Genomic DNA, 57,671 nt, shown 5'->3' with positions numbered 1-57,671 from the left:
TGCGAACGGCAGGGAGTACTGAAAGTGTTGCGATTTGGGTCGGCGGTAATAAAACCTTAAATATTACCGGCGGAACGGTGATTGGGATTGGGTTTGCCAATTATGCTATATACAGCCAAAACGGAACCGTAAATATTTCCGGTGGAACAGTGAGCGCGACAGGGGTGAATGGGAAAGCGATTTGTGGTGAAACCGGTTCCGCCGGCCAATTGAATATATCGGGCGGAACGGTGAGCGCGACGTGGACTGGCGGTATTGCGATTGACCACGTCAACGCAACGATTCAAAATGGAACAACCATTATTATCCAAGGCTCCAGCAGAGCAATGACATCTGCGCCGACGTTGGACAGCGGAGTGCAGGGCGGGGCAAGCACGAATTACGATGGGAGCGGTTCGGTCGCCTACAACGCGGCGAATATCGCAACCTACAAATACTTAAAGTTTGGACTTGACGTCATATCGCCTGTGCTTTCGGCAGGAAACGTAAACCGCACAAACGACACGGCGGGTACAATCGGCTTTACCACCGACAAGGCGGGTACAGCGTATTACCTTGTTGTGAACAGCGGCGCGTCCGCTCCAACGAGCATGGCGGTAAAAGCGGGTACTTCTCTCGGTTCCGTAAGCGGAATTGTGACGGGCAAAGACGTTACTCTGACGGCGGGGGCGAAAGATATTTATGTGGTCGTGGAGGATTCGGCGGGTAACATCAGCACCACGCTAAAAATCCCGGCGGCGGCGTATGTCGCGCCGCCTGTGCTTTCGGCGGGAAATGTACAACGTGCAAGCGACACAGCGGCTACAATCGGCTTTACCACCGACAAGGCGGGTACAGCGTATTACCTTGTTGTGAACAGCGGCGCGTCCGCTCCAACGAGCATGGCGGTAAAAGCGGGTACTTCTCTCGGTTCCGTAAGCGGAGCAGTGGCGGGCAAAGCCGTTACGTTGACGGCGGGAGCGAAAGATATTTATGTGGTCGTGGAGGATTCGGCGAATAATATCAGCACCCCGTTAAAAATACCGGCGGCGGCGTATGTACCGCCTGTGCTTTCGGCGGGGAGCGTAAACCGCACAAGCGACACGGCGGCTACAATCGGCTTTACCACCGACAAGGCGGGTACGGCGTATTACCTTGTTGTGAACAGCGGCGCGTCCGCTCCAACGAACGCGGAGGTAGCATGGGGTGGTGGTTTTCTCGGTTTCGTAAGCGGAACAGTGACGGGTAAAGCCGTTACGCTGACGGTGGGGGCGAAGGATATTTATGTGGTCGTGTTTGATTTGGCGGGTAATATCAGCGCCCCGTTAAAAATCGAGGCGGCGGCGTATGCCAAGGAAACACCGACTAAGAGTGATTTGGTCTACAGCCTAACCGCTGTGGACTATGATGGCACCGCAAAACCGGTATCCGTAACGGCAGCATACGGCAAGAATTTGGGCACAATCACCGTCCTATATGACAGCGGCAGCGGCATCAGCACTTCAGCACCTATCAATGCGGGAACTTATACCGTCAAAGTGAATATTGCCGGAAGTGCAGAATATAACGCAGCTACGGGGCTAGAGCTCGGCAACTACACCATCAATAAAGTTGTCTATACAGGCACAACAACCGTGTTGGCAAGCGTTTTGGTAAGCGGGCAAACAGGGGCGACCGTAACGCTTCCCGCCCTGCCGATAGGCGCAAGCTACGGAAGTCCGACCTCAGGCGGCGCAATTACGATGACAAATATGAGCGTTGCGGGCAACACATTGACCTATACCGCACCCGCAAGCACAGCAGGACAAACCGGCACGATGACGATTCCTGTGACTGGCGCAACCAATTACAATGATTATAGCATTGTTGTAACCGTTACCTATACGGCAAAGATACCGCAGGCAATTTCTTATGCAAATGCCACCGTTGCCAAAACTTATGGTGACGCAAAGTTCGTAAACACTTTAACCCAAACGGCGGTAAACGGTGCAATCACCTATGAAAGTGATGATACTTCCGTGGCGACTGTCAATGCCACCACCGGCGAGGTGACCATTGTTTCCGTGGGTGACGGAAGCGCCACCATTACCGCTACCGCTGCGGAAACAAGTAGCCATGCACAGGCAACGGCAAGCTATACTGTGACCGTTTCTAAAAAAGCGCTTACCCTAAAAGCCGAGGACACGAGTATGACCAAAGGCGATGCGTTGCCGACCTTCACTTACACAGCCACAGGCTTAGTAAACGGTGATACCGTGACAACTGCGCCAACCATGTCTACCACAGCAGACGGAACTGCCATCGGTACCTTTGACATTACCATCTCAGGTGGAGTGGTGGCAAACGCCGCAAGCTATACCATCACCTATACAAAGGGTATCTTAACGGTAACGGCGGTTCCAGACTACACCGTCACCTTCAACCCGAACGGCGGCACGGTCAGTGAAACATCACGCTCAGTTGCATCCGGCACAGCGGTAGGAACGCTCCCGACACCGACACGTTCTGGCAGTTACAGCTTTGACGGCTGGTATACGGCGGCAAGCGGCGGAACTCAAATCTCCGTAGGCACAACCGTCAGTGCAAATGTGACCTACTATGCTCATTGGACTTACACCGGCGGCGGTGGCTCTGGAGGTGGCGGCGGAAGCTCCTCAAACGACAACAGCAGCCTTGTCATCGTCACCCCACCCGCACCGGATAAGCCGAATTCACCCACTCAGGGAGAAATCAAGGTTCCCGGCATAGTGGACGGCAAGGGCAATGTCACAGTGAGCCTCACTGACAAAACTGTGACTGACGCTTTTAACAAGGCATTGGCTGAGGCCAAGAAAAACGACACGGAGCAAAATGGCATCACGGTGGTTCTCCGTGTGGATACTGGCAACAAAACCGGCTCCAATGTTACGGTCAATCTGCCAAAGGCCGTGCAGGATACCATCATTGCAAAGAAAATCGTCAACACCATTGTGGTGGTAGACAACCCCGACATCAGAGTCGGTATGGATTTGGCGACCGTACAGGAAATCAATAAGCAGGCAAAATCTGATGTAAATATCACCGCCACCCGTGGGGACAGTAGCAAGCTGACCGGTGATGCGAAAAAAGCCATCGGTAGCCGCCCGGTATTCGACCTCAAGGTGAACTACGGCAACGGCAAGGAAGTTAGCAGCTTCGGCGCAGGCAGCGTATCGGTAACCATCCCATATACCCTCGGCGCAAATGAAAAGGCCGGGAATGTGCAGGCGGTCTATGTGGACGCCAAGGGCAAGGTACACTGGCTCACAAACTCAGTCTATGACAGTGTGGAAAAGGTACTGCGTTTCAGCACCGATCATTTTTCCACCTATGGCATCGGCTATAAACAGACTAACACCGCATTTACGGACATTGCAGGTCATTGGGCAAAGGGAGATATTGAGTTAGTGGTAAGCCGTGGATTGTTCAGCGGCACTTCTGAAACCAAGTTCAGCCCGAACACCACTATGACAAGGGGAATGTTCGTTACGGCGCTGGGGAGGCTTGCAAACGCCGATGTGAGCGGCTACACAAAGAGCAGCTTCACCGATGTGAAAGGCGACGCCTACTATATGGGCTACATTGAGTGGGCAAGCAAAAACAACATTGTAAACGGCACCGGCAACAACAAGTTTGCCCCGGATCAGTCCATCACCCGTGAGCAGATGGCGGTCATTATGAGCAACTATGCCAAGACCATCGGTTATACTCTGCCGAAGGTTCATATCGAAAATATCTTTACAGATAACGCTAAAATCAGCACCTACGCCAAGGAAGCCGTGAAGCAGATGCAAATGGCAGGCGTAATCAGCGGCAAAAGCGGCAATCTCTTTGACCCGCAGAGTACAGCCACAAGAGCCGAGGTGTCTGCTGTACTGCGCCGCTTTGTGGAACTGGCAATTTCCAGCGACACGGCGCAGGGCTGGTCCATGAACGATTCTGGCAAATGGATGTACTTCAAGGATGGCAAGCCCCTCACCGGCAAGCAAGACATCGACGGGGTGACCTATACCTTTGATCAGTACGGCGTGACAGCGGATGTGCCGAAGAATTTGCGGTACACCACCTACACCGTGCAAAAGGGCGATAGCTTCTGGAGCATATCCCGCAAGCTGGGCTGCCCCATGAGCGAGCTGGAACGACTGAACAACAAGAGCCGGTTTTCTCTCATCCTCCCCGGCGATGTACTCAGAGTACCAGAGAAGTAAAACAACAAATCAATAAAGCTATGGGCAAACTCGGCAAAAGCCGGGGACGCAAAGCCGAGGGTCTAAGGTGTCTTAGGACGCTATGATAGTCTGGCTGCTGACAGTTAAGGAAAAGCCTGTCCTTCATACTCGGAGGGCAGGCTTTTGCGGCTTTTAACGGATGCTTTGGACTTCGTGATACCGGCTTTCGCTATGGCTATGGCGAGAGAGGTATCCATTCCGAGGGTGGATCCTTGCCGCATTTTACGAATATTTTCGGTATTGGGCAGAGCTTTCGTTATACGCCGCGGCGAAAGGGGTCCCTCATGAATATGCCATGACTTTTGCCTTTTCATAGGTGGAAATAAAGACGGCGCAGCTTATACATATCAACAAATACAAAAAGACAGCATTTTGCTTTTACAGGCAAAGTACTGTCTTTTTTGTATTTGACAAAGTTCTTGTTGATACGACATTTTCCGGCTTTTCACTACCGTGTTCCTCCCTTGCGGAGAAATCTCGGCAAAACCGCAGAGGACTTTTTGGATATGAAAGCCCTGTCGGCTGAAATCTATCATCAGCAGGTTATAAACATATTTCTTTCAAGGGCTATCCTATCGGCAGATTGCAAGCCGTGAAGGAGTGTATTTTACTTCTGTACATGAACGCATAGAAGTAGCTACGGTAAAAATGCAAAATTATTTAAAAAATTTAATTTCATACCCCTACACCCCCCTGTTTTTTTGACATTGGGTGAAAGGAAATTTTCCAAGCTTCCTTTCACTTGCACATTGAAAACAGAATATGGGTGTGATGGGTACATTCCCGGGAGGAGAAGCGACATAACGGGACACGCGAAGACGAGGGCAAGCCCTCCGAGCGAGAATGTCTGCGGTTGTTACGCTCCGTGGTGGAGCGGATTGCGATGATTCCTGCCGGTGATTATGATACTTCTGTTTTGAACGCTTCACCGCATTGAACAGCCCGGCAGGATGACCGGGAGAACGCATCACCCTCATTTGAGAGAGAATGAGGGGCGGCTTCTATGGATTCCATGTAACCGCGCGGAACGCTCATCATACCTTCTTTTTTATAAAACCTCTATCGGAGCGATAGAAACCATGCGGCGGAACAGGTATACCAGTCAACAGACTCTCAAATTCGATCCTGCTTTCCGCTGCATTCTTGTGTCGCTCCTTTAGGACTCAAAGGAGGCATAAAGCTATGAATGAGAAAAAAGTCTGCATGGCAGACATTCAAAATAAGATTTATGAGGCCGGTTTGTTCCGACCGGACGAAAAGGTGGTACTGACCACCAAGAATTGCGTCCTGCTAGAGCTTTATACCGGCAAAGCATACAGCTACCGTATGGTAGACCTGACAACATTAAAAGCGAAAAGACTGTTTTCCCGCCAGAAGCCCTTGTCGTCTTCCGGCTACCAGAAAGCCATTGAAAAAATGCTGGCACAGGTATCCGAGGTGGAAGAACCAATACTTGCAGATAAGCATAACCGTGCGAGGGAGCTTCTGACCTATATTTTTACGGACATTCTGCCAAGGCATGGCATGACCTTTCGGGAAAACCAGCTGTCCCTTGCCCTGTCGATGTTGGATGCTATGGAAGAAACCAAAGTAGCGCTGTGCGAGGCAGAGGTAGGCACGGGAAAGACGCACGCCTACATTTTGGCAGCGACAATCTACCGCTTGTTCCATGGGAGCAGTCAACCGACGATTATTTCCACTTCCACCATTGCCCTGCAAAAAGCATTGACCGAAGAATATATTCCGCAGATTTCCAATGTCTTAATGGAACATCGTATTATTGAAAACCCTTTATCCTTTGTGGTACGTAAGGGAAAATCTCACTATGCCTGTGATGACCGGGTGCGAAATTACCGCTCCTCCATTGTAAATAATGGGCGTGGGGAAGATAAAGAACTGATTGAAACGCTGGATTGCTTATATACCGGCGCATGCTTTATTGATTTGGACAGCCTGCCCCTGACCGATTATGTCAAGGGACGTATCTGCGTGGAGCGCTGCCATCTGCATTGTGATCTCTCTACTATTTGCCGCTATCGCAATTTTATCCGTATATCGCAGACCGATGCCTTTGATTTTCAAATTGCAAACCACAACTTGGTATTGGCGGATGTGCTGAGCCAAAAAGGCGGTAGAAACCGACTGTTTCCGGCCTGTGGGATACTGATTTTTGACGAGGCTCATAAACTGCTGGATACAGCAAGGCAGATGTATGGAATGACCCTTGAAAGTGTGGAGCTGGAACGGCTTACCTCCAGCATCTACCGCTCCATAGGCAGCCAGAACCCGGATAAGGGTGAGATTTTAAGGCTTTGTGAAGAAATGCTGCGGCAGAATACGGCATTGTTTGAAAATCTGAGAAGCTCCGCAGGCGTGAGCTATGATAAAACCTGTTCAGCGGTAGAACTCCGCTTTGACAGCATACAGAACCTAAAAGCACTGACAGAGATTTTACGCAGACTGTCAGTGCTTTTCTTTACCAAGGATTATAGGAAAGCTGGAGCCTATGGACGATTAGTCAGCCGAATGGAGCAAAAGCTTTCCAAGCTGATGATCCTGCTGGACTATTCTCAGTCAATCTGCTGGCTGGAGCATACTGGTACCACTGCCTGTCAGGTCTGCACTCTGCCAAAGCAACTGGATTTCTTATTGTTTGAAGATATTTGGGATAAAGCGATGCCTTATGTATTGACATCAGGAACGCTGTCAGTCGGCGGAGATTTCAGCCATTTCAAACATCAGACAGGGATTGATTTTCTTGATACAGGAAGATTGATAGAAACCAGCAAAGCATCACCCTTTCACTACCGGGAACACGCATTGTTATACCTTCCAAAGGATATGCCATTTCCCGATGTGAAGAACGAGGAATACATGGAAGCCGTGCTTATTAAGCTCACGGAGTTGATCCAGCAGACCCATGGACATACATTGGTGCTGTTCACTTCCTATCGTATGATGGAGATTATCTACACTGGGCTTTCCGACAGAATTACGGATTACCCGTTGTTTCTGATGGGCAAAGGGCGATTAAACGCCATTGAATCCTTTCGGAAAAGCAAAAACGGTGTGCTGCTTGCCAGTGACAGTGCCGGAGAAGGTATTGACCTGCCCGGCGATATTCTATCTTCGTTGATTGTGGTCAAGCTGCCTTTCCCTACACCTGATCCGGTTGGAGAGTATGAAAAGTCCCTCTATGATAATTTTTACAGCTATCTGTCTGATGTAATCGTCCCCAGCATGATTATCAAACTGCGCCAGTGGATCGGCCGCGGGATACGCCGGGAAACCGATACCTGTGTGTTTTCCATCTTGGACAGCCGTGCCAGCGAACGCTACCTAAATGATATTTTGGCCGCTCTGCCCGATATGCCGGTAACTGACCGGATTGAGGATGTGGGGCGGTTTATTCTGTCCCATAAGGATGAAAGTTACTTTGCATAGGACAATCCGGATTTTTCATACAGTGTAAGAGAAGCGGTAAAGGAGGTCATGCCATGCAGCCACAAATCATTACACTTAATCCATCCTGCAAGGATGTAGATATAAGAACGGTAGATCGGAATACGCTGGTTGATATCAATGATGTAAATATAGATAAAAAGCTCCCAAGGGAACAACGGCTTAAGGATTATGTCCGCCAGATTGGAAATCCGTATTGCTACAAATGCGGTGAGGCCATTGTAAAAATCAGTTTTTCCGAAACAACAGCGACCCTTGAGGATCGCATTGAAAATTACTTAAAAACATTTTAGGAGCGGAAAATGGATCAGACATACTGTAGCGGATTTTTCTTTTTGTCTGGACGCGAAATTGTTTCTATGCTACAATGAGTCGCAAATAGACGTAACGGTGGAAGCCTGTTGTTGAAAAGTCCTGCTGATTGGAAATTCAACGATTAGGAGGTTCCACTATGGAAAAGTTAATAAAAGCGAAATGTTATCGTGCCGCTATTTATGTGCGTCTTTCCAAGGAAGATGGCGATAAGGTAGAGAGCGACAGCATTGTGAACCAAAAGGAATTAATCAGGCAGTATCTTACGGATAAGCCTGATATTGAAGTGCATTCTGTCCGTGTTGATGACGGATACAGTGGTGCCAATTTTGACCGCCCGGCCTTTCAGCAGTTGCTAAAGGACATCCGAAGCGGTCAGATTGATTGTGTCATCGTAAAGGATCTGTCCCGTTTTGCAAGAAATTTTGTAGAAGCGGGGCGTTTCCTTGATCAGGAGTTTCCGCTGTATGGAGTCCGTTTCATCGCCATTAACGATGGCTATGATTCTATCCAAAGAAAAGGCGGAGCAGATGATATTGTACTTCCCTTCAAAAATTTGGTGAATGATGCTTACTGCCGTGACATTTCTGTAAAAATCAGGAGCCAGCTTGAAGTCAAACGAAAAAAGGGAGACTTCATTGGCTCTTTTGCTGTATATGGGTACCTGAAAGACCCCAATGACAGGCACAAGCTGGTCATAGACGAGTATGCCGCCGATGTGGTACGGGACATATTTAAATGGAAGCTGGAGGGACTCAGCCAGCAGCGTATAGCAGAACGCTTGGATGACCACGGCATCCTATCCCCTATGGAGTATAAGCGTTACTGCGGTATGAAGTATAAGAGCGGCTTTCAAATCAACCCGAAGGCAAGATGGACGGCTGTTGCCATAGGCCGTATTCTGAAAAACGAATTTTATGTTGGTACCTTGGTGCAGGGTAAGCGAAGTACGCCAAACCATAAAATTAAAAAGCTCATGCAAAAACCCGAAAATGAATGGGTGTGTATTGAACATAACCATGAGCCAATTATCGAAAGAGAAATCTTTGATACGGTAAACCGTCTTCTGATCAAAGATACTCGGATTGCACCACAGGAGCAAACGGTATATCTGTTCAGCGGACTGCTGTTCTGCGGGGATTGCAGACGCAGTATGGTGCGAAACAACAATAACCGTGGCGGTAAAATCTATACCTACTATATGTGCGGCAACAACCGGAATACGAAGATTTGCTCCAGCCACCGGATCAAAGATACCCTGCTGGAACAAACGGTCCTTGCCAGTATCAGAAGTCAAATTGATGCTGTCCTTGATGTTGAGAAAATGCTGAAACGCATTGATGATATGCCCTACCGTAAGAGTATAGCCAGTCGGACAGGAATACAGGCAGAGCAGAAAAGAGAAGAAATTGAGCGGTATAAACGCTTGAAAAAGGCTTTGCTTGAATCCAAAGTGGAGAAGCTTATTTCGGAAACAGAATACTTTGAGATGAAGCTTCAATACGATGAACAGCAAAAAGCAGCCGAAGATGATTTGCACAGGCTGGAAAAGGAGCTTCATACCGCCACTTTTAGCCTGAAAGAAAATAATAACTGGATAGAAATATTCAGGCAGTACCAAAATATCACGGAGCTTACAAGACCCATTGTGGTTACTCTAATTGACCATATCAATATCTATGAAGGAAACCGCATTGAAATCGTATTTCAGTATCATTATGATTTTGAACAGGCGCTGCGAGTCATTTCCTGTGCAGAAACTGCGGATGCCACCTCACCGGAAGTAAAGGAGGTGGTCTAAATGGCAAGAAAGAGCAGACAAAACGCGATCGCCGCTTCCCTGAATGGAGAAGTGACAGAAAATATCGCTTTACCGGAGCGAATTTATAATACGGCAATTTATGTGAGGCTTTCCGTAGAAGATAACAGCTACGGCGCAGAAAGCGAGAGCATCCAAATCCAACAGCTTATGCTGGAGCGGTTTGTCAGTGAGCAGTCAGATATGCGGCTGTGCCAGATATTCTGTGATAATGGATTTTCAGGTACAGACTTTGAACGTCCCGATTTTGAAAAGATGATGGATGAAGCCATGGCAGGGCGTATCGACTGTATTGTAGTCAAGGATTTGTCCCGTTTTGGCAGAAACTATGTGGAAGCCGGATATTATATCGAAAAGACCTTTCCTACCATGGGAGTACGTTTTATAGCTTTGCACGATGGCTATGACAGTCTCACAGATGATGGAAGCAATTCCATGATTGTTTCGCTGAAAAACCTAATCAATGATTTTTATGCCAAGGATATTTCCAGAAAAATCAATACTTCCTTGGAAACAAAACAGCGAAAGGGCGAGTTTATCGGAGCCTTTACCCCCTATGGTTACAAGAAATCACCCGAGGATAAACATAAGCTCATTCTTGATGAAGATACGGCACCTACCATTTATCAGATTTTTCAGTGGAAGGCACAAGGACTTGGAAATACTACCATTGCCCGAAGACTCAATGAAGCAAATATTGTATCACCCTCCCTATATTTATATCAAAAGGGCGAAATCAAAAAGAAGCCGCAAAACGAGCTTTGGCAGGGGCAGATGATAAAAGTAATTACGGCGAATCCCATTTATACAGGCTGTATGGCACAGGGTAAAACCAAGAAGGCCCTTTGTGACGGACTTCCTACCACAAAGGTTCCCCGCTGTGAATGGATTGTAGTTCCCTGCACCCATGAAGCCATCATAGACGAGGAAACCTTTGAAAAAATTCAACAGCAAAAGGAACAAATCCGACAGCAGATTGTGGCGTTAAAAGGAAAGTACGACAAGCATGGGAAAAAGGAGAATATTTTCGCAGGGCTGTTGTATTGCGGAGATTGTCACACCAAGTTAGTACGCTATAAGGATGCGACGGCTACCTCTGTCCGCTATTATCAGCAGTGCAGAGTTTATAATGAGAACCTGTCCCATGGGTGCATTAAAAAATCCACCCGTGAGGAAGTGCTTGAAGCTGCTATATTTTCAGTAATCCGCAGTCAGATTGACTTGGCTGTGGATATGAAAAAACTGCTGATAAGGTTTAATGAATCCTCTGCCTATCAGAAACATATCCGCAATTTGCAACGGAACATACAAACCCTACAGCAGAAAATCAAACGGATTACCACCTTGAAGAACACGCTGTTTGAATCTTTTGATAACGGCACCATTTCCGAAGAAGATTTCCTCTATATGAAAGAACGCTACAACGGAGAAAATGCCGGGCTTAAGGAAGAATTACAACAGCTCACGCAGGAGCTTACAAAATATACGGAGGAACTGACTGCTAAAAACAAATGGATTACTTCTTTTGAACGCTATGCAAAGGAACAAATACTGACAAGAGAAATGATGCTGGAGCTGGTCAGCCGTGTATGGGTTTGGGCAGATAACCGGTTTGAGGTTGTCTTAAATTTCAAAGACGAATTTCAGTTCATTGTCGGCAATGTAAAGGGGGCGGAGGCTGTATGCCAAAAACACTCGCTCTCTATATGAGGCTATCCTCCGAGGATGAAAATATCGGTGAAAGCGACAGCATTAAAAACCAGAGGGAGCTACTCCATAGATTTGTCGCAGAAAAGCGTGAGTTCAAGGATTGGGAGATATTAGAGTTCCAAGACGACGGATACTCCGGCACCAACTTCAACCGTCCGCAAATCAAACGCTTACTTATGCTGGTCAGACAAAAGCGGATTGACTGCATTATCGTAAAAGATTTCTCAAGGTTTGGACGTAATTACATTGATGTATGCGATTACTTGGAGCAGGTATTCCCTCTTTATGGGGTACGCTTTATTGCAGTAAATGATATATACGACAGCAACCAGATCAAGGGAAGTTCTGTTGGAATGGACGTTGCGTTGAAGAGCATGGTAAGTGAGCTTTACAGCCGTGACATCTCAACGAAAATCCGCAGTTCCAATAAAGTCCGATGGTCTAATGGCAAATATCTTGGGACAATAGCGTTTTATGGCTATCAGCTATCGGAAACAACAAAAAACAAGCTGGTGATTGACGATCAAGCAGCCGTGATGGTAAGACGTATTTTTCAAATGGCTGCGGATGGTGTAAATCCCAATGAGATAGCGGTTCTTTTGAATAAAGAAAAGATACCTTCACCACTGGCTTATCGTAAACAGAACGGTACAGACCTCGACCGTGGATGGAAAGTGGCAGATGACCGTCTATTATGGACACGATTTGCCATCAAGCGGATTCTTTGTGACGGGCGGTACACCGGGAAATTAGTTAGCTATAGACGGACAAAAGCGGATGTATCAACCAAACGGACAAAGGCGAATCCAAAATCAGAATGGATTATTGCTGCGGATACCCATGAGCCGATTGTAACACAGGAGCTATTTGAGAAAGCTGGTGTTTGGTTTCCGAAAAGGGAAAATTCGTGCAAACCTGTTCCTTCCAGAGGGTATCCACTGACCGGGATTTTAAAGTGCGGATACTGCCATCATAATCTGACCCGTGCCAGTGTAAAGCAACCCTATTATCACTGCTATATGGCTAAGTATGAAGAAAGCACTCCGTGCAGTACAATCAAAGTAATGGAAACGGCATTTAGTGATATTCTGCTTGCCATCATCAACAAGCAGGTCATTATGGTACTTCGTGATGGCAGAAATCCTTCGGAGTTTACTTTGACCAACCATGAACGGATACAAAGTCTGCAAAAGGACATCCAGATTAGACAACAGGAAATTGAAAAACTTCGTGTGGCAAGGAAAAATGCCTTTGAAGAATATTGCTTTGAACATATTTCCAAAGAGCAGTACGCGGCAATGCTCGAAGCCAATACCCGGCAGATGAACCTGATTTCAGAAAAGCTTCGGGAAATGCAAACAGAATGTTCCTTGCTCACAGAAGATAAGCAGGAAACCGAGTATCAGCAGGTCCATCAAAAGTATGAGTTTGCCGATCAGCTTACCAAGGATATGGTACTGGTCTTTGTGAAAGAAGTTTCTGTATTTGAGGATGAACGATTTGAAATTGTGTGGAATTATGTGGATTATTATAAAATGACAGGCCTGTTGTAGATATGGAGGTAGAAATGAAAAAATGTTGGCTCTATGCAAGAACTGCCCATAAAGATGATATAGCACTTGCTTTTCAGATAGAGAAATTGAGTGACTATGCCAATAAAAATAATCTTGTGATTGCAGGAATTACAGCAGAAAGCGTGACAGGACTTAGCTGTAATCGTGTTGGATTGAAAGAAACACTCCAAGCCATCAGGAGCAATCAGGCAGATACCGTATTGGTTACGGATTTATCACGAATCGGACGAAGCATTCCCGATGTCATAGAATGGCAGAGCAAAGTTTGTGAAGAAGGTGGAGCAGTTGTCTCCATGCAGAATAATATGTTTACTTATATGAAAACCTGCGAACTGCTTAAACTTTGTTTTGAACAGAGATGTAGATAAAATAACGTAAGCCAGCATCAGCAGTTTTTTGCTGATGCTGGCTTATTTCGATTGTTTTCGGAAAAATATTCCCTTATTTTTTTGTTGTACGTCTTGACACAAGCTAATGAGCGTTACATCGGCGATGCCCTGCTGCAGAAAACCTATGTGGTGGACTGCCTGACCAAACAAACCCGGAAAAACAACGGCGAAATCCCGCAGTATTATGTAACCGGAAACCATGAGCCGATTATTTCAAAGGATTTATTCAACCTTGTACAGGAGGAAATCACCCGGCGAGCCGGTAAGCGAAAGGTGGCCAAGAAAGCTGTGAAAACCGAAAAAGGAAAATACAGCAGCAAATATGCGCTGACCGAGCTTCTCTGCTGCGGTGAATGCGGTACACAATACCGCAGGGTCACTTGGGCGAGGAACGGTAAGAAAAAGGTGGTCTGGCGCTGCATCAACCGCTTGGAATATGGCACGAAATACTGCAAGAAATCCCCTACCATTGAGGAAAGCCAGTTGCACCAAGCTATCGTCACCGCCCTGAACCGGCTGGATGAGGATAAAGCCGATGTCATTGAAACCCTCAAGGCAGGCCTGCGGTTGGCCATCGGTTCACAGGATGATGACAGCTTCAATGAAGAGGCTGTCCGAAACCGTATCGCCGAGCTGCAGAGCTTGATGATGGATTTGGTGGAACTCAGCTCCAAGTCCAGTGCTGGTACAGATTATTTCGATGCCAAGTTTGAAGAAATCGCTGTGGAGATAAAGGGGCTGCAGGGGCAGCTTGGGGAACACCAAGAGCAGACCATGCTTGCCCAAAATACACAAGCCCGAATCCATGAACTGCTTTACACGCTGGAACATATTTACCTTAGCGTAAAGGAATATCGTGATGATGTAGTCAAGGGGATTATTACAAAGGTGGTGGTTTTATCCGCAGACCGCATCCGAATCACTTTTGATAACAATATGGAAATGGAATAGGAGCTGCCGAGTGAATAAAAACAGCAGGAGAAGCCGCCAAAAATGTTGGCGGCATTTCTCTGTTAAACAATTTTTTGCTATTTTTCAACCCGTTTCACCATAATCCTGTGAATATTTCCATAATTTACACGAATATGAGTGCTTTATTCGCCGCTGCGATATATAATATATACAATATTTATTCGGAAAAGGGTAGTTTTAATGGATTATATGACAGCGAAAGAAGCAGCGGAAAAATGGGCAATCACTCCACGCCGGGTACAAGTGCTTTGCGCACAGGGCAAAATACCGGGCGCTATTCGGTTTGGGGTTACTTGGGCAATACCTAAGGATACTGCGAAGCCTAAGGATGGTCGGTTTAAAACAACAAAGTCAGATTAATGATCCAATAAATTATAAGTAGGTGATTTCATGTTAATTTCCCCGTTTAGTGCAATCTCATCTTGGGAGGGTTATGAATATCAGGGACATATCGCTGTCTTTGTTGTATTGCAAAAAATTAGAGAATTGATTGTTATTAATAATAATGCAATTAATGATTTTATACTAGAAATTGAGGGCGCTGAAGATTTCTCAATAAAAGAGAAAAATAACTATGTAACTCTTCATCAAGTTAAAAGTGGAACTATTGATTTAGATCAGAACGAAAAAAAAGATAAATTTTCTTTTATCATTTCGTTACTACAGTATAACGCTAAATATGGATATTTTCATACTTTACCAAATAAGATGATTCCTAACGACTTCATAAAGAGTACCTCAGATTGGATTGATACGTTACTTTTTGATCTCGATAAAGATATTAAGAATTCAAATGAGGTTGCAGAAGAAGATTATGACAAGTACATTATAATAAACAAGATTTTACCGACTACAAAAAAAGGAAGCTTATATAATATTATTAATTTTGTGTGCAAAGGAAACAAAGAAAAAGAGGAAATACAACGCTTAGTTAAGGACATAGAAACAGAACTTACAACCTACAAAGAAAAACTACAAGACAATGATGACTTAATAAAGGATGATCAACTCCTATCTAAATATGATCGTAACTTTAACAACTCGCAGGAAGTAAAAGAAGCATCGTATTCTCTGATTAAAGAAATCTTAAATGTCGTCAAGCCAGAATGGAATTTATTTATAGACAACGATTATTTAGAATTTGTATATGGTCAAGTTTTCTTAGATTTTAAAGATCATATAACTAATCATTTCATTAATAAAGCAGAAGTTAACAATGGTTGTCAGATAAAATTTTTTGAAATCTTCACTATATTAATAAATGATTATCATTCAAATTTTAATTCGATTAAATACCAGTACTTTTTGCTCTGGAAAAGTATAAGGAGTATTTTTGAACAATTTCCCTCTAAAAATAAAAATTTATGTAAAGCGGATAGATGCGAAGAATGCGATGAGATACCAGCTTGTAATTTAATTCGACAACTACAAATAATATCAAAAATTGAAGAAGAAGATTTACATAATTTTTTATATCGTCTTATATTAAAAGAACCAGAAAAAGGGAAGCCCAATAATTTGCCTGATGATAGTTTAATTAATAGGCTTTTTATAAATATACTTAAAGAAATAGAACTTTTATCTTTTGAAAAAAACAATATTATTCAGGCCCAAAAAGATGGTTTGTTTTACAGGCTTACTCTCAATGCGAGTGGTGAAATACATGAATTACAGGAACAAATTAATAAAGAAGTACACGCATCTGTAGATGATAAACTTTTAATATATGAAAGTGATGTTCTGATTACAGATCAGTTAAATGAAGAAAATTTTATATATAATGGTATTAATACCACGGTGATCGGAGAAAAAGAATTTCGTGATTTAAAAGACATAACTAGCGATTCTATCGATAAAATAAAGAAAAACTACAACAAACCGAAAATAATGCGGCTTATTGATAGGAAAAATGCTAAAAAGGAGCTAAGTGAATGAAAGCAATTATAGATTTAATTTTAAGGCAACATTCATATATTGCTGAAGAAAAAGTGCAATTGGACTCTATTGGTTTTTATAAGCATAGCGATAAAAACATTGCAAGCTATTTTTTGATAAATAATGTTGACTGCAGAGAATTTGAACAGAACGAGAAATTAATGAAACTTGCTCTAGAAAAATTAGAGAGTGATTACTCAATTTCAGATGATTCTCAAAATAAAACCATAAAAATGATAATTCAAAAATCCTTTGATAATAATCAAGAAGCAAGCCAAATTGATAAAAATACTTCTGCGATTTATTTGATTCAGTTTAGTGATATGAAAAATCTTAACTTGCATCGGAATTTAATATACGCTATTGAGGAATCCCCAAATTACTTTAAGCGATATATTATTCCTTATACCGAAACACAATTTTCTATTTTGCAATCAACGATAGAAAATTATGAAGGAAGGGGTATTGCTGATATTCTCAGTGATATTGCCAATAATGAAGATGAATATTATAAATTGCTAGAAGGCAAAAATATTGGGAGTGTATATGAACTTGTAATTCGTCTATTTTCAAAAGTGCCCTTTTTACAGTACAAATTTAAAGCTGACCCAACACCGCTATCCATTGAGAGTGATATTTCTCAAAAAATTACAGATGGCACAGAGAAATATCATAATCTAATAAAACATGGAAATTGCACTCTAGAGCAATTGCTCGAAATAGAAAATGATATTGAGATTGATGATCAAAAGCTGGAAAAAGAGCTAAACCGCTTGCTTGGAGGTGTAAAATAATGCCTTATGCAATTAGTCAATTACAGGTTAGAAATTTTAAATGCTTTGACAGCAAATCTTTTTATAAGTTTGAATTTCATAAAGATCAAAATCCTACCATATTATCTGGGCCAAATGGATTTGGAAAAACCACCTTTTTTGATGCTATTGAACTTATTTTTACAAAAAAAATAACACGTTTGCAAACTAGCATAGAAGATGGAAGGATAAATTTGGGGAAGAATATTTTATTGAATGAATCAGACAAAGATGGAGATTTAATTTTAACTTTAAGTGATGAAAATGATAATTATATTACAGTTGTAGCCGTAATTGACCATCAAATTCAGAAGCTTTTTATAGAGGAATCAATAAAATATAGTGTTGTATATAGAAGATTTGATTCGGATGAAGATATAGATATATTTTTAGGTAGTCAACTACAATGGAAGCCCTCCCTTCAACAGTTCGAAAAATTAAGATACTCAATGGATCATTTTAATGTCTACTATTATGTATCACAAGCGGAATCTGTTCACTTTTTAAAGAACTCTATTACCAATCGTAAGGATAGTATGAATGTCCTTTTGAATACTGCAACAATTGATGGATATATAGAATATATTACTAACCAATTAATTGGTAAAAGCAAATCTAAAAAGGGTGTCGTTATTAATGATGCTATTACATTAAGTAACGAGATTATTGAAACAAAAGCAGATTTGTTAAAATCTAAAATTCAAGGAACTAATCTTAATTTACAAAAAGTTGAATATAGCCAATTGTTAGAATACCCTATTGATGTTAATCCTGTGGGTTGGGATGTGGAAACTATAGACTTTGATTCCGAATCATTATTAAATATAAATTCAGCAATTCTTGAATTACAAGCACTGTATAGTTTAGTTATCAATACACAAGATTATGATATTTATTTGCATAACAAAAAGATCAATGCACTTATTAATAATAGTGATATTATTAATGACTTTATTGATTTTAATCAATATATAACAGATTCGTTTTTGGACAAAGAGAAGATTCGGAATTTGATTTCTGAATGGAATAAATTGATTGATATATATAATTATAGTAGTTTCTTTAGAAGCAAGTTAGAAATAACCAGCTATAAAAAGGGCGAATTGCTTAAACTTAAAGAGTTAGATGAAAACTTAATTTCATCTAATATTGATGAAATATCTGATATCATTGCTTCTATTAATGATGCAAATAAAACACTGTCTAATAGACAAAACACATTAAATGATTTGGATAAAGCAAGGGTAAAGTTGCATCAACTAAAAAACGATTTTGATAAAGAATCTTCAAACTGTCCTTTTTGCAACCATAAATTCGAAAATGTTGAGGAATTAGAGCAATCATTTTTAGCTCTTACCAATTCTTTGTCAGCGGAAAAAAACGAAAAATCTCAAGAAATACAGTTGCTGACGCAAGCTTTAAATGCGATGCTCCAAAAAGATTTGGATGCAATTTTAGCTATAGTGCAAAGCTATGATGATTTGAAAATTCGGGAATTAAATGCATTAATGTCAAAAACCAAACAGTTTATTGAAAATGAAAAAAGAGTTCAAGATGTAGAAACATTGTTTTCATACTTGAGAAAATCAGATTCTTGGGTTGAACTTAGGAATGAAGAAAAATCAATAGAGATTCAACGTATACTGCAGGGAAGCCTGAAAAATTATAGCAACGCTGAATTCAGTAATGATACGGAAAAATATGACTTTAAAAGCATCAGTAACAAATTTCAAAAACTACTTTCTATTTCACAACCTAGACTTGTGGATAAAGAACAAGTAGAGGAAAAAATTCAATATCTACAATACAAATCATCCATTTCGAAGAGTACAGAATTAAATGCTTTGAGAAATGAAATCAAAAATGAGTTGCTAAAAGTTCATAAACTCAGAAAAATACGCGATCATTTAGACGATCTCCAAAAGTTATATCAAAACTCAATCGATGATTATAAAAATCAGATATTAAAAAAGCTTAGAGTACCTTTATTGATATATACTGGTAAGATACTACAGGACTATCAAAATGGTTTGGGGGTCTTTGTTAGTAAAGATGAGATGCGCTTTGTTTCAAATGGCGATGCCAAGCATGATATTCTTAATACTTTCAGCTCTGGTCAGCTTTCGGGATTTGTATTAGCATTCCTTTTTTCAATGAATAAGCAATATATTATGAAATCAAGAGATGACATCGGGTTCATTCTTGTAGACGATCCGGTGCAAACTATGGATGACATCAATATATCTTCGCTTATAGAAGTTTTGCGTAACGATTTTTCTAACAAACAAATAATCATCTCTACTCACGAAACAGATAAAGAAAACTATATTCTATATAAGTTTTTAAAGTATAACTTGAAAGGGCAATCGTTTAATGTTAAGGAAAAGCTATATCTCTAATGCAATTTTAGAAATCTTGTAGTGCATCTATTTTGACCTAATGACACAAATATGAGAATGGAGGTATATATAATGTCAGTTTATCCTATTGCAGTTTTTATTGATACAAATATATTTGATGAAAGCAAGTACCATTTGGAAGGAACAAGTCCACTAAATATACTAAAAAAGTTTTCAGACAATAAGAAAGTAAGTTTATATACAAGCGATATTGTCCTAGGTGAAGCAAGAAGACACATTAAAGAGAACGTTCTTATATCGTATGAGTTATTAAAAAAAAATAACAAGGAAATGAGGAAACATATATCACCGAGTCTGATTAAAGATACACCATTTGCATCTTTTTATGAAATACCTGAGAATAATGGGTTCGAAGAGGTAGCGCTTGCTAAGTTTAATCAATATCTTGAAGATTTAAATTTTATGATAATAGATAGTTCAGGTGTAGATGTTAATCAAATTATTGATGATTATTTTCAGTTTAGACCACCATTCGAGAATAATGAAAAGAAAAAGAACGAGTTTCCGGATGCAATTATGATTTCAAAGATTAAAAGTTATTTTTCAGAAATACAACCAATGTGGATTATTAGTGGAGACAAGGGTTTTAGAAAGGCTTTTGAAAATATTGATGGATTTAGTTGCTTTGATAAATTAAATGAAATTTTTGACTTGATTAATGAACAGGATGAGAAGAAAACTTATGATGCAATTAAGACTCATTTATTTGATAAAAATGTGGTGAATAATATTACCAGTTTGTTAGAAGAAAAGATTTCTGATGGGAACTTTGAAATTGACGGACAAGATTGCGATAGAAAAGGAATCTGTGAAGGTTACGATTATGATGAAGCATTTATTGATGCGATTTCAGGAATGGAACTAAGATTAAGTTCTGTTAATGATGTTAGCGATAATAATGTTACAGTCACAATTGAATGTAAAGCAGATATTAGTGTGTTTTGCGGATATGATGATTATTCAAATTCAGCTTGGGACTCGGAAGAAAAGGAATACTTGTATATTGGACGTGGCCAGGTTAGTGAAGATCATTCTGTTGAATTTGATAGTACATTGACATTCGAAGTTAGCTCTATAGGTAATGAATTCGACTTCAAGTTAATTAATATTGAATTTGATTTAGAGATGAATCAATGGACAAGGACAAATAGAGAAATAATTGAAAGTGACCCTAGAGGTGATTGGGAAGCTGATATGATGGATGCTTTAGAAGAATATCATAAGCATTAAATCAAGTCTTTATTTTTCAATACCCAAATACCGAATAGGAAAGCTCTGCTTTCATGAGGGCAAGCTTCCACTTTGTTTAACAAAGTGTGTTTGAATGTTGGGAGGTCTCCCAAACCCTCGTTGATTATTAATGAACAATTGATTTATGAATGTGGGAGGTTTAAAGATGAATACGAATCAAGCTTCTTTAGCTTTAGAGATAATTTTTAGTGATTCTAAAATCGGAATAAATGAGAAAAAATGCATTTTGGTAGATGGAAATTGGGGGATTGGGAAAACATATTTTGTCCAAGAGTATTTTAAGAGTTTTAGTAGTGATTATGACTTAGTATATACATCGGTATTTGGAAAAGAAAGTATGAAAGATATTGAAAAATCAATGCTTTTTAATTTAATACCAGGGCTGAAGAACGTAAAAGATGAAAGTATAGGAGTAAAAGTAGCGAAAACTTTATTGAATGATTTAGGTGACAAATTTTTAGGTGTCAGTGTAGAAAACTATGTTAATTCTTTTTCTATAGAAGACGTGAAATGGACCAGTCCGGATAAACGAATTGTCATATGTATCGATGATATCGAGAGAAAATCAGAATCAATTGAAATGAAAAGCTTATTAGGCTTAATTGAAAGAGCTTCAAGAAATTTTGATATAATTGTGGTTGGTAATACAAAAGAGATAGCAGAATGTGATCAGGAAATCTTCTCCAGATATAAAGAGAAAGTTATCAATCACATTATTGAGTTGAATAAACTTGATAAAACCATTCTCTATACAATTATTAAGAATATACCTAAAACTGTAGATGAAGAAGATGAAATTATAAATGTTTATCTTGAAGGGAATATTGTCTTTGGAAAGCCTAGAACTTCAGATAAAGGTTATAAGGTGGGAAATATTTATAATTTGAGAATATTTTTAAAATATGTAGAATTAATTATTAGAGTGAAGGAGCACCTTGTTGCTAATAAATTAGGTACGGATATTTTAGAAATATGTAAAGCAGTTATTTATGATATATACTTTCCCGAAAGAGAAGGTAAGAGAAAATCAATGAATTTTGATAAATATAATATATACAAAAGCATATATAAAATACACTCAAATGAGGATATTGACAAAAATGAGTTCAATGAATACTTAATGGCGAAGTCCGAGGTTCGGGCAGATGTGGTTAAAATTTATAATGCATATACACTAAATGAGAGAGAGTTTGATGAGCTTAAGGAAAAAATTCTGATGAAATCACAATCTAGGGATGTAGAGTATTTCATAAAGCAAGAAAATGTAATTTCTGTTTTTAACGCTTTGAATGATTTATATAAAGTAGATGAAGATTTTGAAAAATCATTATTAAAAAATGCTGTAGATTTATACGATGAGAGTCAAGGGATTCATAAAAAGATAAAATATTCATCATGGGACGATGTAGATGAATTTGGGAATGAAATTGAGTGTAGGGATAGAGTTAAGAAGTTCATCGATAAGATTAATAATACCTGTAAAGACAAATATGAGACGTCGATTTTAAATCAACAACAAGAAGCTTTTACGAATCAAGAGTATGGGCGTGTTCTATCTTTGCTAAAATTCAATGAATTAAATGATAAGAAACGTTTCATTGAAATCTTTGATTATTATTTTAATCAATTAGTTATCACGTATTCTGCAGAGGGAGCTAAAAGTATAGAAGATCTTATTGATAAAACTGAAAGTGAGACTGCAAATGATTACTTAATTGAAAAGAAAAAAGAAGAAGTGGAATTTACAAGAAGGAAAAAAATAGATCATTTTATGGAATATTTGGATAGAAAAATGGAGCATGAAGCAAGGCTTGAATATGAGATGGAACAAATGATAAATGAATAGCTCCTTAATTAATAAGTAATTAGAAAAATAGTGGGTAACAAAATGAACAAAACTAAATTCATAGGTTTCCGAGTAACGGAAGCCGAATATAACAAAATAAAAAAGAAAGCTGAAAAATCAAAGCTTTCAATTAGTAAATACGTCTCCTTGTCTGCACTGGACAAGGAGATTATTTTTTTTGACGACATTAAAGAAATGAATCATCAGTTATCTAAAATCGGCAACAACTTAAACCAGTTAACGGTATTAGCCTATCAAGGAAAAATCAAAGAAGTTAATCTAACGAAGGCCAGAGAAACATTTACTGGTTTATGGGATGAGCTGTGCAAATTAGTCAAAGGGAAGAGGTGATGACGTATGAAATATCATATTTATCGTTATGGGAATGGCTGTGAGTGGAAAGATGATCTTCGGGAAGCCGCTGATTATTTTAATCACTTGCCAACTGATGGAAGGTATACCTCCTTAGGTATTACCGAAGGTTCATATGCAGTGGATGCAGTGATAAAAGGAGAATATGCTAAAGGTCAAGACTTCCTTCTATCACAAGACATCAGACAATCAAGACTTTTTAAAGAGAATCCCCAAAAGATGATAGGCGCATTGTCGGAACTTTATGCAGCAGTAGGTGTGAAATCTGAATTTAGTCAAAAGATGATTGAGGATTTAAAAACTCTAGCCAATGATTTAGATCATGAGTTAGATGAGATGTAATGCCTATGGCTGTTATTGAATTCATCAATGGAAAGAACAATACCTTAGCAGCGCTTGAAAGAGTTCTGAAATACATTACCAACCCAGCTAAAACAGAAGAAACTTTAGAAGATGGTCATAACTGTGGTGTTAATACAGCCTATAATGAGTTTTTTATGACTAAGTCAGAATACAGTAAATTAAAAGGCAGACAATATATCCACTTTACTCAGAGCTTTGCGCCATATGATAAAGTGACACCTGCAATGGTTAAGCAGATTGCTGATGAGCTGGTGCAAATGGAAGCCTTCAAAGGTTTTCAAGTTGCCTATGCAGTTCATACAGATCGAGATCATCTTCACACGCATTTTGTTGTAAATACCGTTAATATGGAGACCGGTATGAAATGGAAACAGAGCGCAGAGCACCTTCAAATGATGAAGGATTATTCTGATGAAATCTGCAAAAAATACGGACTGATTATTACTCAAGGCAAATCAGGCAGTCGTGTTAATCGAGGTGAATACCGTTCAAAAGAAAACGGTCATAGTTGGAAGTATGAACTCTATTTAGCAGTGAAAAAAGTGAAATGGATTGACAGAAGTAAAGAAGAATTTGTAGATAATATGAAGGCATTAGGTTATCAAGTGGATTGGAGTGATACCAGAAAATATATTACTTTTACCAATGCACAAGGCAAAAAATGCAGAAATAGAAAGTTGTATCCACCGGAACATTTTGCAAAGGAAGCACTGTTAAAAGCTTTTGAATTGAACAGTCAAAGAATGGAGGCTAGAATCTCTCGAAGTAAAATGGAAATGCTCCTATCAGCAGTTCAACTTGTCAAAATGGATAATCAGTTTGATGCGAGCAGGAGTAACTATCCTTTATCAACGATTGAAGGAGAAGCAGTAAAAGAAAAAATTGAAAAATCAAAGAAAGGCAAAGGGCTTAACTGGGACAAAGAAAGTGAAAATAGTATGTAAATGAAAGGTGGATGATTGAATGACAAAACCAATGGAATTCTACAATCAACTTAAACCCTTCAGGCAGATGGTTTAAGAGATGGATACCGTAAAATACTAGAACATGATGGACATGTTCTGGCGATGGGGGAAATGCAAGACGGTTTTGAATTTGTGACTTGGCAATACACATATGATGGTAAGTCCGTAACATTGGGGCATTATTTTTCAAGTCTTGAAACAGCAAAAGAAGATTTTGCCAAACGTGCAGGACTTATTAATGCCAATCGCATGTTTGGGGAAACGGATTTAAAATTAATCCATTCAAGTTTAGTGAATTATGTAGGGCTTAATGGCAATTTGAATTACAAGGATGAAAAAGCCATTGGTTCTATTCTTGAAAAAATTGAATTGATTGTTCCGGAGATTTTGCGTCATGAGAAACTTGAAGATCTTGAGATGGTTGCTGATGACGGGTAGAACTGTGAGGTGACAAATTGAAATACAAACAATTGAAGCTGATGATATCGGCACTGATTTTTCTTGTAGGTTTATGGATGAATATTTACTTTTCCACGAACCTGCATTTTTTATTGTCAGGAAAAATGAAAGTGCTCACTGTTATTCCAATTAAATATTGTTTTGAAAGTATAGCGGCAAGTGATCAACATTTGTCGCTATTTCTTTATTTACAAGGCTTTGTTCTTTTATGTTCTATATATTTTTACTTGGCAAATATGAAACCCTATCAATCAGATTTAGAAGCGATTACACCAGATATTGCAACGCCGGTCAGAGCGGGACAAATGCAATTTGGATCAGCAAGATGGCTGACTGAAGGTGAAAAGATTAAAGAGTTTAAATCGACTAGGCTTAGGAAGTATGATCTAAAAAAATTAATGGAAAGGATTAAACAGGATGAAGAAAAAGAAAACAGTCCAAAAGAAGAAAACTTATCTGAAGGGAAAAACATTCAAAACCAATCAGAAGAAAGGAATGAAGCATCAAATGAAAAAGATTTGTCAGAAACCGATGCACAGGAACATCCGATATCCCAGCTAAATCAGGGTGGCATTGTAGTTGGATTTCAGAAAGAGGGAGATACAGAAAAGATATTTTATATTGATGAAGACACCCATAGTCTTTGTATTGGTGCTACTCGATCAGGGAAAACACGGTCAGTTGTACTTCAATCCGTTGGCCTGCTTGGACTTTCAGGGGAGAGTTTGGTCATAAGTGACCCCAAAGGCGAAATCTTCACCTACACTTATCCCTATTTGGTTGCTCTTGGCTATGAGGTGATTTGTATTGATTTTAAGAATCCTCTTAAGAGTGATCGCTATAACTTCTTGCAGCCAATTATTGATGCCATTGATGAAAATGATATTCCCAAAGCAGTGGATGCTACATGGGATTTAACAGCGGCACTCGTCCCAGAGAATAGTCACAACGAAAAAATCTGGACCAATGGTGAAGCCAGTATTATTGCCAGTGCTATTATGGCAGTGGTTTATGATAATCGCAATGGCAAAGACAGAAGATACCAGAATATGAGCAATGTCTATTTCTTTATCAGTGAGATGTGTAAAGTAGTGGACGGCGCAATGCCTATCATCAAATACATGAAGAATATGCCGGCAAATCATCCAGCTAAAGCTTTACTTGCCATTAGTGAAGTGGCTCCTAGTAAGACCAGAGGATCATTCTATACTTCAGCACTGACAACATTAAGGCTGTTTACAAATCCTCTGATCCATTCCATGTCAGAAGCCAGTGATTTTGATCTCAGGAAAATGGGAACAGTCAAGCAGGTACTGTTCATTATTCTTCCTGATGAAAAAACAACTTACTATAGTTTAGCCAGTCTCTTTGTGAATCAGTGTTATATGCAACTGGTGAAAAATGCAGATGAGAGAGGGGGCGCTTAAAGCGAAGAGTCAACTTCATGCTTGACGAATTTGGCAACTTTGTAAAGATTCCAGACTTCGCCAACAAACTAACCGTTGGTGGTGGAAGGGGTATCCGGTTTAATTTATTCCTTCAAAGCTTTATGCAACTGGATGAGAAATATGGCAAAGAAGTCGCTGGTACAATTAAATCCAATTGTGAAACTTGGCTTTATCTTCAAGCTGATGATCTAGGAACCTTGGATGAAATATCAAAGAAACTAGGGAATTACACGGTATCCACCTATTCGCTGAGTTCATCCCATGGCAAATATTCGAATCCATCAAGTTCTCACAGCGTAAATCTAACGCATCGAGCACTTTTAACAGTGGATGAAATTAGACGAATCAATAGACCTTACACATTAATCACTTCGAGAAATCATCCGGCAATGATGCAATTGCCAGATTTATCGAAGTGGTTTTTTAATGCCCTATTCGGACTTGGTGACAAAGAACATAACAGAAAGGTGCGTGAAGAAAGAGAAAGAAAAAGACACCAGAGAAAATCCCATAATGCCATTGATACGTGGAATATTTGGGAGTATTACACCCAAGAAGAAAAATCAAACTTTGTCTATATGCGAAATATGAAAGGCGGTGAAAAAGATGAAGCGTAACCCCCTAAGACAGAAAGTAACAAGAGTTCTAAAGGCCATGGCTGGAACACTGTCAGCAATGATGTTGTCAACCGTTCCGGTAATGGCAGATACGGTTCAAGAAAGTCAAATTGTGAAAGGCACTGAAAATTTAATTCAAGACGTAACGACTTGGTTAATGGTTTTAGCACCAATTGTCGGCGTTTTGCTGATTAAAAAGGAAGAACAATTCTTGCTGGAAATAGCGGAGAGGGCATGGTCGATTCTGCTGTTAAAATTTTGATTTCAATTGTTATTGGTGCTTTGCTATTGGCAGGATTGTATGCACTTTTTGGCGATGTGATTTTGCCAACTTTGCAAGAGAGAATTGAAGATATGTTCAACTATAGTGGCGGTGTGACGGTGAACTAGTCGTTATTTTACGAATGATGTGATGGTAGGAGGGGCTTTTAGCCCCTTTTATACTTTATCGCGAGGGAGGTGCACATTAATGGAATACGTCATCATGCTGCTGATAGGAGCGATATTATCCGGTTGTCTGGCATATGTGAATACCCTTCTTGATGGACTTGTTCCCATTGCCCTTCATGCAGAAGACTATATGGATACACTTCTTGGAACCAGTGGTATAAGCAGCATATTTGATATTTTCTTTTCGTTTGGAGTTTCTCTCATTGTCTTAAAATTTCTAAAAAAAGGCTTTGAGCGATATATTTTATGGACGGAAGGGGATGCTGAGATTGACCCTCTTTTGCTACTGACAGGATTCTTCAAGTCTCTTGCTATTGCTGTTAGTTTTCCGACCTTATATGGTTGGTTAACTGAAGTAGTTGAAGATCTGAGCAACGAATTAATTACCACGGTTTCTGATGACATGGCAACGGATTTTAGTTCCATTATTACAGGGATTACAAGTGCAGGGATATTTACAGGCATTGTTTCCATCATCTTTTTTATCTGCTTCTTTATGCTTTATGTCCAGTTTCTGACACGGGGACTGGAAATCTTGATTCTTCGGATCGGATTACCACTTGCCTGTGTTGGCTTAATGGATCAGGAAAATGGCGTGTTCAGAACCTACATTCAAAAGTTTTTTCAAAGTACAATAGCTGTTTTGGTTCAGATTGTTTTGGCAAAGCTAGGCGTAGCGTTAATGCTCAATGCCCACGTGTTTTGGGGATTGGCAGCTCTTTTATTAGCCTTAAGGACGCCGAAGTTCCTACAAGAATTTCTAATTGTTTCTGGTGGAAACGGTAGCGGCATGATGAACCCCATTTATTCAACTGCTCGAATCTATCAAATGGGAAAAGCGGTATTTAAAAAATAGAAGGAGGGTGAAGCCGTGGAGTTATTAAAAGAAATGGCGGATGCCTTTATCCTGTTGATTCGTGTAGGCGCAGTTTTAAGAGTGGTTTTCTGCTTTATTCATCTAGGCATTGACGAAGAACAAAGTGCTAGCTATAAAAAGAAGATGAAAAATGCAGTCGTTTTTTATGTTTTGGCAGAGAGTATCTGGCAGATTAAAGATTTAGTCATGAGTTACTACATGTGATGGAGGTGTGTATGGAAGAAAGAAGAAAAAATCCTTTGTATATTCCACAAGGACTTAAAACCAGGGTTGAGATATTTGATGGCTTTGGTAAAGAAGAACTGTTTAAAACGATTATGACAACCATAATCGTTGGTATTCTTGATGTCCTGTACTATCTGATTTCTAAGAATACAGTAGTTAGCGTTGTAACGATTCTTGTAGCCATTGCAGGGAGTGTCATGATGCTCACAAGAGATCGTTCTAACATCTCCGTTGTAGATCAAGTTGGATTTATGATTCGGTTCGCACGATCACAGAAATTCTATCCATACAAATATCAGGATGAATGGAGATGAGTCTATGGGCAAGATGATAGAAAAGGTTAAAAAGTCATTGGAAGCCATGGTGATGGTTCTAAAAAATCCGAGGCTAATAGATGATTTATCAGATGAAATCAATATCAAGTTGCTGGAAATCTCAGAACTCCAAAATCGGAATAGCAAATTAAGTGAGGTGGTACAAGAACTCCAAGAAGAGGCCTACGTGGTTGAAGCAACAAAATGGGAGCTACATGAACAAAAACAGATAATATCTGAGCGTGTAGACAAAATGCTTGATGAAGCGATACGTGGGACGTTGGGATACGATGATCAAGTCCGGTTTAAGCAACTTGAATTCATGGACCCTGAAGGATGGTGTATCTATAGAGCCAGTCAAGAAATTTTAAAACTAGATGTGTGGAAAGGCAACCCTTTTTCGTACAATTTTTTAAAGGAGTGCTTGCTTAAATTCAACTGGCGTTTTATATCCTAATGCGCCATGTATTCTTTTGTTATTGAACCAGTATACATATGCTGATAATTCTTGTTTTAAATGATCTAAAGTTTCAAAATATCTTGAGTGTACAAATTCTGTTTTTATGATTTTAAATTGAGACTCGGCAACAGCATTATCATAAGGGCAACCTTTTGCACTGAGGGAGCGTTGAATATTAAATTTTTTGAGTAAATCATCTATTAGATAATTCTTAAATTCACTACCACGGTCAGTGTGAAATATTTGTAAATCATATAAATTGGCTTTTATTTTTGCTAACGCATCATGAACCAGTTGTGCATTTTTATGTGCACCACAGCTATAGCCAATAATTTCTCTATTATGTAGATCAAGAATAATACAGATATAATGCCAACTATTTTTAACTCTGACGTATGTTAGGTCACTTACAACAACTTCTAGATGTTTTCTTTTTTCAAAATTATGATTCACAACATTTGCTATTTTTTCTTCGTTAACTGAGTCTTTAGGGTGTTTATATTTTTTCAAAGTATAAGATGATACCAAATCACTTGATTTCATAATCTTTGAAATTCGGCGTCTTGAGAAATGATAGCCTAACTTTGCTAATTCTACTTTCAATTTACGCGTACCATATGCATGTTTAAATATCTTGATAACAACTTCGCTCAATGGGTCTGAAGAATTAATTTTCTCTTTATAAGAATAATAAGTATTTCTTGAAATATCCAAAGCTTTGCACATTTTAGAAATAGAATATTTGTGTGCATTGGCTCTGATAATTTTTACTTTCGTCCCATTATCAGAGCCGCTTGCTTTAAAATGTCATTTTCCATCAATAGTTGTTTATTTTGTTTTCTTAGTTTAATCAGCTCTTTTTGCTCTGGTGTTAAATTATCAGAGGTTTTAAAAGAACCAGTTTTATTATATTTTTTAACCCATGAATGAAATGTTGATGCAGTTAAATCGTATTCCTTAATGATTTCATTAGAAGGTTTACCACTATTGTATAGCTGTACCATTTGTTGTTTAAATTCATCCGTATAATTTCTTGCTTTTCGTCTACTCATGTGAACAATTTCCTTTTTATATTGTTTATTATAACAGCTCCTTCAAAAAACTGTTCACTTTAGTGTAGTCTATCCAAGTTTTCCCATCGAAGTTACAAAAGTACGATTTCCCGAGATGCTCCATGTTGGTGACATTACAAAGCTTGATGGGAGAAAACTTCCTGTTGTGGATATTATTTGTGGAGGCTCACCTTGCCAAGACTTATCTGTAGCGGGAAAGAGAGCAGGACTTGATGGCGAACGTTCAGGGCTCTTTATGGAGCAGATTAGAATAACAAAAGAAATGAGGTATGCCGATGGAAAAGACGGAAAAGCAAATGACCTTATTCGACCTCGATTCTTCGTTTGGGAAAATGTCCCTGGAGCCTTCTCCTCTCAGAACGGAGAAGACTTCAAAGCGGTACTTGAAGAAACCGTTCGAATTGCAGACCACACCATATCTGTACCTCGACCTGCGGGAGGGGTATGGAAATTTGCTGGGTGCATTTTGGGAAGAGAATTCTCCCTTGCTTGGAGAGTTCCGGATGCTCAATACTGGGGTGTCGCCCAAAGGCGCAAAAGAATCTTTCTTGTCGCAGATTTTGGAGGATACACCGCTCCCAAAATACTATTTGAGCAAGACTGCTTGCTTGGGAATACTTAGACGAGCAAAATCGAGGAGTAAGGAATTACCCGAACAATTAAAAACAGCATTGGAAATACAAGCCGGAATTACAAGGATAAATGACAGCAGTATATCAAATATGAAAGAGATGAAATCTTATCACATTAATCAAAGAAATGAAGGAATTGACCTTGAAAATCTTTCGGGTGCGTTGATGGCAAGACAAAATATGCAGATGCAGACCTTTGTTACAGAACCAATGATATGCTTAAATAACCAAGGCGGAAAACGCATGGATATCACCGAAAACATAACATCTACATTAAGAGCAAGTATGGGTGGAAACCTCCCAATTGTTATGGGAAGTCAGCAAGGTGGTGCGGAAATTTGTGAAAACCTTTGCCCGACGATTACATCAGCCGCCGGAACAAGCGGAAACAATCAGCCTGTACTGTTTGATAATCACGGTAAGGACTGCAGATATAACGGACCACTAAAAGTTGCTCCGACAGTGGCAGCAATACGATTAACCGCCAGGATCATAACGGTGGCAACGGTCAAGGGGTGCAGAAAGATATCAGTTATACCCTTACAACATCAGATGTTCATGCTATTTATAAGCCTGAGCCATATCAAGATGTAGTAGGAGCATTGTGTAATGGTGATTGGAAAGGTGCAGGCAATCAATATGTCAGCCAAGATAAGTGTATTATTGATAATCAAAGCACTATTTATGGACAATCTGCATTTGCAGATTACAAGGAAGGCTGTGGCACTTTAAGAGCCGAAGGCGGTGACAATGGTGGAGGCAGTGAAAATCTTGCAGTTTCACGAAACCTTGTCCGTAGGCTGACGCCTCTTGAGTGCGAAAGACTGCAAGGCTTTCCTGATGGGTGGACGAAGATACCAAAAGCATCAGATTCGCCAAGATACAAGGCTCTTGGAAATAGTGTAGCAATTCCATGCGTAGACTTTGTTCTCCGTGGGATTGCTTTTTTCTTGGGAAAATTCAAGGAAGAAAGTGAGGAAAGCTAAAATGTATATGTACCCCGATAACTTAAAAGCAAAAGCAACACTCTGGCTGTGGGAATTGCGTGACATTGGTATTATTGGAATAGGATTGCTTATTTCTGTTTTTGGCCTTGCTCAAACAGGTATTCTATTCCCTGTTGTAATAACTGCAGCATACGCTTTTTTAAGCATTCGATTTGAGGATATGAGTATCTTGGATTTTATCCGATATGCCGTATCCTTTTTTATTTTAAAGCCGCAGATATATGAATGGAGGTGGTAAACTATGAGCAGAAAAGAAAAGAAAAAACATAAAAATTCTACAAAAGAACTGATGGGAATTACGGAAATCACTGATTACGGCCTTGTTACGCCTTATGGTGAACTTGTATATTTCATCATCCATCCAACCAATATCTCTGTACTTTCAGAAAGCAGTGTAAGCAGTAGAATATATGCACTGATGACGGTGCTCAAAGGTATCGCTGAAATTGAAATGCTCTGCCTTAATTCCAAAGAGAATTTTGATGACAACAAGCAATATCTGAAAAAGCGTATGGAGGAAGAGGAAAATGCTATTATCCGAAAACTTCTGATGCAAGACAGCACCAATCTTGACCGCATGCAAGTGCAGATGGCCACTGCACGTGAATTTCTGATAATCATTCGATTGAAAAATGAGAAAAAAAGTGGCGTGTTTTCATATTTATCTCGTATAGAAAAAAGCCTTAAAGACCAAGGCTTTACAGCAAGGAGAGCGGATAATGCGGATATCAAGAGAATTCTCGGAGTGTACTTTGAACAGAATGTCACGACTGATAGGTACGAAGATTTCGATGGTGAGAGGTGGGTAATTTTTAATGAATAGAAAAAAGAAGCAAGGAGAAATTCCTTAGCTTCTCTTTTAGGTGTCATTACTTTTGACCTGCAATACAAAGTCCAAAGAAATCACTGGTTACAGTTGCATTGCGTAGATTAGAATGACGTAGAAGTTCAGTGATTTCAGAAATTGTATAGGCAGCATTTAGTGATGTAATTAGACCGGGGCGCATTTCCTTGGGCTGAGTTGAAAGATAGACCAATGCCTTTTTAAGTGGATGCACATCACGACGCAAATCGGTGATGCAGTATCGTCCGCCGGTACGAAGAACACGATAAATTTCATCAAAGGCACGGATAGGGTTTTCCCATTCATGTAAGGATCCGTTGGAAATGACAGCGTCAAAGCTTTTATCCTCGAACGGCATCTCCATGCAGTTTCCCAACACGTAGTGGGCGGGAATGCTGTATTCAGCAGCATTTTTCTCGGCAATATGAAGCATAGCAGGACTGATTTCGCAGCCAGTGAGTGAAGATGGTCGAATCTTTTTTGACAGTTCCAATCCCACATATCCCGGTCCGGGCCCGACTTCCAATACATCACCACCCTTGATGCCAGACGCAATCATGCCGTCCACACCGTTCCATCCTTTATCCCGCATACTGCGGGCAAATAAGTCAAAGGTTTTCACAGTAACTTCATTCTGTATACCCTCATTTGTTTCAATAACTCTGGTTTTTACCATGTGTTTTAGCCTCCTTCAAGATGTTTAATGATTCTGCTGCCCAAGTAAGCTCAGCCTTATAATGCAGAATGTGGTGCTCAAAAATAATATTGGCAGAGGTTTTATAGTCTTCGGGGATATGCGCTATAGTTTCTTTACGGTGAATTTCCAACTTATTAAGTGTCTTTTTCAAGCTAGAAATGTGCCGGCTAAGACTATCTATTAAGACACTACTATCCAAAGAATCAGAAAAATAAAATGTACCATCAATATCAAAGGAAGGACGATACTTAATCTGCAAGGTTTGATGAAGTAGTTCCTTAAATTTATCCGCTCCTGTATTGCTTATCTGATACACGGTTTTTTCTGGGCGTGCACCTTGCTTGTCACGATTAGCAGTAATTAGTCCCGCAAGTTCCATTTTTTCAAGATGGTAATACACAGTGGGTAGTTTAATCTGCGTAAAGTCCTCAAGCTGTTCCTCCATTAGCTTTTTTATTTGGTATCCGTGTTGAGGACCAAATCGCAAGAGTAAGCCAAGAATGTATAGTGGAATCATATTATCACTCCTTTTTAATATAGTCAGTACTGACTATTTGTCAATAGGTGATTTTTTTGAAAGGAGATATTGTATTTATGAAAAGAATAAATGAACCAAAGGAAAAACGTGTTGTTGGTGTTGTAATATCCGAAGAAAATATGGTTGGCAAAACCTATGTATCTTCTGTAAAGACAGCTACACTACAAAACTGGTATTCAGAGAGCAAAGCACTGGCTTGCATGGTTGAAACCGACTGTTTTGCTTTCATCGACAATAAGCTATGCATTAATGATAGCAAGTATATTGAGCGTGATGCGAATGGCAGAATTCGTCTTACAACCTATGCTAAAACTCACGAGGAAGAATGCTTTCTTCAATTTGTTGTAGATAAAGAGACTGGACAGCTTCATTACATTACACTTCCAGCAGCAATGGCAAGTAAATCATTTAACTACTATGATGAAATCGACGAGGATTTAGTTAATCAATATGGTTTGGTAAACGAAATGTCTCAAGAAATGCTTGCGGCTATCAGTGGTTTGGAATTTGGTGAAGCATTAAAGAAGCTAATAAGCAGAAATATATGCAACTATACTTTCGGATTGTTGGAAAGCACTACTGGGCTAAACAAAAGAACAATCAGTAATTTAACAAAGGGAGCGAACCTTACAAAGGTTAACGTTATATCGACGTGCTTGGGTATACATATTCCGTTTCTTGTAAGTAATAAAATGCTTGAACTAGCACAACTTCCATTAAATCCATATCTCCCCGGAAAAACAGGTGCCGAAAATGGTATATATGATTCTCTACTACATTTAAAATGGGCTACTGACTATGATGACATCTATGAAGAATTAGTCGACCAGAAGTACGAAAACTTAATTCACCAACCTCCAGAACCAAAATAAATACCTATGAGAAATAGATTAGACGTAAAGTCTGGTCTATTTTTTTGCTCAAAAATATTTTTGTTGAACTTTCTTCAACGGAAAATTCAGTGAATTTGTCAATTTCATATAGTAAGGGGGTGTCTTTTGAACAAAATACACCCTCCAATATAGGTATAAGCTAGTTTAGTGTTGAAGATTGTTCAACGGGCAAAAAAACAAAAGTGTTAATCTTATTATAACAGGTCAGGAGACTTGAATATATAAGAAAGAGAGGTGAAGAACATGGCAAAAAACTCAAAGCAAACTTCAAAGTGTGTTGAATCAAAAGCAAGCAGAATTTTGAAAGACAACCATTACAGTAGTACATCAAGGTTTGTAGCAGGCAGTGCGTTAGCACAAACCAACCCCGGCAAGAAGTAAGTTTGCCAAAAGATAGATAGAGCGAGATTTGAACAATCAACCTATCTACCTCCACATTGGGGAAATTAACAAATTAAAAACAAAATATCACAGGCCTGATTAGCTATAGGGACTGGGATACAAATATCGAAACCATCACAGAGGCAGAACAGGATGGCAGGCTTCAGCGGATTGAAGAGATGAAAGTCTTTCTGGAAGAGCAAAGATGTCAGTTGCTGGTATATGATGAGAGGTTGGTGAGGAAGTTGATTGAGAAGGTTACAGTTTATGAGAATAGGCTTACAGTGGAATTCAAGTCTGGTCTGGAGATAGATGTGGAAATGTAAAAAATGGTATCAGAAAGCCGTTGATTGAAGGTTCATATACTTTTAATCAACGGCTTTTTCGGTAGAAAGAAAATGTGATCTGTGTTAAAATAAGTATAATTGATAAGTGAATTAATGGTAAAAAATGGATTTAATCTACTTTATTGATAGAGTCTTTAGGAGCATAGGACTGATAGGTTAACTGGGGTTGTCTACCTTGATTCTCGTAGCATCAAAGGTTGATTTTGATACATTGGTACTAGATTAGATGAATGTATTACATATTATTCCGTATCAGAATACGGAAGATTTGGGGTATAAGGTACTGGACATAGAATAAGGAGATATAGCATAATGGCTGACAAAGAAGAAAAACGAATATGGGGAATACATACCATGGATGACAACCTTTTCTTACAGAAGGATGTTATTGCTATTGGTTGGAAAAAGATGGGTGATCTTAGTAAAATAGAAGCTAGTAGGGAGGCATTTAAAGAAAAATATCTTAAAGAGTATCCGAAAGCTAAGAAAGGTAGCGTGGCCAATGGTGCAGGTATGCTTTTCCGTTTCGCACATGAAGTTCAAGTTGGCGATTATGTGGTTTTCCCTTCAAAAATTGATCGCCAGATTAATATAGGTACTGTCGAAGGTGGATATTTCTATGATGAGACAGTCACAGAATATGTGCAGCAACATAAAGTGAAATGGCTGAAACACCTTCCAAGGACAGCATTTTCACAGGGTGCCCTTTATGAAGTTGGTGCTGCTTTGTCTTTCTTTGCGGTAAAAAATTATGCAGATGAATATTTGTCAGCATTGGATAAAGGATTCAAAAAGACTGCGCTGACTACAGAGGGTGAAGAAGACGAGAGCGTTGGAGCAACTGCTGAAGAAATCGTAGAGACAACCAAAGACTTTATTTTGAAAGAGCTGAGTAAAAACTTGAAGGGATATGAATTTGAGGGATTTGTGGCAGACCTTCTTAGAGCAATGGGATATCGAACAATGGTTTCTGCTCATGGAGGTGATAGTGGTATAGATATAACGGCATACAAAGATGAACTACCACCGAGAATACTTGTGCAGGTGAAGAGTCAGGATAGCGATATTAGGGAAGCTACAATTCAGTCTCTGAAAGGTGCAATGCGTGAGGGCGATTATGGTCTATTCGTTACCCTTTCCAATTATACAAAAAATGCACAGAAGTATCTGGAAAGTACTCCAATTATCCGTGGCATCAATGGTACGGAATTGGTGGATCTGATTTTGAAGTACTATGAGGACTTAAGCCAGAAGTATAGAAAGATGATTCCTTTGAAGATGGTTTACATACCGGTAGTTAAGGACGAGGCGGATTAGTATTTAAAGAATGTTGAGTATTGATAATATATTAGCCAAGGAAAAAGAAGATAAGCTAAATCATACCTTATTATCATATGTGCAAAAGATAATAAGGTAAATGTAATTATAGATTTATTTGGTATTGCTATTTATAATGTACGGGTTTGTGATCCAACATTAGATGATTGTTACTTATTTCCTGGATATGGAGACAGGAGAAGGTGTTTTTCTTGCGAATATACTGATTACTGGGCTGGATAACTAAGGGTTGGAAGATGAGATTAATGAAAATCCAGAGCACTATTTAAGGCTTCCTACAAATTTTGAGATTCATGAATATTATTTATTTGGAGAGAATGAGTTGGAATAAATAAGAAAGAGGGAATTGCAAAAGCTATGCAAAAAATTACAGAATACTTTAGAAATGCCGTAGCGGCTAGTTCGCAGGGGACTCATGAATATAAGAATAATGATTTTTGTACAATATCATTTAAAGAATTAAAAACTGGATGTATAGGTGAGTCTATATATGACTTTTTACAAAGAGACAAGCATGAGCAAGATATTGATGTAGATGATGAATCAAAGGAAAACATTAAGCAAGTTATTATAGCACTAAAAACAGTAGCCACAGAATTTGAGGATAGTGAAAAGACGGAAAATAATATAGAAGAAATGTTATCAATTTTCTTTCTTCCAGTCAGTATCAATAGAAGCGGACAGTTGATTCCGCCAGATGAAGGAAAGATGCCGTGGATACCAAGAGAATATTTAGATCCAATTGAAGATCCACAGATTGCCATTGGAGATAGTGATAAATATGATGAATATTTAGAAATAACAACGGATAAAAGAAATCAAATTGATTCATGGAATAAGTATTTAGAATATGCAATAAAAATGTATGAGCACGTTACAAATGCCAAATTCGAGGATCAATACATCTATAGTAAAAATGAAAAAATAAAATTAGATGGAAAATATTATCTATTTCTAGATACAACAGTCAGTGCATCGTTCCATATTATGCAGTTATATAATGATCTCTGGAACAATGATGAAAATAAGTTGTATGCGAAACTGACAAATGGGAAAACAGAACCAGCAAGGAAACTTTTTGTGAATACCAACATAGATAAAATGAAAAGACATGTTGGACAAATGGGTGGGGAGTACTCATTATCGCCTTCTCAAAGAGAAGCAATAAATCATTTTGATGAAATAGAGGAAGGTGATATTTTATCAGTAAGTGGGCCTCCAGGAACAGGAAAGACAACTTTGCTGCAGTCTGTTGTTGCAAATATGTATGTTGATGCAGCATTAAAAAAAGCAGAAGCACCAATTATAGTTGCAGCTTCAACAAATAATCAGGCAGTTACGAATATAATTGATTCATTTGGAAAAATCGATGTAATTGGAATATCAAATATAGAAAAGAAATGGATTACAGGAACCAATAGTTTTGCAACATATTTTCCATCGAAAGGGAAAATAAGAGAGGCAGAAAAAAATCATTATCAGTATACAACGGTAAATGGTGGAGCATTTGTCGATATACTTGAATCATCAGAAAATAGAGAGAAGGCAAAAGAAAGTTTTCAGGAGGAATACAGCAATTACTTGGGAGAGGAAGAAACAGATTTTTCAATCTGTTCAAATGTATTATGGGGAAAATTGTATAAGCTAAATACAGAGAGGGTTGAGTGTTTTTCTAAAATTGAAGAAATCAAAGAAATTCTTGGTGAAGACAGCTATGTAACATATGTTCGTAAGCTACGAACCTATAAACAAGAGAAAGAAAAAGAGAAAAAAGATATACTGGAAAACATTTATAATGTAAAGAATAAAAATCAGCGATATTTGGCCAGATGTTTTGACTGGAGGAATTCATATGACAAACTGCCTTGGTATGTTCGGCTATTAAAGTTTTTGCCTTGTTTTAGAAATAAGATATTAGCATGGTCATTTTCTTTTATCGAGGATGATGAATTAAGGTTCTTAAGACGTAATATGAAGATTGAAGAAATAGAAAATATCTATCACCGGATGATTACTGAAAATGACAATGAAATAGTAAGATTAACGGACAATGGAAAAGTAGTAGAAAAAGAAATAAGTCAAATCGAGGAAAAGCTTTTTACAATCGAGGAAAAACTGGATACTTTAAAAGCAACTGTTCACGCTTTTGCAAAATATCAAATAGTACTGTTGAAAGAAAAAGAAGATATCGATTGGAATCAATTTGATGTTTGTAAATTGAATGATTTGCTAGATAGAGTTAGATATGCTGAATTTTGGCTGGCAGTTCATTATTATGAAAGCAGATGGCTTTTAGAGAAGAATCCTATAAGCGATAAACAGAAGGGAAAAACCTTTGAAGGTGTTCTAAACAATATGTATCGTAGATTGGCAATGATATCACCATGTATGGTTATGACATTCTTTATGTTGCCAAAACAATTTCACGCATATGATGGCAATGAGAAAAAACAATATTATATGTATAATTACATAGATTTACTAATTGTTGATGAGGCAGGACAGATATCACCGGAGATAGCAGCACCTTCTTTTTCATTGGCAAAAAAAGCGGTTGTTGTTGGAGATGAGAAACAGATACCGCCTGTGTGGGGAACTGTAAGACCGCTTGATATTGCTATGGCAATAAGCAACGGAGTTATTGAAGACAAAAAACAATACGAAAAACTTGAAATAAATGGGCTGAATTGCTCACAGTCTAGTATTATGAATGTAGCAGCATTATCCTGTGCATTTGATAAATATAAAAAGGGTCTATTCTTAAGTGAACATCGTAGATGCTACAATGAGATTGTGGCATATTGTAATAAATTGGTATATGAGGAAAAATTGGAGCCGAAACGTGGAAGCTTTTTTGAGGACAACAAGAATGCACTTATAGATTTTCTCCCGGCAATGGGACATAAACAAATAACGGTGTCTAAATCGCAGAAATCTGGTACAAGCAGACGGAATAAAGAGGAAGCTATGCAGATTATTACCTGGTTAAAATATCATTATACCACCATAGTAGACTGCTATAGAAAAAAGAGCAAGACTGACATCAATGAAAAGGAGCTGGTTGGCGTTATTACTCCATTTAAAAGTCAAAGTATTCTGATTAAATCAATGATAAAAAAAGAGATTCCTAATTATGCACAATTTATTGATGTTGGAACAGTACATACCTTTCAAGGCGCAGAGCGAAAAGTAATCATATTTTCAAGTGTATATGGTAATGAAGATGGCTGCTTCTTTATTAATAAGGCAGCGAATTTAATGAATGTTGCAGTTTCAAGAGCAAAGGATTCATTTTTAGTATTCGGTGACAGGGGATGTCTTGCTGGAAATGAAAAAACAGCAGCAGGTTTATTGAAAGATATGACAAAAACTGTTATCGAGTAATTATTGAAAGAAAAAATTAACTTAATTTTTGATTATGTATTGCAACTGAATTTATGGAAAAGATTGATATGTCTCCACAAGCGACCCGATAGGTTAAAAATGCCATCCTATGAACAACCAAAGGCATAAGACATTCATACTGTCCTCTCGAGCCATGTGGAGTGCATTGTCGAATTATGTCGTTCGGATTGCTAAACTTGTATTTTATATAAGCAAATATTTTAATATTTGATGAAACGGTCGTTTTATTAACACAAAAGATTTTGATAGTTACAGTGCAAAAATAGAAATTGAAGATACTTCTAATAAAACGGTAATTTGTTATTCTAAATATCCATATTTAAGGGGGACAAAATGTTTACTTTAGATCATATAATGATTGAAACTGATTATCCACAAAAATTGGCTAAAGAGTTTTCAGAAATCTTTGAGCTTCCATATGCGTGGCCATATTCTGAAAGTAAGGACTATTCAAGTGTAGGAATTAATTTCGGGCAAATTAATATAGAGTTTATTAAGTTTAAACTTCGCTTTGGTAAGAAAGCGAGTTCTTTTAATGGATTAAGTGGTGTTGCTTTTATTCCATTACAACCACTGGAAAAGACATTTAATTTGTTCGATGAAAAAAAACTTTCTTATCGAATTGGGGAGGATATTGAAGCTCATACAACAGTGACCGTAAACGAAGAACAGCTTTTCCCAACTATATTTTTGGTCAAGTATCGCTTTGACACGACTGGATGGAAAAAGAGGCTGAAAGAAGAGTTCAAATATTCCAATGGAGGAGCATACAGGATTAAGAATCTGCACAAGTTGGTTTTGCCAGGAAAACCTAATAAAAAGGTAGAAGAGCTATTTCCGATTGTTTGCTACAAGGAAGGAATTACTAAAGCTGAAATAATTTTTAATTCTGAATTGAGTAATTCAAATAAAAAGTTAGTGACACTCAATAATAGTTCATTGAACTTTGAAATATATATAAAATAAATTCCTTCGTGAGTACTTCTTTCTCATTGCAGAATATAAAGTATGCTACCATGGGGGCACCAGATTTAAATGACATCTTTTTTGTCTGTTCAAGCCATGTTGAAGCGATAATAATGATGAAGTATTGTGGTTCAGAGGACAAAAATTAGACTTTGATCACAAGATGTTGTGGTTTTGGAACGATTTTGAGGCTTGGAAATGGTCAAAAAAGTGCCGTTTTTGAGCCTTAAAAAATGATTAAAATATAGATGACATAGGGCGTTTTTACAAAATATAGCTATGAACTCAAAAAAAAAGGTGGTTGATTCATACTTAAATGGTGAAGGTGGGTATGTTTTTTTAGCCAAAACGTATGGTATTGCCGATGTGAACTTATCTGTATACAGAGTATAAAATAAAATTGAACAAATGCCCATCATGGCATACAAACCATGACGGGCATTTGTTTATTCAAAGGGAAATAGAAGAGATTCAATTCCATTGCTCAAACACCAGGAACTCACGGATATTCATATGCTTCAATCTGTCGCTGCTCATATCGATTTCATCACGACTTCCTGAATCTCATCAAAAAAAGATATGCCTTCCCATGGATGCGTTTCACCCGCTGATTGACCTGCTCATGCAGTGACTCGGCAAAACAAAGGTGTCACTAGAGTCATAGTTATCTCCATTCCCAAAGGCCGCCGAGGTTGAAAGCAATGTATTATGTGACCTACTAAATATAAAAATAGAGGCCTTGGTTCGCATTAGCTTCAAAGCCGCCATCATCAGTTATATTCCTTCTTTGGAGATTTATAAGAATCGGTTATCGGCTCTGCGTCTTAGCGTCTGGCTCTTTAACAACTATTAAACTGTAGTATATTGATTAAGGTTTCCTGTTTGCATTTCGGACAAAATAGTGCAAAACTCTCTATTATCGTATCTTTACGGATTTTCATACGTGTTTCATTCCCACAAACGGGACATAAAATCCAATTTTCATCGTTCAACGTTCTTCCTCCTTTTCAATGCAACGATAATAAGTAAAAAGCATTATTTAAGCCCATCTATGTATTCTTCTAGGCAAATACCTTTGGAATATATTTCTTTTGCAACATCTTCTCCCACAAAGCGATAATGCCAAGGCTCATAAATGGTACCGGTAATATCCGTTTTATCAGACGGATAGCGTAAAATAAACCCATAGTAATAGGCATTTTTCGCAAGCCAACTATAAACTTCATTTCTGGCTGATTTTGATTTATCTGCATTTATATCAACAGCAATCCCCAATTGATGTTCGCTTGTACCCGGGACGGCAACCCAATTTTCAGCCAGCTTGCGAGCTTCTGCTTTTGAATGACCCTCCACGTTATATGCTTCTATTTTATCATCCAAAAGGCTTTGTTGCTTCTCTTGTGTTCTGAATCCTGACACCACTATGGGATAAATCCCTGCGGCTCTGGCGTTATCAAACATATCCTGTAAGTTGGCATAGATTCTTGAATCAACACTTTCTCCATTCGATAGCACGGTCAGCTCTATATCATAGTCATCAGGAATATAATTATCTTGATTAACTAATATCAAATTCCAATCTTGATCTATGCTGGCATAATTTTTTACAGAAGTAGACAGCAGTCCATTTGCTGCTAAAACGTAAGCAATAAATATCAGAAAGAACATAAGGAGCAATCTGGTTATTCTCTTTGCCTCATGAAAAACTTCCTTTTTCATCATGCTTTCATTCTCCGTGACCAAAGAGTAACGGTAATAGGAATACACAGTATTCCCAGACACACAGGAACAATTATTAGTAAGTAAGGCGACCATACTACTTTGCCAAACAGGTGATATGCGTTTGTGCGGAATATATCCGTTGACTGCCCAACGAAGGGAAGCAAATCAAGTAGCTTTTGCACCCAAATCGGAACAAATTGAGCAATTGCCATTGGAACATAGACCACGGCCAAGCTTGCCAACAATGATGCAAAATTACTTTTCAGCAGTGAAGAGAGAAGCAGCGTAATTCCAGTAAATCCAAGGGATGCCAGTAAAACATATGCATACTCATAAATCTCTGCTTGTAGCATATTCATGGGGGCAGTAGCCAGTAACTTTATAACCTGAATTGGCATGTCCCAACCACGGGTACCCATAAACAAAAGCTGTGCGCCAATTGCTCCTATGGAAATTAAAGTAAATAGTTCTAAAGTGAACGCAATGCCAACGCCGATTTTTGCTAATGCCGTTTTTTGCCATCCATTTCTGGTTGTAACAATAAGGGATTTTGTGTTATTATGCCATTCACCAGAAAACATGGGCGATAGTACAATCGCTATAAACAAAGCCATCACCATACCAATGCCACTCACAAAATTGGCAACAACTGTTGACCAGCCTTCTACCCAATCATAGTTAAAAGGTATAGGTGTTTTGGCATCCATATTTAAAAAATAGCTTTTTTCTTGTCCGGTCTGTCCATTTAGTTCTAAAAATGAATCAACTGCTTGCTGCCTACGTTCATAAAAACCAGTAAGTTTATCCGGGTCAACGTAGTCAAGCATCATATATGGGTTTTCTGATTTTTCTAATTTAGGCCATAACGTTTTTACCCATGTATTCAGTGTATTCCAGTCAGTCATTTCATAGTCTTGCCGTTGGCCTGACTGGGATTTATCCTGATAATCTCTTACCATATGCTGCAATGTTTCATCTGTAAGAGGTCCACGCCACTGATCCGCATAGGTTTGATTGTTGCGAATATTTGAATAGCCATCAAAATTGTTACCGAATGTACTTGTATAGTCATTAGAAGTTCCAAAACTAAACCACTGGTAAGACAAAATGCTTCCAAAAATTACGATATACACAAAGCAAAGAAAAACACATATTTTGAGATTCTTTTTTCGCCATAGCTTTTTATGTTCTAATATAAATAGTTCCATTTATTTAACTCCTTCCTCTGTTGGAAAATAGTACAGATATAAATCCTCTAAGGTGGCTGCGCAAGACATTGCATAGGGGGACGGCTGTTTCTCAGAAATAATGCGGAGAATAACCTGCTCATTGCTATGACGTAGATTTGCAACAGTAACAGTATCTTCCCACTCTCTTGCTTCTTGTGGAGAAACCGTTAGTTCCCAAACCTTTCCTTCAGCTTCCTGAACCAGTTCTGGTATCGTGCCTTGGAGCAAAAAGTTTCCTTTTTTCATAAGGAATACCTTATCTGCAATTGCTTCAATATCCGATACGATATGTGTAGATAACAAAACAATTTTGTCACTGGCAAAGTCGGCTATCAAATTTCGAAAACGAACACGTTCCTTGGGGTCAAGTCCGGCAGTTGGCTCATCAAGCACCAATATTTTAGGGTTGTTCAAGAGCGCTTGCGCAATCCCAAGGCGCTGGCGCATTCCACCTGAAAATGTTTTTACTTTCTTTTTAGCTACACCGCTTAAATCTACCATATTTAATAATACCTTCGCTCGCTTGCCAGCGGCAATACGTGGAATGCCTTTTAGTGCCGCAATGTACATCAGAAATTCATGGGCCGTATAATCTGGATAATATCCAAAATCCTGTGGCAAATAACCGATAACGTTTCGATATCGAGGTCCCATATCCATAATACTCTGTCCGTTAAACAGAACTTCACCGGATGAAGGTTCCAATATCCCGCATAGCATTCGCATTAAAGTGGTTTTACCCGCTCCATTTGCTCCTAATAAGCCATAAATCCCTGGAGATAAGCTAGCGGTGATACCGTCAACAGCGATTTTAGGACCAAATTGTTTTGACAATCGATTAAGCGATAGATCCATACATTTTTCCTTCCTTTCTGGCTTCTGTCAGAAAATAAATTTCCCTGACAAAAAAACAAGTAAATATAACAAAAGCAATTATCCATAATCCAATAGCAGATAGTTGGTACAATTTAGGCGCTAATCGGGATAAACCTCCAGCAAACATACTCGTAGAAAAACATACAATCATGCTGATTTGAAATGCATGTCGCTTACACGTTCGGATACACCAAAGCATAGCCACCATACATCCTAAAAAAGGGACAACCGCATACAGAATTAACTGAAACATATTCGCAGAAAAATCTGTTTTAATGGCCGCCAGTGCCAAGGTAATGGACAAGCAAATTAAGTCTGCAGCCCCGGCCAAAACTAATTTTGCCAGAACGATTTGTGCACCAGAGGCTCTTGTGGCGGCTTCTATTTCACACATATTGTAAGTTTGATTCTGAAATAGTGAAGGAATACTGGCCAAAAGAAACAATGGCGTAAATAGAGGAATCGCATTAGGCACATTGTGAACGGATAGGATGCCAGCGCATACAACGGTTAGAATCAATATCTGCATTCCCCAAAGACGTAACCCGGAATGGCGAAATATATCGCTTAAAAAAATCCAAAAACCAGTTCGTTCTTCTTCCCGGGTTACTTGTTGCTCATTCAAAATGACCTTGCACAAATGCTGTGTTTCCAGCAGACGTTTCGGGACAGGCCCTTTACTAAGGGCGTTTTTGATATTTTTTCTATTCATGGATTCTCCTTTCTCATAATTGCTAAAGCTAACCTCACACGGCTTTGAATGGTTCGGATAGGAACGCCTGTTATTTGGGATATTTCCTGAAAACTCAATCCTTCTGCAAACCTAAGAATAATCGCTTCACGCTGTGGCGGTGATAAGCGTTTTAATAAGTTATTTATTTCAGAACGATTTTCTACTTCCGAAAAGTAATCTTTGGAATCCCCTACGTCTTCATCAAGTGCATAAAGTTTTTGCTTTCTGGATTCGTCAATACAAAGTCGGTGGGCAATCGTATATAAATAGGCTCGAAATTTGCCACGATGATCATATTGACTGAAATTCCGGGATACCCGCAAAAAAGTTTCTTGCGTTAAATCTTCGGCTCGTTCAGAATCAGAACAATGCCATGCACAATATCGCAAAATAGCAGAATAGTGACGTTCAATCAACTCATTTGCATATTCGATATGTCCGCGTTTTATTTGTTTAATTAATTCTTTATCTTGCACTGCTTTGACTCCTTTCACATAGATTAACGGTCAAACCTGCGATAATGATTAATATTATTTAAAAAATATAGATTTATATTAAAGAAGTAGATTTTTCGGAGATAATGACATATATACACGGGAGGGATAAATGTGATTGAAAATATAAAACATACAATTTCATTAAAGCTATTGAACTTTCAAGAATAATGGGTTTGATCATGTAACTATTAATGAAATATGTGAAGTCTGCAATATTATAAAGAGGACATTTAATTTTTCTTTAGTCGATGAAGATATAGAAACTATTTTAAAGGAGATAGAAAATGAAACAACATGGCTTGATAAATGCTGGAAAGTTAAGCAAATTCATGTAAAGGGTGCTGCAAATTTAATAAAGAAATATCAAAAAATTAAGTTTATATTGATATGGAACATGAAAATCATATGTTCCGCTTTAGATTAAATGATTTTACTGAAGATTTATCGTATTGTTTTGCATCTGCATTTTTAAGCCTAGCTGTAAACCGGAGTTCAACAGGAGGAGACTATGATCTGGTTGAAACATTAAAAAAATATTTTGATTTAATATATATAAAAACTTGAAACTCTAGATGATGTTTATGCAATATTATTTCAACCATGAGAGATTCAATAAGGAAAAATGGATGTGCTGTAAACTATTAATTATGAGGTATGTGCAGTTCTGAAATCATTTACCTATTTTGCAATTAATGCATTATTGTTAATTCCTTCAGAAAGAGCCAGCTCTTGATATGAAACTTCACTTGATAAATATAACTCTACCACATGAAGCTTATATTCAAAAGAATAACTCTCATTTTTTCTAGAACGAAATAGTCCTTCATCACCGAATTCCTCGTAATAATGAACCCAATTTAAAACTTGACGCCTATTCGTAACTCCATACTTCTCAGCTAGAAACGTATAACCACCTTCTCCTTTTAGATAGGCTTCAACAACCTGCTTTTTAAATTCAAAACTGTATTTTGGCATAATAAAACCGACCTCCAATCATTAGATTCTAGGTCTAACTTTTGGGGGTCGGTTCATAGTACAGTGCCTTTTTTGCGTAATTAGATAGATTTTATTGTGTAGCCTAAAATAAGTTGTGACAAAAGGGTGCGCTTATAGTATACAATCTAAGGATATTTGCTTCCAAAGATTATTAATATTATTACCTTGTAAGATAGTATTTTTAATTAGTTCCTGTGCATATGGAAAGCTCTGTGTTTCTTTTGTTTCTTCGCAATAGATATACCAATCACTATGGCTGTTTCTACTTTCAAAAAAATGCTGTCCATTGTAAGAGAATTCTATCTCTCTACCTGTATTAACAGCTTCTGTAAACACAGCTTTATTATCGTTTAAAAATATATCACTTAGTTCAATAACAAAGAAAGGCACTTGCATATCGGTATTTGCATAGGATTCATTTGCGATGTCATCGTTCCTCATAGTGACACTTACATCACCTATTGCTGTGGTCATTTTTGGTACCGGCAAATATCCTTTTACAGCATAGTAAACCATATATTCTCGCTGTAATAATTCATCTTTAATACCAAGGTCCATAATCTCAAGTGGATAAAAAGGATCTACGCCGAACTCTGATAAGAACGCTATCAGAAGCGAATATTTTTTGGGGAATTCTGATAAAAATAATTTACATTGTTCGCAGTCGCATGGTTCGTTGTATTTATCCCTATATGCGTTTGTAAAATCTTTATCAAAAACAATACCGTCCATAATTTCAAATCACCTCACAAATTATAATAAGCTTATCATATTAAAGCGAGAGCTTCAACGCACAAATTATGAACAGTGGAAAGGGTAAGAAATATGAAAACGGAAATCTGTCCACCGTCCTTTTGCAAGGATACTCGGACTATACTCGGGATGTGATGGTGAAAATATATGAAGACAGTCTTGCACTATCAGCAAGGCTGTCCTCAATTTTTATACGAATGGCATTCTGCTTAAGGAAAAGCTGTATCAAATTTCATTGTTAGATGGCAAAGTTTGCATCAGGGCAAAGAAATGTGCAGGCTTACTGGTGCTAAAATAGAGATACCAGGCCTCCAGTGTTTCTGACTGAAATACATCTAAATACTCAATGATTTGTTTTGCCCACAACAATCCTCCGGCAGAACCTGCAGTAATGAGGTTGTTATCTGCTACAGAGGACTCGTCTATATAAAAACTCTGTCCTTTATAGCAGGGAGAAAACATTTCAAGAAATCCAGCCCCATTACTGGTATGTCGACGATTATCCAAAATCCCAATATTGGCAAGTGCAGCAGTGGCGCCACAGATTGCACCCACCACGGCACCTGCAGAAAGGAATTTGCTGTTCCTGTGCGTTCAGCTTGTCCAAGCAGCGGTAAAGGTAAACAATCTGTTCTGTCTTCAGAACCTCATCCTCAACAGGAGTTATGCTGTCCAAGCTGACAAATTCTATGGATACGCCAGTTTCGATAAATTGCTCCAAAGAGTGTTCGTGCTTGGCAGCTTTGTTTTTCAGGTATCTCTCGTGTTCATATTCTTGATAATAGGCTTTATATACCTCATAGGTGACGGGAACTCGTCTTCTTTTTACAATTAGTGTGTATTCTTTCATATGCTTGTCCTCCAAATTTTCAAAATGTGATTGAAAACGAAGGACAAGAGGTGGTGAACGTGAAATCCCCCAAACTTCACGGGCTTGGAGGGATGATTTAGATATTCAGGCATGAAGAATGACCCGCCAGAGCGCCGTTTTTTTTATTCGGCGGGTGCCACCTGTTATGGTGTAATATTTGAAGAAACAGTTTGTAAAACTTTGAATGCACTTTTATCACATTTGAGGAATTTTCCATGCTTGATATCAAACGATGATAATTGTGATAAAAAACAACTTATTCGAATGCTCTTAGCCGTTCCACTACGGATTTCTTATTTAGCTGTCGGGTCATAATGGAGGAAATGGTGGCACACAACGCCCCCATAAAGACGAGTAGGAGCAAAAAGTTTAACCCAAAGAGAGTCGGATTAAACCCTGTAAACATGGAAGATGATGCCATCGTAACCGAAAGATAGCTTCCTGCCGCCAACATAATCCCTGCTGATATAAGGCAGAGCCTCAAACTGTTTTTGAAAAGGAACCTCCAAAGCTGCTTTTTTGTCATGCCTACAGCCTGAAAAATGAGTATCGTTTTTTTCTGCGCAAGCGTATCAGTAATTAGTGTATTCACCATATTGGATATTCCAATGATACCCAGCACCAACGCCAAGAAAAATCCTAAAATTGTAATAGCAGCTTTGCGATGCGTATAATAGTCTCTGCCCTCATAACGGGAGTCTATACGAAGTTGAACATTATGTTCTTTTTCCAATAAACCCGTGAGTTCCTCTATTTGCTGTCCGTTAAGGCTGTCCTTTGAAATGATCTGTATACTTGATATACGCTCGTCATAATTGGGATATATGGATTGGAAAAGTGTGTCCGGCATTACAATATTGCTGTAAGCAATATTGCCCGTTCCATACTTATCCATTTTCATTATAACGGCCATCACCGTCAATCGCTTTGTTTTATATGTTCCAGATACATCATCGTAAAAAGATAAATCCAGGACATCGCCTGCATGAATTTTCTGGTTTTGATCGACCTGCTGATCGGTTACATTCAAATAATCAACATCCTGATACAAAATATAGCTGCCCGATTTGAATTTTTCTATATCTAGTTGCCCTTCCTGAACTTTTATATAGGCGGCTTCCTGTTCCAGCCTTCGAGCAGGTAAACCACAGATTCCCAGCTTTGTATTTCCGTTCGGTAAGAAATAAACAAAGTTACGGTCACCTTGCACCTGGGCGATTGCATCGATTTCGGCTTTAAGCTTTCCCTCAAGCTTAACCTCCGCTAAAAAATTCTCATACATTCTTTGAGAAACTGTTTCTATCAAATCAGGCATGGTTTTTGCTCGGTATACAATATCAAAGCTTTCTACAAAAGGTAGCTTTTCTATAGAAGAAGGCAGTTCCTTTGAAATGGGCTTATAAGGCTCATTTAAATCCCACATGCTGGCGATATGAACAATTTGAGCCTCGTCTTGATTATACCGGTCAACCATCTTCTCGACCTGATACCCGAAAGCCACGTTGCAAACAGTCAAGAAAATCATTCCGCTCAACGCGAATGAAATAACGGTAAATACTTTATTTTTATGACGGGGGATAAAACGGGCTGCTTCAATGGGGGAATAGGAGGCTGCTTTCCGAAGTGTTCTGGAGCAGCTAATCCAGACCGTAAACCATGAAAACAAGACTGTGAAACACAGTATCAGCCACAAGTTTGGTGCCTTGTAGTAAAGATAGTAATCTGTCATTCGAATGACTTCTGGAGCCAATAACAGGCCTACGCCATATCCGGCTAGAATTCCTAAAAAAATGCCTATACAAGCTAAAAAGCGTATTTGCTTCATGTACATGGACTGGAGCTGTTTTTTCGATGTACCAATGGTTTTCATCATTCCAAACCATCGGATATCCGATGCCAAAGAGATGGAAAAAACATTATGGATTAGAAAATATCCGCTCATCATGATTAGTAACACAAAGAAAAGTAAAGGAAGCACAAGTGTAAATGAGTAAGCAAATTCCATATAATGTCTCGTTTGAACAGAATCTGCATTGACTGCTTCACTCAGATCAGACAATTTATTGAACACATCGCTTTTTAGCAAAAAAGGATTCAAGTTGTTGAGCTTAACATAAATCAAGTTCTGATTTTCAGACAGTTCGGGATTATAAGTGTCAATGAAGCCTTGAGCCGTATAAATTTCTTCATAGACGCTGCTGATATTTGCTAATGGGTTTTTATAGATTCCGCAGACTTCCATAGAGATTTCGGTTTCAAGCTCTTTTCCATCCTGCAATACGACTACCTGTAAAGGAATCTCTGTGTGTAACTCTTGTACGTCCATCTTTTGTGCGAGCGTATCGGAAATCAGAATTTGGGTCTTCACTTTCGGAAAGTCGCCTTTTGCTAAGGTGATATAGTTGTTGGTATAGAAACCCTTATCTGGTGCAAACAGCTCTGTTTGAACACCGGCAAACGCATCATTGTGCAAGGATGTCGTGCTGCATTTTCTTACAAAGTCCGCCCATTCGACCTCTTCCTGCAGCACAGCCTTTTCGTAGACAGCTTTGCTGCCGATCAGTGCTCCGTCTGCGCCCGGCCCCGGTGCCGCTTCGGAGGCTTCATGCATGGTTGTAAAGAAGCTGAATCCGGCCGTTAAGATAAACGAAATCAGAACCGTTGTTAAGAAAATTGCGGTGACCATAATCAGGCTGCGATTGCGATTAGCTTTCATGTTTTTTACTGCAAGTTTCTTTACGATTTTTCTGTTATTATTCTCAAACATTGTTTCGCCCCCCTTACGCCACAATCCGTCCATCTTCAATCCGCACGATACGGTCAGCAAGCTGAGCGATTTCATTGTTATGGGTAATCATAACGATGGTCTGATTGAATTGCTGGCTTGTCATTTTCAGAAGTCCAAGCACTTCCTGACTGGTCTTGCTATCTAGATTCCCAGTGGGTTCATCCGCAAGAATAATCGCAGGTTTGGTTGCCAGTGCTCTTGCAATTGCAACACGCTGCTGCTGGCCTCCGGAGAGGTTGTTAGGTAAGTTGTTCAGCTTTTCTGTCAGTCCCAGCATCTTCACAATTTTATCAAGGAAGATTTTGTCGGGCTTTTCGCCATCTAACTCAATGGGCAGGACGATATTTTCATAAACATTCAAAATGGGTACAAGGTTATAATTCTGGAAGATGAATCCAATATTTCTGCGCCGGAAAATTGTGAGCTGCTCGTCATTCATTTTCGAAAGCTCTTTTCCACCTACTTCTACGCTGCCGGAGGTAGGGGTGTCCAGTCCACCGAGCATATGCAGCAGAGTGGACTTGCCGCTTCCGGATGTGCCGACAATTGCCACAAATTCGCCCGGTTCCACATTCAAGATAACACCATCTAAGGCTTTCACAAGATTTGCATCGGTTCCATATTGCTTTTTCAGTTCATTAGTCTTTAATATGCTCATAGTAAATCCTCCTGTTTTCACTTTATCCTCTTTATTGTACAAAGCAAATGTCACCAAAAAGTTTCATCACAAAATCAATTGTCACAGTTTTGAGACATTTCATTCTGCATAGAAAAAAGACAGCTCTCAAAGCTGCCTTTCATTTGGGAGGAACACCGAGAAAGTGGAACCTTTGCCAATTTCGGATTTCACATGAATGTAACCCCCCTGTTTGGAGATGATTTCACGGCACAGGTAAAGGCCAACGCCGATGCCGCTGAATTCATGTACCTCATCTTCCCGATAGAAGCGTTTGAATATCTGCGCATAATGCTGTTCATGAATGCCTCTGCCTGTGTCAGTGATGTCAATTTTCGTTGCCATCTCCCAACGCTCCACCATCACAGATAACCTGCCGCCTGATGGTGTGTATTTTACTGCATTATCCAGAATGTTAAACAAGGCTTCCGCTGTCCACTTTTTATCATGGGGTACAATGATGGCGGGATTACAGTCCACGGTTACTTCCATTTTTTTTCGATCTGCTGTTCGTTCAATGCCGGAAAGTGCAAGCCCTATGGTGTCATAAATTGGTGCAGGAGAAATGGTGAGGGTTATCACACCTGTTTCCAACCGGGACATCTTCACCATTGCCTGCATCAAAAAATCCAGCTTGTCAATTTGTGATTTCATCCGTTCATGAAACTCTTGTGCTTTCTCTGGTGTAAGCTGTCGCTCCAGCAAAGTGGAATTATACATTTTTAGATTTGCCATCGGAGTTTTTACTTGATGGGAAATGTCGGAAATCATTTCTTGTATGGATTGTTTTTCTTCCTGAACCTGTCTTTTTCCATTTTGCATGATCTCGTACAGGCGCTGGAGTTTATGGTTGAATTTGCCAATCAGTGTTTCCGATTCTAACTCAAAGGTCACATCCTCTTTTCCGCTTACAATGTCATCAATACAGGCATTCAAAGAATCGGAAAAAGCTGTCAGCTTTCCTTTTATCAGACTGATCAAAGTAATTCCCAGCAGAAGAACCAGCAGGGGAAAAATAATAGCCGATCCAAGGATTATCCGGTTTTTGGTATTGTAAAACAAAATGATATAAAAGCATACCATAAGGACAAGAAAAGCAGCACCGACTCCGATATAGATTCCTCTTGTAGATAAATTCTTTTTCATTCCTTATCACCTGCCCATAGGTAACCCATACCGTAAACTGTTTTGATGTATTTTCTATCCCCGTTTTCTATCTTGTTTCTTAAACGATTGATGTTGACGGTTAAAGTGTGTTCATCCACGAAGTTTGCATCTACATCGTACAGCTTTTCCAGCAATAGCTGCCGAGTAAGCAGTACACCGGGATTGCTCGTAAAGATTTTCAGAATTTTATACTCCGTGGGTGTGAAAACGATCGGTTCATTCTTGATGGTTGCTGTCAGCTTGTCGAAGTCTATTACAAGGTCTTCGCATAGATAAAGCCTTTGCGTTGCCGACTCTCCCGACCGCTTCAAAACAGCGGCCACTTTTTTTCTAAAAATATTTATATTGAACGGCTTTGTGATGTAGTCATCTGCGCCTAAATCAAAGCCTTTCATTACGTCGGCTTCCAGATCACGAGCGGTCAGAAATATTACCGGAATATCCCGTTTGGCTTTGATTTTTTTGCACAGTTCAAAGCCATCGACATCCGGCAGATTCACATCCAGAATCACCAGATCAAAGCTCTCATTCGTTACCTTCTCCAAAGCCGCTGCCGCATCATGGGCGGGAATCCCTTTATATTCATCCAGTTCGAGGTTATAGCACAACCCGGAATTCAGCATTACATCATCTTCTACCACAAGAATTCGTTTCATTGTATCACTCCTTTTTTCTGTTTTCTTTCAGCCTACCATCTGCAGGTTTTGAAGCATCCTTTGGTATCGCCCATGCATGACCAAAGCGAACTGCCCCATCAATCCTATTTTCTTCGCAGAGTTTTTGTATTCTGCGTTCTGAAATTTTCCATTTAACTGCTGCCTGCTGCACAGATATATAATCAAGCATTTGTATTCCTCCATGATATATCTTTGCTTAAGTGTATACGGAGAAGCGAATAAAATCAAGATAATAAATCTTAACTTTATCAGTCCGTCCAACCCTCTCACTTTTTCCTTAGTAGAAGTGAGGGGCATTTTTTTATGCTTTCTCTCTCGTTGGAAAGGAGTGTGTAGCCAAGATGAAACGAGGAAACTTTTTTGTCGTACAAAATCAGATTTTTAAATCTTCATTTTCTCCCTGACGGCAGGAGTATTGAGGAGTGTGTGGAGAGCCTCATCGTCTCCAATGCACAGACTCAGGCAACGTAATATTTAGCGGCTTTCGGTATAGCTTTTGCAAGCGTGTTAGGGTATCCTTGTGTTGCAAAACGCAGACCCTAACACGCTGTTTCATATACCAAAGACCTTTCCCGGCTGGGCAGGGATTATGTGCGGTGGATTCTAAATTTTATATGTATAAATGCGGTAACGAGCGATATAACCTTGTGGTTCATGCTCCGACATACAAGGAAAAATTGTTTGGAAAGGCAGGTGGAAGATAATGAATAAGGAAATGGGATAGGGGCATCTTTTGACGGCATGAAATGGTGGTAATTGTTTTTGTCATAGTTGTAATTGCTATTGACGATATATCGGAAGTCCGATATAATGATAGTGGTGATTAAAATGACAATAAATGAATTATTAAAAGAAAAAGGAATGTCCAGATACAGCCTGTCAAAAACAAGCGGTATTGCTTGGGCAACTCTCTCGGATATCTGCTCCGGCAAAACAAGCCTGACACGCTGTAATGCTCAAACCCTTCAGAAGCTGTCGGGGGCACTTGGTATGACCATAGAAGATATATTAGCGCTCACAGTAGAGCCTTCTGAAAGTCAGAAAAACGGAAAACCCAGTGATCGTTCCTACTTGGAAACGAACCTCTCTGCCCATCTCCAAAAGGCAATTAATGATTATGTGCAAGGTGAAAAAGATAAGGTATCTTACATGGACTGTCTGTGGGGAGAGCTGTATGGATCTATCAATGCAGACCTCTGGTCGGGTATCATTTCAGAAGAACAGGCCAATTATCTGAGAACAAAATATCTCCATGGAGAAGAACAGGAGTGATAAAATGATTGATTTTACAACTTGCCAAGTCAATAAATTTAAAGGTTACGGCGGTGCCAACGGAAATAAAATCAATGTGCTATATGACGGTACAAGCTATATGCTGAAGTTTCCGCCGGTACCAACAAAAAGCAAAGTGATGAGCTATACCAACAGCTGTATCAGTGAATATTTAGCCTGTCATATCTTTGAAACGCTTGGATTTACTGTACAGGATACACTGCTTGGAAGATATACGGATAAGAGAGGAAAAGAAAAAATCGTAGTGGCTTGTAAGGACTTTACTGCTGACGGGAAAAAATTGATGGAGTTTGCCCATCTCAAAAACACCTGCGTGGACAGCGAGCAAAGCGGATATGGCACAGAACTCTCTTCTATCATGAAAGCAATTGATGAACAATCCCTTGTGGAACCGCAAAAGCTAAAGGATTTCTTTTGGGATATGTTTGTTGCAGATGCCTTCTTAGGAAACTTTGACCGTCACAACGGAAACTGGGGTATCCTAATTGATGAACAACAGCAGTATGCTGAGATTGCTCCGGTTTATGACTGTGGTTCCTGCCTGTATCCGCAAATGGATCAGACAGGGATGCAGAAAGTGTTGAATGAAGAGAAGGAAATCAATCAGCGTGTTTATGTGTTTCCCACATCTGCTATTTTAGAAGATGGTAAAAAAATATCTTACTTTGATTATATTTCCTCACTGAAAAATGAGGATTGTAATCGAGCACTGAAAAGGATTGCAGGACGTATTGATATGGATGTACTCAATAAGCTGGTGGAAGAAATTCCTGCCATTACAGAGGTTCAGAAAGATTTTTATAAGGTGATGCTAACGGAAAGGAAGGGGAAAATCCTCGACTATAGCATGGAGCTATTGCTGAAACAAGAACTTTCACGTCAAGAACAAGAAAACGCACCTAAGCTGACACAAGAGTTTACGATGTAAATAATAAGATGAAATCACTCACTGCATGGTGAGTGATTTTTGCATTTAGGAGGTGATTATTATTGCGGATCCCATTCTAATTGCCAAAGCAGCCGCTGCGGTTTTATCGAATGGCAAACTCAGAAAAGGGGTGGGGTGGATTATCGTGGCAATCCTTTCCCCTATCATTGTCACCATAGCTTTAATCCTTGAAATTCTTTCAGGAACTGCAAGTCATAACAGCACAGCACTGGAATTATCCTTTAACGGTGGTGCTATATCTGAAAAAGCATCCGTGGAATTCAGAATGCATATTGAAGACATGCGTTACAGCTTTAGCTTGCTTGACTATGATATTAAAAGTATTAACAGCAAAACAGAAGATAACGAAAGCCTTGATTCGGTAAGAGTTAAGGCTGTTTTTTATGCTCTGTATTTCGGCGATGAACGCCCATCCCTAATCAATACTCTGCAGTTTGCAGACTGCTTTGTCGTTTATGAACGAAGAACTCGCACCGTTCTACTGGGTTTTATCATTTTTCTAATCCTTGTTGTGTCAGATTACTTAAACCATACATTACTGAGTAGATGAATGGCCTCGTTAAACTCGCTAATATCCATACCACCAAAACCCAGTAAAATCAATGGGCATTCTTCAAGCGGATTTCCTAACCAATATTGAGTTGTAGGATATACTCGAATTCCAGCTTTTTTTGCAATTTCAATCAATTCTTTTTCTGTATAGTGGGTTTTAACCCGCAAGAGAATGTGAAGACCTGCTTTATTTCCTATAATTTCTACCCGACCATTCATATACTTTTGAATTGCTTCAGATAGGATGACAAATTTTTTTGAATAAATGTTTTTCATTTTACGTATGTGCTTTTCCCAAGCACCTTCTGCAATAAAATATTCTATAGCCTTCTGTTCAATAATTGGAACAGTTTGTTCAAGAGAAGTGAATAATTCTTGATACTTTACGAATAGAGTCGGTGGCAACACAAAAAAGCTGGTTCTTACAGAAGGAAGCAAAGAACTTGAAAAATTATACAGATATACAACTCGCCCATTCTCATCATGGCTTTGG

General features: G+C 39.0%; 52 protein-coding genes, 4 pseudogenes and 1 riboswitch (2 of these 57 only partly in view). Of the genes and pseudogenes, 37 read left to right on the top strand and 19 right to left on the bottom strand.

The features are described from left to right. The 25 genes and pseudogenes from U5921_RS01720 to U5921_RS01595 form a co-directional block, all read left to right on the top strand. Positions 1-4,205: the 3' portion of an S-layer homology domain-containing protein gene (locus U5921_RS01720; protein ID WP_324824812.1), read on the top strand. 1,678 nt of this gene lie to the left of the window's left edge; the window shows 4,205 of its 5,883 coding nt (coding positions 1,679-5,883); its start codon lies beyond the left edge, outside the window; the stop codon is at positions 4,203-4,205. A gap of 13 nt (positions 4,206-4,218) precedes the next feature. Beyond that, positions 4,219-4,307: riboswitch (cyclic di-GMP riboswitch) on the top strand. Positions 4,308-5,408: 1,101 nt separating this feature from the next. Continuing rightward, the gene (locus U5921_RS01715; protein WP_324824811.1) at positions 5,409-7,670 is read left to right on the top strand and encodes an ATP-dependent DNA helicase; all 2,262 of its coding nucleotides are present in this window, start codon (positions 5,409-5,411) and stop codon (positions 7,668-7,670) included. 53 nt (positions 7,671-7,723) lie between these two features. Beyond that, on the top strand, positions 7,724-7,981 hold the full coding sequence (locus tag U5921_RS01710) for a DUF6870 family protein (RefSeq protein ID WP_324824810.1): 258 nt from the start codon (positions 7,724-7,726) through the stop codon (positions 7,979-7,981). Positions 7,982-8,139: 158 nt separating this feature from the next. Further along, positions 8,140-9,801, top strand: coding sequence for a recombinase family protein (locus U5921_RS01705; RefSeq protein ID WP_324824809.1), 1,662 nt, complete (start codon positions 8,140-8,142; stop codon positions 9,799-9,801). Further along, complete coding sequence (locus U5921_RS01700) at positions 9,802-11,529, top strand: recombinase family protein (protein WP_324824808.1); 1,728 nt, start codon at positions 9,802-9,804, stop codon at positions 11,527-11,529. Next, a complete protein-coding gene (locus U5921_RS01695) occupies positions 11,502-13,082 on the top strand; it encodes a recombinase family protein (RefSeq protein WP_324824807.1) in 1,581 nt (526 codons plus the stop codon). The genes U5921_RS01700 and U5921_RS01695 overlap by 28 nt, the downstream gene beginning before the upstream one ends. A gap of 14 nt (positions 13,083-13,096) precedes the next feature. After that, on the top strand, positions 13,097-13,471 hold the full coding sequence (locus tag U5921_RS01690) for a recombinase family protein (protein ID WP_324824806.1): 375 nt from the start codon (positions 13,097-13,099) through the stop codon (positions 13,469-13,471). A gap of 51 nt (positions 13,472-13,522) precedes the next feature. Continuing rightward, on the top strand, positions 13,523-14,443 hold the full coding sequence (locus tag U5921_RS01685) for a recombinase zinc beta ribbon domain-containing protein (protein WP_324824805.1): 921 nt from the start codon (positions 13,523-13,525) through the stop codon (positions 14,441-14,443). 201 nt (positions 14,444-14,644) lie between these two features. Next, positions 14,645-14,824: a helix-turn-helix domain-containing protein gene (locus tag U5921_RS01680; RefSeq protein ID WP_324824804.1), complete on the top strand. Its 180-nt coding sequence runs from the start codon at positions 14,645-14,647 to the stop codon at positions 14,822-14,824. A 30-nt stretch (positions 14,825-14,854) separates the two neighbouring features. After that, the gene (locus U5921_RS01675) at positions 14,855-16,399 is read left to right on the top strand and encodes an ABC-three component system protein (protein WP_324824803.1); all 1,545 of its coding nucleotides are present in this window, start codon (positions 14,855-14,857) and stop codon (positions 16,397-16,399) included. Further along, positions 16,396-17,193, top strand: a complete 798-nt coding sequence (locus U5921_RS01670) for an ABC-three component system middle component 1 (RefSeq protein WP_324824802.1) — start codon at positions 16,396-16,398, stop codon at positions 17,191-17,193. The genes U5921_RS01675 and U5921_RS01670 overlap by 4 nt, the downstream gene beginning before the upstream one ends. Further along, entirely contained in the window at positions 17,193-19,610 is a 2,418-nt protein-coding gene (locus U5921_RS01665) for an AAA family ATPase (RefSeq protein ID WP_324824801.1), read from the top strand. Before U5921_RS01670 ends, U5921_RS01665 begins: the two co-directional genes overlap by 1 nt. A gap of 72 nt (positions 19,611-19,682) precedes the next feature. Next, positions 19,683-20,861: a PIN domain-containing protein gene (locus U5921_RS01660; RefSeq protein ID WP_324824800.1), complete on the top strand. Its 1,179-nt coding sequence runs from the start codon at positions 19,683-19,685 to the stop codon at positions 20,859-20,861. Between the two features lie 166 nt (positions 20,862-21,027). Next, positions 21,028-22,728, top strand: coding sequence for a P-loop NTPase fold protein (locus tag U5921_RS01655; protein WP_324824799.1), 1,701 nt, complete (start codon positions 21,028-21,030; stop codon positions 22,726-22,728). Between the two features lie 42 nt (positions 22,729-22,770). Then, complete coding sequence (locus tag U5921_RS01650; RefSeq protein ID WP_324824798.1) at positions 22,771-23,079, top strand: plasmid mobilization protein; 309 nt, start codon at positions 22,771-22,773, stop codon at positions 23,077-23,079. Positions 23,080-23,085: 6 nt separating this feature from the next. Continuing rightward, positions 23,086-23,442, top strand: a complete 357-nt coding sequence (locus U5921_RS01645; protein ID WP_324824797.1) for a hypothetical protein — start codon at positions 23,086-23,088, stop codon at positions 23,440-23,442. A 5-nt stretch (positions 23,443-23,447) separates the two neighbouring features. After that, positions 23,448-24,407 carry a relaxase/mobilization nuclease domain-containing protein gene (locus tag U5921_RS01640; RefSeq protein WP_324824796.1) on the top strand — a complete coding sequence of 320 codons (960 nt, stop codon included), beginning with the start codon at positions 23,448-23,450 and terminating at the stop codon, positions 24,405-24,407. A gap of 132 nt (positions 24,408-24,539) precedes the next feature. Continuing rightward, positions 24,540-24,866, top strand: a complete 327-nt coding sequence (locus tag U5921_RS01635; RefSeq protein WP_324824795.1) for a hypothetical protein — start codon at positions 24,540-24,542, stop codon at positions 24,864-24,866. 17 nt (positions 24,867-24,883) lie between these two features. After that, a pseudogene (locus tag U5921_RS01630) lies at positions 24,884-26,952 on the top strand (VirD4-like conjugal transfer protein, CD1115 family). Next, positions 26,942-27,214 (top strand): hypothetical protein, encoded by a 273-nt coding sequence (locus U5921_RS01620; protein ID WP_324824792.1) that lies wholly within the window; start codon positions 26,942-26,944, stop codon positions 27,212-27,214. The pseudogene U5921_RS01630 and the gene U5921_RS01620 overlap by 11 nt, the downstream one beginning before the upstream one ends. Then, positions 27,148-27,342: pseudogene (locus U5921_RS01615) on the top strand (DUF6133 family protein); the annotation flags it as partial. The gene U5921_RS01620 and the pseudogene U5921_RS01615, both read left to right, overlap by 67 nt. A gap of 79 nt (positions 27,343-27,421) precedes the next feature. Beyond that, positions 27,422-28,258, top strand: a complete 837-nt coding sequence (locus U5921_RS01610; RefSeq protein ID WP_324824791.1) for a conjugal transfer protein TrbL family protein — start codon at positions 27,422-27,424, stop codon at positions 28,256-28,258. Between the two features lie 15 nt (positions 28,259-28,273). Continuing rightward, positions 28,274-28,483, top strand: coding sequence for a mercury transporter (locus U5921_RS01605; RefSeq protein ID WP_194700526.1), 210 nt, complete (start codon positions 28,274-28,276; stop codon positions 28,481-28,483). An 11-nt stretch (positions 28,484-28,494) separates the two neighbouring features. After that, positions 28,495-28,818 carry a hypothetical protein gene (locus U5921_RS01600; protein WP_324824790.1) on the top strand — a complete coding sequence of 108 codons (324 nt, stop codon included), beginning with the start codon at positions 28,495-28,497 and terminating at the stop codon, positions 28,816-28,818. A gap of 4 nt (positions 28,819-28,822) precedes the next feature. Further along, positions 28,823-29,275, top strand: a complete 453-nt coding sequence (locus U5921_RS01595; protein WP_324824789.1) for a hypothetical protein — start codon at positions 28,823-28,825, stop codon at positions 29,273-29,275. Here U5921_RS01595 and U5921_RS01590 read toward each other — a convergent pair. Beyond that, a protein-coding gene (locus tag U5921_RS01590) for an IS3 family transposase (protein ID WP_324824788.1) occupies positions 29,231-30,330 on the bottom strand; the annotation gives its coding sequence in 2 pieces (ribosomal slippage) (positions 29,231-30,081 and positions 30,081-30,330; 1,101 coding nt in all). The two genes, U5921_RS01595 and U5921_RS01590, sit on opposite strands and share 45 nt — an antisense overlap. A gap of 85 nt (positions 30,331-30,415) precedes the next feature. Between U5921_RS01590 and U5921_RS01585 the strand changes: the two are divergent. The 3 genes and pseudogenes from U5921_RS01585 to U5921_RS01575 all read left to right on the top strand — a co-directional run bounded on the left by U5921_RS01585 (position 30,416) and on the right by U5921_RS01575 (position 32,813). Continuing rightward, a pseudogene (locus tag U5921_RS01585) lies at positions 30,416-31,969 on the top strand (DNA cytosine methyltransferase). A 1-nt stretch (position 31,970) separates the two neighbouring features. After that, complete coding sequence (locus U5921_RS01580; RefSeq protein WP_324824787.1) at positions 31,971-32,228, top strand: hypothetical protein; 258 nt, start codon at positions 31,971-31,973, stop codon at positions 32,226-32,228. Between the two features lie 3 nt (positions 32,229-32,231). Then, on the top strand, positions 32,232-32,813 hold the full coding sequence (locus tag U5921_RS01575) for a hypothetical protein (RefSeq protein ID WP_324824786.1): 582 nt from the start codon (positions 32,232-32,234) through the stop codon (positions 32,811-32,813). A 46-nt stretch (positions 32,814-32,859) separates the two neighbouring features. On the opposite strand, the gene U5921_RS01570 is transcribed toward U5921_RS01575, so the two are convergent. After that, positions 32,860-33,510: a class I SAM-dependent methyltransferase gene (locus tag U5921_RS01570; protein ID WP_324824785.1), complete on the bottom strand. Its 651-nt coding sequence runs from the start codon at positions 33,508-33,510 to the stop codon at positions 32,860-32,862. Beyond that, complete coding sequence (locus tag U5921_RS01565; protein ID WP_324824784.1) at positions 33,488-34,048, bottom strand: PadR family transcriptional regulator; 561 nt, start codon at positions 34,046-34,048, stop codon at positions 33,488-33,490. Before U5921_RS01565 ends, U5921_RS01570 begins: the two co-directional genes overlap by 23 nt. Before the next feature lie 77 nt (positions 34,049-34,125). On the opposite strand from U5921_RS01565, the gene U5921_RS01560 reads away from it, so the two are divergent. The 6 genes from U5921_RS01560 (at position 34,126) to U5921_RS01535 (ending at position 41,399) form a co-directional block, all read left to right on the top strand. Next, positions 34,126-34,941, top strand: coding sequence for a hypothetical protein (locus U5921_RS01560; RefSeq protein WP_324824783.1), 816 nt, complete (start codon positions 34,126-34,128; stop codon positions 34,939-34,941). 264 nt (positions 34,942-35,205) lie between these two features. Further along, positions 35,206-35,343 (top strand): hypothetical protein, encoded by a 138-nt coding sequence (locus U5921_RS01555; protein ID WP_324824782.1) that lies wholly within the window; start codon positions 35,206-35,208, stop codon positions 35,341-35,343. Between the two features lie 179 nt (positions 35,344-35,522). Then, positions 35,523-35,669 (top strand): integrase, encoded by a 147-nt coding sequence (locus tag U5921_RS01550; protein ID WP_324824781.1) that lies wholly within the window; start codon positions 35,523-35,525, stop codon positions 35,667-35,669. A 333-nt stretch (positions 35,670-36,002) separates the two neighbouring features. Next, entirely contained in the window at positions 36,003-37,007 is a 1,005-nt protein-coding gene (locus U5921_RS01545; RefSeq protein WP_324824780.1) for a restriction endonuclease, read from the top strand. Positions 37,008-37,385: 378 nt separating this feature from the next. Beyond that, positions 37,386-40,412, top strand: coding sequence for an AAA domain-containing protein (locus U5921_RS01540; protein WP_324824779.1), 3,027 nt, complete (start codon positions 37,386-37,388; stop codon positions 40,410-40,412). Between the two features lie 354 nt (positions 40,413-40,766). Continuing rightward, positions 40,767-41,399 (top strand): hypothetical protein, encoded by a 633-nt coding sequence (locus U5921_RS01535; protein WP_324824778.1) that lies wholly within the window; start codon positions 40,767-40,769, stop codon positions 41,397-41,399. A gap of 808 nt (positions 41,400-42,207) precedes the next feature. On the opposite strand, the pseudogene U5921_RS01530 reads toward U5921_RS01535, so the two are convergent. The 15 genes and pseudogenes from U5921_RS01530 to U5921_RS01460 form a co-directional block, all read right to left on the bottom strand. Next, positions 42,208-42,340: pseudogene (locus U5921_RS01530) on the bottom strand (cysteine-rich KTR domain-containing protein). Between the two features lie 94 nt (positions 42,341-42,434). Continuing rightward, entirely contained in the window at positions 42,435-43,121 is a 687-nt protein-coding gene (locus U5921_RS01525) for a M15 family metallopeptidase (protein WP_417765027.1), read from the bottom strand. Next, positions 43,118-44,254, bottom strand: coding sequence for an ABC transporter permease (locus tag U5921_RS01520; RefSeq protein ID WP_324824777.1), 1,137 nt, complete (start codon positions 44,252-44,254; stop codon positions 43,118-43,120). Before U5921_RS01520 ends, U5921_RS01525 begins: the two co-directional genes overlap by 4 nt. A gap of 75 nt (positions 44,255-44,329) precedes the next feature. Further along, positions 44,330-45,205: an ABC transporter ATP-binding protein gene (locus tag U5921_RS01515; RefSeq protein WP_324824776.1), complete on the bottom strand. Its 876-nt coding sequence runs from the start codon at positions 45,203-45,205 to the stop codon at positions 44,330-44,332. After that, positions 45,189-45,938: a hypothetical protein gene (locus tag U5921_RS01510; RefSeq protein WP_324824775.1), complete on the bottom strand. Its 750-nt coding sequence runs from the start codon at positions 45,936-45,938 to the stop codon at positions 45,189-45,191. The genes U5921_RS01515 and U5921_RS01510 overlap by 17 nt, the downstream gene beginning before the upstream one ends. Further along, positions 45,935-46,435 (bottom strand): RNA polymerase sigma factor, encoded by a 501-nt coding sequence (locus tag U5921_RS01505; protein WP_324824774.1) that lies wholly within the window; start codon positions 46,433-46,435, stop codon positions 45,935-45,937. Before U5921_RS01505 ends, U5921_RS01510 begins: the two co-directional genes overlap by 4 nt. Positions 46,436-47,134: 699 nt before the next feature. Next, entirely contained in the window at positions 47,135-47,431 is a 297-nt protein-coding gene (locus U5921_RS01500; RefSeq protein ID WP_324824773.1) for a transposase, read from the bottom strand. 132 nt (positions 47,432-47,563) lie between these two features. After that, on the bottom strand, positions 47,564-48,184 hold the full coding sequence (locus U5921_RS01495; protein WP_324824772.1) for a hypothetical protein: 621 nt from the start codon (positions 48,182-48,184) through the stop codon (positions 47,564-47,566). A gap of 246 nt (positions 48,185-48,430) precedes the next feature. Further along, complete coding sequence (locus U5921_RS01490) at positions 48,431-48,760, bottom strand: DJ-1/PfpI family protein (protein ID WP_417765026.1); 330 nt, start codon at positions 48,758-48,760, stop codon at positions 48,431-48,433. After that, positions 48,705-49,055 (bottom strand): hypothetical protein, encoded by a 351-nt coding sequence (locus U5921_RS01485; protein ID WP_324824771.1) that lies wholly within the window; start codon positions 49,053-49,055, stop codon positions 48,705-48,707. Before U5921_RS01485 ends, U5921_RS01490 begins: the two co-directional genes overlap by 56 nt. Before the next feature lie 277 nt (positions 49,056-49,332). Next, the gene (locus U5921_RS01480; RefSeq protein WP_324824770.1) at positions 49,333-51,843 is read right to left on the bottom strand and encodes an ABC transporter permease; all 2,511 of its coding nucleotides are present in this window, start codon (positions 51,841-51,843) and stop codon (positions 49,333-49,335) included. 13 nt (positions 51,844-51,856) lie between these two features. Further along, positions 51,857-52,522, bottom strand: coding sequence for an ABC transporter ATP-binding protein (locus tag U5921_RS01475; protein WP_324824769.1), 666 nt, complete (start codon positions 52,520-52,522; stop codon positions 51,857-51,859). Positions 52,523-52,648: 126 nt separating this feature from the next. Further along, positions 52,649-53,686: a HAMP domain-containing sensor histidine kinase gene (locus tag U5921_RS01470; protein WP_324824768.1), complete on the bottom strand. Its 1,038-nt coding sequence runs from the start codon at positions 53,684-53,686 to the stop codon at positions 52,649-52,651. Beyond that, positions 53,683-54,363 carry a response regulator transcription factor gene (locus U5921_RS01465; protein WP_324824767.1) on the bottom strand — a complete coding sequence of 227 codons (681 nt, stop codon included), beginning with the start codon at positions 54,361-54,363 and terminating at the stop codon, positions 53,683-53,685. The genes U5921_RS01470 and U5921_RS01465 overlap by 4 nt, the downstream gene beginning before the upstream one ends. A 4-nt stretch (positions 54,364-54,367) precedes the next feature. Next, positions 54,368-54,553 (bottom strand): DNA-binding protein, encoded by a 186-nt coding sequence (locus U5921_RS01460; protein ID WP_324824766.1) that lies wholly within the window; start codon positions 54,551-54,553, stop codon positions 54,368-54,370. Positions 54,554-55,212: 659 nt separating this feature from the next. Between U5921_RS01460 and U5921_RS01455 the strand changes: the two genes are divergently transcribed. The 3 genes from U5921_RS01455 to U5921_RS01445 are packed head-to-tail and all read left to right on the top strand — an operon-like array spanning position 55,213 to position 57,176. Continuing rightward, on the top strand, positions 55,213-55,656 hold the full coding sequence (locus U5921_RS01455) for a helix-turn-helix transcriptional regulator (RefSeq protein ID WP_324824765.1): 444 nt from the start codon (positions 55,213-55,215) through the stop codon (positions 55,654-55,656). 4 nt (positions 55,657-55,660) lie between these two features. Next, complete coding sequence (locus tag U5921_RS01450) at positions 55,661-56,605, top strand: HipA domain-containing protein (protein ID WP_324824764.1); 945 nt, start codon at positions 55,661-55,663, stop codon at positions 56,603-56,605. Positions 56,606-56,657: 52 nt separating this feature from the next. Then, entirely contained in the window at positions 56,658-57,176 is a 519-nt protein-coding gene (locus U5921_RS01445) for a hypothetical protein (RefSeq protein WP_324824763.1), read from the top strand. Here U5921_RS01445 and U5921_RS01440 read toward each other — a convergent pair. Continuing rightward, positions 57,146-57,671 carry the 3' end of a PLP-dependent aminotransferase family protein gene (locus U5921_RS01440; RefSeq protein ID WP_324824762.1) on the bottom strand. Its footprint extends 896 nt past the window's final position, so only the last 526 of its 1,422 coding nucleotides appear in the window; its start codon lies off the right edge, out of view; its stop codon occupies positions 57,146-57,148. The genes U5921_RS01445 and U5921_RS01440 overlap by 31 nt on opposite strands.

The organism is Sinanaerobacter sp. ZZT-01, assembly GCF_035621135.1.
In the GTDB taxonomy this organism is placed as follows: domain Bacteria; phylum Bacillota; class Clostridia; order Peptostreptococcales; family Anaerovoracaceae; genus IOR16.
This window is presented reverse-complemented; position numbering and strand designations above follow the sequence as displayed.

What these genes read in the sequence shown, in the direction of transcription:
- U5921_RS01715 (WP_324824811.1), top strand. Translation starts at nt 5,409, where the DNA reads ATGAATGAGAAAAAAGTCTGCATGGCAGACATTCAAAATAAGATTTAT.
- U5921_RS01710 (WP_324824810.1), top strand. Translation starts at nt 7,724, where the DNA reads ATGCAGCCACAAATCATTACACTTAATCCATCCTGCAAGGATGTAGAT.
- U5921_RS01705 (WP_324824809.1), top strand. Translation starts at nt 8,140, where the DNA reads ATGGAAAAGTTAATAAAAGCGAAATGTTATCGTGCCGCTATTTATGTG.
- U5921_RS01700 (WP_324824808.1), top strand. Translation starts at nt 9,802, where the DNA reads ATGGCAAGAAAGAGCAGACAAAACGCGATCGCCGCTTCCCTGAATGGA.
- U5921_RS01695 (WP_324824807.1), top strand. Translation starts at nt 11,502, where the DNA reads ATGCCAAAAACACTCGCTCTCTATATGAGGCTATCCTCCGAGGATGAA.
- U5921_RS01690 (WP_324824806.1), top strand. Translation starts at nt 13,097, where the DNA reads ATGAAAAAATGTTGGCTCTATGCAAGAACTGCCCATAAAGATGATATA.
- U5921_RS01680 (WP_324824804.1), top strand. Translation starts at nt 14,645, where the DNA reads ATGGATTATATGACAGCGAAAGAAGCAGCGGAAAAATGGGCAATCACT.
- U5921_RS01675 (WP_324824803.1), top strand. Translation starts at nt 14,855, where the DNA reads ATGTTAATTTCCCCGTTTAGTGCAATCTCATCTTGGGAGGGTTATGAA.
- U5921_RS01670 (WP_324824802.1), top strand. Translation starts at nt 16,396, where the DNA reads ATGAAAGCAATTATAGATTTAATTTTAAGGCAACATTCATATATTGCT.
- U5921_RS01665 (WP_324824801.1), top strand. Translation starts at nt 17,193, where the DNA reads ATGCCTTATGCAATTAGTCAATTACAGGTTAGAAATTTTAAATGCTTT.
- U5921_RS01660 (WP_324824800.1), top strand. Translation starts at nt 19,683, where the DNA reads ATGTCAGTTTATCCTATTGCAGTTTTTATTGATACAAATATATTTGAT.
- U5921_RS01655 (WP_324824799.1), top strand. Translation starts at nt 21,028, where the DNA reads ATGAATACGAATCAAGCTTCTTTAGCTTTAGAGATAATTTTTAGTGAT.
- U5921_RS01650 (WP_324824798.1), top strand. Translation starts at nt 22,771, where the DNA reads ATGAACAAAACTAAATTCATAGGTTTCCGAGTAACGGAAGCCGAATAT.
- U5921_RS01645 (WP_324824797.1), top strand. Translation starts at nt 23,086, where the DNA reads ATGAAATATCATATTTATCGTTATGGGAATGGCTGTGAGTGGAAAGAT.
- U5921_RS01640 (WP_324824796.1), top strand. Translation starts at nt 23,448, where the DNA reads ATGGCTGTTATTGAATTCATCAATGGAAAGAACAATACCTTAGCAGCG.
- U5921_RS01635 (WP_324824795.1), top strand. Translation starts at nt 24,540, where the DNA reads ATGCAAGACGGTTTTGAATTTGTGACTTGGCAATACACATATGATGGT.
- U5921_RS01620 (WP_324824792.1), top strand. Translation starts at nt 26,942, where the DNA reads ATGAAGCGTAACCCCCTAAGACAGAAAGTAACAAGAGTTCTAAAGGCC.
- U5921_RS01610 (WP_324824791.1), top strand. Translation starts at nt 27,422, where the DNA reads ATGGAATACGTCATCATGCTGCTGATAGGAGCGATATTATCCGGTTGT.
- U5921_RS01600 (WP_324824790.1), top strand. Translation starts at nt 28,495, where the DNA reads ATGGAAGAAAGAAGAAAAAATCCTTTGTATATTCCACAAGGACTTAAA.
- U5921_RS01595 (WP_324824789.1), top strand. Translation starts at nt 28,823, where the DNA reads ATGGGCAAGATGATAGAAAAGGTTAAAAAGTCATTGGAAGCCATGGTG.
- U5921_RS01580 (WP_324824787.1), top strand. Translation starts at nt 31,971, where the DNA reads ATGTATATGTACCCCGATAACTTAAAAGCAAAAGCAACACTCTGGCTG.
- U5921_RS01575 (WP_324824786.1), top strand. Translation starts at nt 32,232, where the DNA reads ATGAGCAGAAAAGAAAAGAAAAAACATAAAAATTCTACAAAAGAACTG.
- U5921_RS01570 (WP_324824785.1), bottom strand. Translation starts at nt 33,510, where the DNA reads ATGGTAAAAACCAGAGTTATTGAAACAAATGAGGGTATACAGAATGAA.
- U5921_RS01565 (WP_324824784.1), bottom strand. Translation starts at nt 34,048, where the DNA reads ATGATTCCACTATACATTCTTGGCTTACTCTTGCGATTTGGTCCTCAA.
- U5921_RS01560 (WP_324824783.1), top strand. Translation starts at nt 34,126, where the DNA reads ATGAAAAGAATAAATGAACCAAAGGAAAAACGTGTTGTTGGTGTTGTA.
- U5921_RS01555 (WP_324824782.1), top strand. Translation starts at nt 35,206, where the DNA reads ATGGCAAAAAACTCAAAGCAAACTTCAAAGTGTGTTGAATCAAAAGCA.
- U5921_RS01550 (WP_324824781.1), top strand. Translation starts at nt 35,523, where the DNA reads ATGAAAGTCTTTCTGGAAGAGCAAAGATGTCAGTTGCTGGTATATGAT.
- U5921_RS01545 (WP_324824780.1), top strand. Translation starts at nt 36,003, where the DNA reads ATGGCTGACAAAGAAGAAAAACGAATATGGGGAATACATACCATGGAT.
- U5921_RS01540 (WP_324824779.1), top strand. Translation starts at nt 37,386, where the DNA reads ATGCAAAAAATTACAGAATACTTTAGAAATGCCGTAGCGGCTAGTTCG.
- U5921_RS01535 (WP_324824778.1), top strand. Translation starts at nt 40,767, where the DNA reads ATGTTTACTTTAGATCATATAATGATTGAAACTGATTATCCACAAAAA.
- U5921_RS01525 (WP_417765027.1), bottom strand. Translation starts at nt 43,121, where the DNA reads ATGATGAAAAAGGAAGTTTTTCATGAGGCAAAGAGAATAACCAGATTG.
- U5921_RS01515 (WP_324824776.1), bottom strand. Translation starts at nt 45,205, where the DNA reads ATGGATCTATCGCTTAATCGATTGTCAAAACAATTTGGTCCTAAAATC.
- U5921_RS01510 (WP_324824775.1), bottom strand. Translation starts at nt 45,938, where the DNA reads ATGAATAGAAAAAATATCAAAAACGCCCTTAGTAAAGGGCCTGTCCCG.
- U5921_RS01500 (WP_324824773.1), bottom strand. Translation starts at nt 47,431, where the DNA reads ATGCCAAAATACAGTTTTGAATTTAAAAAGCAGGTTGTTGAAGCCTAT.
- U5921_RS01495 (WP_324824772.1), bottom strand. Translation starts at nt 48,184, where the DNA reads ATGGACGGTATTGTTTTTGATAAAGATTTTACAAACGCATATAGGGAT.
- U5921_RS01485 (WP_324824771.1), bottom strand. Translation starts at nt 49,055, where the DNA reads ATGAAAGAATACACACTAATTGTAAAAAGAAGACGAGTTCCCGTCACC.
- U5921_RS01480 (WP_324824770.1), bottom strand. Translation starts at nt 51,843, where the DNA reads ATGTTTGAGAATAATAACAGAAAAATCGTAAAGAAACTTGCAGTAAAA.
- U5921_RS01475 (WP_324824769.1), bottom strand. Translation starts at nt 52,522, where the DNA reads ATGAGCATATTAAAGACTAATGAACTGAAAAAGCAATATGGAACCGAT.
- U5921_RS01470 (WP_324824768.1), bottom strand. Translation starts at nt 53,686, where the DNA reads ATGAAAAAGAATTTATCTACAAGAGGAATCTATATCGGAGTCGGTGCT.
- U5921_RS01465 (WP_324824767.1), bottom strand. Translation starts at nt 54,363, where the DNA reads ATGAAACGAATTCTTGTGGTAGAAGATGATGTAATGCTGAATTCCGGG.
- U5921_RS01460 (WP_324824766.1), bottom strand. Translation starts at nt 54,553, where the DNA reads ATGCTTGATTATATATCTGTGCAGCAGGCAGCAGTTAAATGGAAAATT.
- U5921_RS01455 (WP_324824765.1), top strand. Translation starts at nt 55,213, where the DNA reads ATGACAATAAATGAATTATTAAAAGAAAAAGGAATGTCCAGATACAGC.
- U5921_RS01450 (WP_324824764.1), top strand. Translation starts at nt 55,661, where the DNA reads ATGATTGATTTTACAACTTGCCAAGTCAATAAATTTAAAGGTTACGGC.